This is a genomic window from Stenotrophomonas sp. Ps181 (assembly GCF_025697425.1).
Lineage (GTDB): Bacteria > Pseudomonadota > Gammaproteobacteria > Xanthomonadales > Xanthomonadaceae > Stenotrophomonas > Stenotrophomonas sepilia.
In genome coordinates this window covers 1-55,678 of the sequence record NZ_JAHWBI010000004.1, presented here as the reverse complement: position 1 = coordinate 55,678, position 55,678 = coordinate 1, and the positions used below count along the sequence as shown (strand labels likewise).

Sequence of the window (55,678 nt, the reverse complement as noted above, 5' to 3'; positions counted from 1 at the left end):
CCCTGCTACACGCCAGAGCAACAGCCAAAGCAACAGCAACAGCGTGCATTCCGTGGGATGGCGGGGCACTGTGGGTTTGCGGGGACGCCGTAAACCCGTCCCTGAGGGCTTGGTCGCCGCATCCATGCGGCTCACACCCCGCAAACCCACAGTGCCCCGCCTTCGACAGTTTGCCGGCGGCTGTTGGTAGGTGTCGACCTTGGTCGACACATCTGTCAGATATCGAAATAGATCGGGGTCAGATCCGTTTTCCGCAGGAAAACGGATCTGACCCCAAGAGCAGTTCCGACAGTTCGCAGGAAACTGTCGAAGGCGGGGCGGGTCCGGTTGCGGGAGTGTCCGCGGCATGGATGCCGCGGCCAAGCCCCCATGGATGGGTTTACGGCGTCTCCCGCAACCGGACCCACCCCGCCTACCCTCAGCAAACCAGCTTCTGCTGTTGCTGTTGCTCTGGATCGTAGCGGGTGCAGGGCGCAGCCCTGCCGAGCAACCCTATACTTGCCGCCGTGACTGCCTTCCCTGCCCTCGTTCCGCTGGATGCGCCGCTGCTGGTGGGCTACAGCGGTGGTGTCGACTCGACCGTGCTGCTGCACTGGCTGTGGCGCTGCGCACAGGCCTCCGGCACGGCGCTGCGTGCGGTGCACGTACACCATGGCCTGCAGGCCGATGCGGACGGCTGGGTGCTGCATTGCCAGCAGCAATGCGCGGCACTGGGCATTGCACTGGCCGTGCATCACGTGCAGATCGACAACCGCGCGGGCCTCGGCCTTGAAGGCGCGGCGCGGCAGGCGCGACGCGCCGCCTTCGCGGCCGAACTGCGCGACGGCGAAACGCTGGCACTGGCGCAGCACCAGGACGATCAGGCCGAGACCTTCCTGCTGCGTGCCCTGCGCGGTTCCGGTATTGACGGCCTGGCGGCGATGTCCGCACACAGCCGCATTGGCGGGCATCCGTTGTGGCGCCCCCTGCTGCCGGCAACGCGCAACGCGCTGCTCGACTACGCGCGCCAGCACGCGCTGCGCTGGATCGAAGACCCCAGCAATGGCCACGACCACGCCGATCGCAACTTCCTGCGCCTGCAGGTGCTGCCGTTGCTGCGCCAGCGCTGGCCGCATGCGGCTGCGGCATTGGCGGGCAGCGCAATGCACTGCGGGCAGACCCGTGCTCTGCTGGACGAGGAAGACGCCGAGCTGATCGCCCACCTGGAAGTGGCACCACGCGTGCTTTCGCTGCAGCTGCTGCGCCAGGTGTCACCGGGGCGTGCCGCGCGCGTGCTGCGCGCCTGGGTGATCGGCCACGGTGCCGCCCCACTGCCGGCCACGGTACTGCAGCAGGGCCTGCACGAACTGCTGCCGGCCGGCAACGATCGCCAGGCGCGGGTGCGCTGGCACGAGCATGCCATCCAGCAATGGCGCGATCACGCCTATCTGCTGCCCGCGCAGCTGCCATCGCTGCCCTGCGGGTGGCAGGCCGAATGGGATGGGCGTGCCCCCCTGCCGCTGCCCGATGGTGGCCAACTGCGCCTGCAGGGCGCCGTGGCCTTCGAACGCCCGCTTCAGGTCCGTGCACGCGTGGGCGGCGAGCGCATCGTGCTGCCCGGCCGCCCGCATTCGCATGCGCTGAAGGACTGCCTGCAACGCGAGCACCTGGCCCCCTGGCGGCGGGCCCAGCTGCCGCTGATCTTCGATGGGCCTCAGCTGCTTGCCGCCGCCGACGTGGTCATCGCGGCCCCTCTGCAAGGCTGGTTGCAGGCCCAGGATGCACAACTGCAGTGGCGTCCCGGCGGCTGGTGAATTGACCCCCGCGCGCAGCCCGTCCACACTTGCTGCATGGCCAAGAAGTCCCCCGAAAACGCCTCCCCGGTCGCCCAGTTCGAGCAGTCGCTCGAATCGCTGGAACAGCTGGTGGAGCAGATGGAAACCGGCGAGCTGAGCCTGGAAGCCTCGCTCAGTGCTTACGAACGCGGCGTCGGTCTGTACCGCCAGTGCCAGCAGGCGCTGGAACAGGCCGAACTGCGCGTGCGCCTGCTCAGCGATCCGGCGCAGCCGGAAGCATCCGAGCCTTTCGATCCGCCCAGCCATGACGGCTGAGGTTCTGTTCGCGCGCTGGCGCGACCGTATCGAAAGCCAGCTCGACGCCGCCCTGCCCTCGCCCGCCGAAGCACCGCAGCGCCTGCACCAGGCCATGCGCTATTCGGTGCTGGGCGGTGGCAAACGCATGCGACCGCTGCTGGTGTACGCCAGTGGCCACCTGTTCGGCGCGCAGCCGGAACACCTGGACGCAGCGGCGATGTCTGTCGAGCTCATCCACGCCTATTCGCTGGTGCACGACGACCTGCCGGCCATGGACGATGACGCGCTGCGACGCGGCAAGCCGACCACCCACATCGCCTTCGACGAAGCCACCGCGATCCTGGCCGGTGACGCCCTGCAGACCCGCGCCTTCGGCCTGCTGGCCGATGCGCCGCTGCCGGCCACGCTGCGCGTGGCCTGCCTGCAGACGCTGGCCCACGCGTCCGGCGCCTCCGGCATGTGTGGTGGCCAGGCGCTGGACATCGATGCCACCGGCCAGCAACAGACGCTCGCGGCACTGACCCGCATGCACGCGCTGAAAACCGGCGCGCTGATCCGCGCAGCGGTGCGCATGGGGGCGCTGTGCGGCCAGGCCCACGAACCACAGCTGGCCCAGCTGGACAGCTTCGCCGACGCGCTCGGCCTGGCCTTCCAGGTCCGCGATGACATCCTCGATGTCGAAGCCAGTTCCGAACAGCTGGGCAAGACCGCCGGCAAGGACCAGGCGCAGGACAAGAGCACCTTCCCCGCGCTGCTCGGCATGGACGGTGCGAAGGCGCAGCTGCGCGAACTGGCCGCACGCATGCAGGCCACGCTGGCCGGCCATGGCGAAGAAGCCGATGCGCTGCGCGCGCTGGCAACGCTGGCGGTGGAACGCGATCACTGATCGCTGACGGTGACGCTGCCGCCAAACAGGAACGCCCGGCAATGCCGGGCGTTCCTGTTTGCGCGTGCAGCCGGTATTACTTGACCAGGCGCAGCGCGAACGGGTAGCGGTAGGCTTCGCCGTTGTTGGCCTTCACAGCGGCGATGATGCAGAACACCAGGTTCAGGATGCCGACGATCGGCGCCAGGATGCCGCCGATGATCACGATGGTCAGCACGATGCAGATCAGCATCGCGATGGTGATGGTGATCTGGAAGTTCAGCGCCTCCTTGGCCTGGTCTGTCACGAAGGACTTGCTGGCGTCATCCTTGTTGATCAGCCAGATGATCAGCGGGCCTATGAACCAGGTGAAGATGCCCAGCAGGTGCGCGGCCAGCGCCATGGTGCGCTGGTCGGCCGGGGCATTGGTGGTTGCCGGCGGCGGCGGGACGTTATCGAATTCACTCACGACAAAACTCCTTTTCATTGGGTGGTCTTGACCCACCAGCACCAAGCTGGTTGCGTCAGGCGGGCATAGCTTACGCCATCGACGCCATCAATCATTACCGGCAATGGTCATCCGCCCCAGCAGGATCGAGCCGGTCCGGATGTGCGAGCGCGGGTCGACGTCGCTGCCGACCGCCTCGATGCTGCTGAACATCTCGCGCAGGTTGCCGGCGATGGTCACACCGTCCACCGGGTACTGGATCTCGCCATTCTCGACACGGAAGCCGCCCGCGCCCCGCGAGTAGTCGCCGGTCACCCCGTTCACACCCTGCCCCATCAGCTCGGTCACCAGCAGGCCGTCACCCATCTGCCGGGCGATCTCTTCGAGCGAACCGGCATTGGCCGCCAGCTGCAGGTTGTGCACGCCGCCGGCATTGGCGGTGGTCTGCAGGCCCAGCTTGCGCGCCGAATAGCTGCCCAGCACGTAACGCTGCAGCACGCCGTCACGGACCAGCGCCGAGGCACGGGTGGCCACGCCGTCGCCGTCGAAGGCGGCCGAGCGCAGGCCGCGGCGCAGGTGCGGCAGTTCGTCAATCTGCATCCACTCCGGGAACAGGCGCTGGCCGACGCTGTCCAGCAGGAAACTGGCCTGGCGGTACAACGCGCCGCCGGACACCGCCGACAGCAGGTGGCCGACCAGGCTGCGCGCCACTTCCGGGGCGAACAGCACCGGCATGCTGCCAGTGGCCAACGAACGCGGCTGCAGGCGGGCTACGGTGCGCTCGGCGGCGCGACGGCCGACCAGGCCCACGTCTTCCAGGTCCCCCTGCGCCAGCGCGCTGGTATACCAGCCATCGCGTTGCATGCCGTCGCCCTGCCCGGCGATCAGCGCGCAACCAATCGAATGGTGGGTGCCGCGCTCTCGGCCGAAAAAGCCATGCGAATTGGCGTACACCGACAGGCTCTGCATGCTCGACACCGATGCGCCGTCGGAATTGCGGATCTGCGCATCGGCCTCGCGGCCGGCCGCCTCGCAGGCCAGGGCCAGGTCCACCGCCTCATCGGCCTGCAGCGCCCACGGATGCCAACCGTCCAGCTCCGGGAAGTCGGTGGCCATCAGTGCGGCCTCGGCCAGGCCGGCGGCCGGGTCATCCTCGGTATGCCGGGCAATCGCGCAGGCCTGCTCGACCGTAGCGGCCAGGCTGGCCTCGTTCAGGTCGCCAGTGCTGGCACTGCCCTTGCGCTGCCCGAAATAGACGGTCACGGCGATGCCGCGGTCGCGGGTGGACTGCACGGTCTCCACTTCGCCAAGGCGGACATTGACCTCCAGGCCACGATCCTCGCTGCAGCTGACCTCGGCCTGGCTGGCGCCCAGCGCGCGGGCACGGTCGAGCAGCTGCTGGGAAAGGTCGGCCAGCCGTTCCAGCCGGGCCGGGCTGTCGTCGCCGACGGCCACTTCAGGGGCGATCACGTTCAATGCTTTATCCTGTACGGGTTGGGCCCGGCATCACGCCGGGCGACTTTTTTTGAGATCAGGTAGGGACGATGCGCGGACGCGACGAAGAAACCGGTGAATTCCACGACAAGAGCCGCAGCCAGAACCGGCGCGACGCGCTCGACGTCCTGGCCCTGGGCGAGAAGCTGGTGTCGTTGACTCCGGCCCAGCTGGCGCGCCTGCCGATCCCGGAAGACCTGCTGCCGCATATCGCCGAGTGCAAGCGCATCACCGCCCACATCGCCCACAAGCGCCAGCTGGCGTTCCTGGCCAAGCACATGCGCCGCGAGGACGAGGCAACGCTGGACGCGATCCGCGATGCGCTGGACGCCAACAGCGAAACCGGCCGCCGCGAAGTGGCGATGATGCACCGCGTGGAAGACTGGCGCGACCGCCTGCTGGCCGACGGTGACAAGGCGCTGGCCGCCCTGCTCGACGACTACCCGCAGGCCGACCGCCAGCAGCTGCGCACCCTGGTACGCAACGCGCAGGCCGAAAAGGCGAAGAACAAGCCGCCGCGCGCCTACCGCGAGATCTTCCAGGTGCTGCGCGCGCTGATGCTGCCGGCGGCGCTGGGCCTGAAGGCCGGCGCCGAAGACGCCGACCACATCGGGACCGGCGAAGCCGACGAGGACTGAGTCCGCGCCGGCCCGGGCGGTTGCTGTGGCCCTCGCCACGCTCAGGCCTGGGTACCGCCGACGGTGATGCCCTCGATCAACAGCGAGGGCTGGCCGACACCCACGGGCACGCTCTGCCCGTCCTTGCCGCAGATGCCCACGCCCTCGTCCAGGGCCAGGTCGTTGCCGACCATGCGCACCTTCTGCATGGTTTCCGGGCCGTTGCCGATCAGGGTCGCGCCCTTCACCGGCGTGGTGATGCGGCCATCCTCGATCAGGTAGGCCTCAGTGGCCGAGAACACGTACTTGCCGCTGGTGATGTCGACCTGGCCACCGCCGAAGTTGACCGCGTACAGGCCCTTCTTCACCGAACGGATCATCTCCTGCGGGTCGTGCTCGCCGGCGCGCATGTAGGTGTTGGTCATGCGCGGCATGGTCAGGTGCGCGAACGATTCACGGCGCCCGTTGCCGGTCGGGGCCATGCCCATCAGCCGCGCATTGAGGCTGTCCTGCATGTAGCCGACCAGGATGCCGTCCTCGATCAGCGGGGTGCACTGGCTCGGGTGGCCTTCGTCGTCGATGTTCAACGAACCGCGGCGACCGTCGAGGGTGCCGTCGTCGACGATGGTCACGCCGGGCGCGGCGACGCGCTCACCGATGCGGCCGGCGTAGACGCTGGTGCCCTTGCGGTTGAAGTCGCCTTCCAGACCGTGGCCGACCGCTTCGTGCAGCAGCACGCCCGGCCAACCCGGGCCGAGCACCACCGGCATCATGCCGGCCGGCGCCGGCACCGCTTCCAGGTTCACCAGCGCCTGGCGCAGCGCTTCCTGGGCGAGGGCTTCGGGGCGGCCGCTGGCAAACAGGTCTTCGTAGCCATAACGGCCACCGCCACCGGCATAGCCGGACTCGCGACGGCCGTTGTGCTCGACGATCACCTGCACATTCAGGCGCACCAGCGGACGCACATCGGCCGCCAGCACACCGTCGCTGCGGGCGATCAGCACCGTATCGACGCCGCCGGACAGGCTCACCATCACCTGCTTCACGCGCGGGTCGGCGGCACGCAGGTAACCATCCAGGCGCTTGAGCACCTCGACCTTGGCTTCGTTGCCGATACCATCGATCGGGTCCAGCGCCGGGTACAGTGCGCGCGCATTGCCGCGAAGCAGCGATCGCCCGGACTGCGCACCGCCCTCACGCGAGATCGCGCGCGCCGACTGCGCCGCCGCCAGCAGCGCGTCGGCATGGATGTCATCGGAGTACGCGAAACCGGTCTTCTCGCCGGAAATCGCACGTACACCCACGCCCTGCTCGATGGAATGGGCACCGTCCTTGACGATGCCGTCTTCCACGCTCCAGCTCTCGCGGCGGGCGTGCTGGAAATAAAGGTCGCCGAAGTCGACACCGGGGCCGAGCAACTGGCCGAAGGTGCGCTCCAGGCCAGCGGTATCCAGGCCGCCGGGGCGCAGCAGGCGGTCTTGGGCAAGCGTCAGGGCGATATCAGTCATGGTCTCGATCTGGGGGTGCGGGGGCGCTCAGGCAAGCCCCGTGAACAGGGAACCGCGCTCAGCGCGAGCGCGGCAGGTCGGTGACGGTCGGCGGAATGGCCGGTGCAGGCGCCGGCACGGGCGGTGATGGGGTCTTGTCGCGGCTGCGCTCGATCACTTCCACCTTCGGTTCCTTCCATGGACCGGTCACCTTGTAGGTTCGGGCGCCAATCTCGCCCAGCGGCTTGGACAATACCGCATTGGTGGCCGCGCCCAGCGCGGCCCCCACCGGGCCGCCGGCCACCGCGCCGACCACGGTCAGCAGGTTGCCCGCGCGCGGGTTGACGTCGATGGTCTGGTCGAACCGCTGGTTGCGCAGGTCGGCCTGGCCACGGATGGTGATGTTGGCCGCCGGGCCTTCGATCAGCACCTTGTCGGTGCGCGCCATGCCCTGGCCGAACTGCATGCTGCCGTCGATCTGGTTGAACGCGAAGCCCTTGGAGAAGAAGTCGCGGAAGTCGAACATCAGGCGCCGCGGCAGTTGCGCGACGCTGAGCAGGCCCAGCACGCGGCCGGCGCCAGGCTCCAGCTCCAGCAGCTGGCCATTGCGCGCATGCAGGTCGAGGCTGCCCTGCAGGTTGCCCAGCTGGAAATCCGACGGGCCTCCGCTCCACGAGGCCTGCAACTGCGCCTGGCCGGAACCGCCGCGCAACTGGCCGCCGTAATCAAGATTCTGCATCAACCCACCCAGATCCTCGCTGCGCACCTGTGCGGTCAACTCGGTACGGGCACCACCGGTCCGGCCCAGCCAGCGACCGCTGATGTCGATCTCCTGGTCCGGCGCGCGGAAACGCAGCTCATCCACGTTCAGGCCGTTGGCCAGCGGCCGCGTGCGCAGCACCGCCTGGCCCAGCACTACCTTGCCGAACTTCAGGTCGGCAATGTCCAGCGCGAACGGCGGCAGCTTGGCCGGGTCCATGTCGTTGGCACCGGCCTGTACCCGCGCCGGTGCAGCCGGCGCACCCGGTACCGCCGGCAGTGACTGCCAGTGCACGCGGTCAAGCTGGCCACTGATCGTGCCACCGTCTGCATTGGGGACGGTCAGGCGCCCGGCCAGCGACGGGCCGTCCAACCGCACATCCAGTGCCTGTGGACCCGGGTGCAGCTGCAGCCGGGTCTGCTCGAACACGCCGCCGATCAGCTTCAACTGGCCGACCTGGACGTCCACCGCTCGCAGCGGCATCGCATCGTCGTCACCGCCGCCCCGCGCCAGGCCGATCCACTCCAGCGCATCCAGCGTCGCGCTGCGGCCATTGACCGTCAGCCCGCTCGGCGGCGGCTCACGATCAACATGATCACTGCCCAGCGTGACCTGCACGCCGGTCTGGTTGTTGTGGCTGCGTGCGGCCAGCGCCAGGCGCTGGCCAAAGGCCACATCGATGCGGCCGGCGCCCATCGGCAACTGCGCGGCCACCGTGGTCGCCAGCGGTTCGGCGGCCGGTTTGTCCAGCGGTGCCGGCAGGTCCAGCCGCGTGCCGACCAGTTCCGAACTCAACCGCAGTTCACTCGGCGGCGCGGGCGCGCCCGGGGCCACCTTGGGCAGGTTGACCGCGATGGTCCACGCTGAAGTGCCGGTGATGTAGGGCTTGAGCCAGGCCATTTCCGGTGCGCGGTCGATCAGTACGCCTGCATCAAGATGCGCCGTCAGCTGCGATTCGAAGGCCCGCGTGCTGTCGTGCACGTAGCCACCAGCGCGCAGGCTCAGGCGGCCATCCTGGCCGAGGTGGCGCACCGCCAGTTCCTCGGCGCCGAAGCCGCCATTGCTGTAGCGCGCCTGCCCTCGCATGTTGTCGAAGGCCAGCTGGAAGCGCTTGTCGACCAGCTTCACGCCGGTCAGGTCGACCGTCCCCTGCAGATGACCACCACCTTCATCGTGGTGCAGCGGCTGCAGCAGATCGAAAGTCACATGTGCCGGACCACTGGCGACCAGGTTGTCCAGGGTATCGCCATAGTCCTTGTGCAACGGGCTCTGGCGCAGCATCGCCAGCAGCTTGCCGGCTTCGCTCGGCGCGTCGGCGCGCACGTACAGCGGCTGATGGCCGAAGTCCGGAATGCCGGCTTCGAACTTCTGCACCGCCACGCCCGCCAGATCGCCACGTCCACGCATCTCGAAGCCGGGGCCGATGAAGGCGATATCGGCATCAACCTGGCGCATCAGCGGCCAATCGTGCTGGAAGCGGATGTCGCCATTGCTGATGTGGCCGGTGGCCTCGAAGCGGCCATCGTTGTTGTCGAACGGCCAGTCGTCCAGGTCACCGGTAACCAGGCCGACACCGCCACGCACCTGGCCGCCGGCCAGTGCCATGTCCAGCCAGTCGGTGGCGCCCTTGCTCATCTTGGAGTGGATCCAGAAGCGCTTGGCCGCCGTCATCGGCACGTCGTCCAGCTTGGCGGCCAGCTGCAGCCACGGCCGCGTACCGTCGCCCTGGAACCAGACGCCGCCGCGCACGTCGGCCGCGTAGTCGGTGCCTTCCACGCGCATCGCCGGCGTTCCGATCCGCCAACCGCCGCCCTCGTCGCGCCACCCCACGATCTGTCCGGCCAGATGCAGGTCATGCCGCACGCCAAAGCCGGTCGGCCAATCGAACTGCAGCTGCCGTTGCGGCTGCAGCTGCAGGCTGAAGCCATCGGCATCGCCTTCGAAACGCCCCCCGAGGCCGCGCAGGCCCGGAGAATTGCCGACGCTGGCAAAGCCCAGCGACTGCAGTTCGCCCTGTGCCCGCAACGGGCCATCACGTTCGCCGGCCAACTGCAATCGGCGCACCTCCAGCTGCGGCCTGGACAGGAACAGCCAGCGCCGCAGACCCGGTTCAAGGAGATTGCTCAGGGCCAGCCCGCGCAGCGCGGTACCGGCCTGCACCGCACCGGCGTTCACCCGCAGCTGCTTGCCGATCTGCAGCTGCAGGCCATCGAGCTGCTGTTCGCCATCTTCGGTCTTCAGGCGCAGGCGCGGCACCTGCAACGCCCAGCCATCGGCCTGACGCTGCCAGCGCAGGCGGGCCTGCAGCCGCCGCAGCTGCAGCTGCGGCGCTGCCACGCCGGGCATCGGTGCACCGTCGACGCGCACGTCCCGCAGGTCCGAATCGGTGGTCAGCGCCACCGGCGCGAAATCACGCAGGGTCAGCCACAGGTTCAGCTCGCCCTTGCCCTCGCGCAGGCGCACGCCGCCGGCCGCCAGCAAGGGCGCCCAGGCGTGGAAATCGACCGGGTCGGCGCCGAGCCAGGCCTGGCCGTTGCCGCGCGCACGGTCAACGTCCAGTACCGCGGTCAGCGGCAGCGCTTCGGGCTGCGCCCAGGCGCGTACCCCCACGCGCAGGCGATCACCATTGACCCGCATGCGCAGGTCGATGCGCGGCAGCGTGCTGTCGATGCCCAGCGCCGGCGCGTGCACGCCCAGGCGGCCGCCGATCACCTGCAGCTCGCCGAGCCGGCGCAACGCATCCAGCGGATCCCCCCCGTTGTCGGATTGCGGCAACCCCCGCACCGACCAGCGTCCGTGTTCATCCTGCTGCAGGTCCAGGGCCAGGCCACGCAGGCGCAGTTCGGTCAGCGAGCGCCCGGGCAGCAGCCCGCTGTACATCGACACCAGGACTTCGGCCTCGCCGATCGGCAGGCCCTGCCCGGCGCCGATGCGCAGGCCCTTCAGCTGCAGCAGCGGGCCACGCCGGGTCCAGGCGGTCTGCAGCTGGTCGAAACGCACCGGCTGGCCGGCCCGCTCGCTCAGCCAGGCGGCAATCTTTTCCGGATGGCGCTCGGCCAGCGGCAGCAGCTGGCTGAGCGTGCCCACCAGCAGTGCAAGCCCGACCAGGCCCACCGCACAGGCGGCAATGAAATGACGGCGGATCCTTCGCAGTCGCAGGCGCGGCGGCGCGCTCATCGGCCACCGCCGGCCTGCGGCCGGCGACGATCAGAGCAGAACGACATCGAATTGCTCCTGCAGGTACTGCTCGTCCGCCTGGAAGCGGATGCTCTTGCCGAGGAATTCCTCCAGTTCGGCCACCGCCGCGGACTCCTCGTCGGTAATGCGCGCGACCACCTTGGTCGACGCGATCACCAGCAGGCGCGCGGCATCGAACTGTCGCACCGCGCGGGTGATCTCGCGGAAGATCTCGTAGGTCACCGTCTCGGTGGTCTTGATGCTGCCGCGGCCACTGCACTGCGGGCAGGTTTCCGACAGCTGGCGCTCCAGGCTTTCCACCGTGCGCTTGCGGGTCATCTCCACCAGGCCCAGCGGCGAGAAATCATAGACCGTGGTCTTGGCGTGGTCGCGCGCCAGCGCCTTCTCCAGCGTGCGCAGCACCTGGCGGCGATGCTCGGCATCATCCATATCGATGAAGTCGATGATGATGATCCCGCCCAGGTTGCGCAGCCGCAGCTGACGCGCCACTGCCTGCGCCGCTTCCAGGTTGGTGCGGAACACCGTCTCTTCCAGGTTGCGCTGGCCGAGGAACGAACCGGTATTGACGTCGATGGTGGTCATCGCCTCGGTCTGGTCGATCACCAGGTAGCCACCGGACTTGAGCGGCACCTGCTTGTCCAGCGCGCGGCCGATCTCGTCTTCCACGCCGAACATGTCGAAGATCGGGCGATCGCCGGAGTACAGCTCCAGCTTCTCGGCCAGTACCGGCATGTACTTGGCGACGAAGGCCTGCAGCTGGCCGAAGGTCTCCTTCGAGTCGACCTTCACCTTGTCCACGTCCTTGCGGATCAGGTCGCGCACCGAACGCAGCGGCAGGCTCAGGTCTTCATAGATGATGCTGCACGACGGCGCCTCGCGGCCGCGGCGCTCGACCACGTTCCACACGCGCGACAGGTAGGCGATGTCCTCGGCGATGGCCTCGGCCGGCTGCCCTTCGGCGTTGGTGCGCACGATGTAGCCGTAGCCACCGTGCTGCGCCGACAGTTCGGTCACCAGCGCCTTCAGGCGGGCGCGCTCGGTTTCGTCTTCGATGCGCGCCGACACGCCCACCACCTTGGACTGCGGCAGCAGCACCATGTAGCGCGAGGGAATGCTGATCTGCGTGGTCAGGCGGGCGCCCTTGGTGCCGATCGGGTCCTTCACCACCTGCACCACGATGTCCTGGCCGTCGCGCAGCAGCTCGACGATCGGCACGCTGGCCGGCGGCGGCAGGGTGGTGTTCTCGGTGTCGGCGCTGGCCACCGGCGCCGGCCGCACCACGTCGTTGGCGTGCAGGAACGCCGCGCGCTCCAGGCCGACTTCGACGAAGGCGGCCTGCATGCCGGGCATGACCCGCTGCACCTTGCCCTTGTAGATGTTGCCGACCACGCCACGGCGCCAACCGCGCTCGATGTGCAGTTCCTGCAGCATGCCGTTTTCGATCACCGCGACCCGGGTCTCGCGCGGGGTCACATTGACCAGGATTTCCTCAGACATCGGCAGCCTCCCTGGCGGCATCGGCAGTGGGGACCGGCACGCCACAGCGGGCCAGCAGACGATCGGTATGCAGCAGCGGCAGCCCCATCACGCCGGAGTAGCTGCCGGAAAGGTGTTCGATCCAGCGTTCGGCCCCACCCTGGATGGCGTAGGCGCCGGCCTTGTCCAGCGGCTCGCCGGTGGCGACATAGGCGGCGATGTCGGCGGCATCGATCGGGGCGAAGGTCACCTCGGAAATGACCAGCTCACTGTCCAGGCCGCCGGCGCCGACCACCACCACCGCGGTCATCACCTGGTGGGTGCGCCCGGCCAGTCGCGCCAGCATCGCCCGCGCGTCGGCGGCATCGACCGGCTTGCCGAAGACCTCGCCGTCCAGCACGACCTCGGTATCCGAACCGAGCACCCGCGCCTGCGGGTCATCGGCCAGCACCTGGGCCAGCCCGGCGCGCGCCTTGTCGGCAGCGACCCGGCACACATACTGTTCGGCGCTTTCAGTGGCCGCGCGCTGCTCGACGACCTCCAGGTCAAGGGCCTGGAAGGGGCGTCCGAGTCGGGCCAGCAGCTGGTTGCGTCGGGGGGAGCGGGAAGCAAGATAGAGCATCGGCACAGCATAACCTGAGGCCACCGCCTGAATCGTCGGCAACCCGTTACGGAACCGCTGCAACCCCGATCAGGCTCACAGCGCGTTCATCGCTACGACACCACCCTCACCGCCACAACAAGGAGATCCCATGCGCCTGACCGCCACCCCGCTGCTGCTCGCCCTGTCCCTCGCCCTTGGAACCTCGATGACCGCCCATGCCGCTCCGCCGTCGCCGCCGATCGCCGCCCCGGCCGAAGGCACCCTGCTGAACATCTCGGCCAACGCCGAGGCCACCCGTGTACCGGACGTCGCCACCCTGTCCGCCGGCGTGGTCACCCAGGCCGCCGACGGCAACAGCGCCATGCGCCAGAACGCCCAGCAGATGGACAAGGTGCTGGCCGCGATCAAGGCCGCCGGCATTGCCGAGCGCGACGTGCAGACCAGCGGCGTCAGCCTCAATCCGCAGTACCGCTATGCCGACAATGAGGCACCGAAGATCACCGGCTACCAGGCCAGCAACACGGTCAGCCTGAAGGTCCGCGACATCGCCAAGCTCGGCAAGGTGCTGGACGCGCTGGCCGCGCAGGGCGCCAACCAGATCAACGGGCCCAGCTTCGAGATCGACCAGCCCGAGCCGGTCTATGACGAAGCCCGCCTGGCCGCCCTGAAGAAAGCCCAGGCGCGCGCCCAGACCTACGCCAGGTCGCTGGGCCTGCAGGTGCGCCGCATCGTCAGCATCTCCGAGAACAGCAACGGCGGTTTCCGCCCGATGCCGATGATGCGCACCATGGCCGCCGGCGCGGCGATGGACAAGGCCACCCCGGTCGCACCGGGTGAATCGACCGTCTCGGTCAACCTGGACGTGGTGTTCGAACTGGGCCGCTGATCGCGTACGGCACGGCCGACACAGGCGGGTCCCGCAGGGGGCCCGCCTTTTTCGTGTATTCCGGCGGCGTTGGCTGAAGGCCAGCCCAACGCGCATGCCCCTGCCTCTAGGCAGTGGCCGCCATGCCGCGCTACTGATGAACTGCCAGCCGCGTGCGGCAACCCCGCCACGGACCCTGGTGCGTTGAGGACTTCGTCACTGGCATGGAGGTGGATCATGGTTCGTACCTATCCCGTTGCATCCCCGCACTTCGACCCCGCCCGCGTAGCCGCCTGGAGTGCAGCGATCGCCCTGCACCTGCTGGCCTTCCTGTTGCTGCTCATCCCTGCGACCTACCAGGCCGTGCAGGCCCCGCGTGAAAAGACTCCGGTGAGGCTGATCGAGAAGATCCCGCCACCGCCGACGCCGCCGGCTCCGGTCCCGCCCAAAGAGATCGTCCAGGTGGTGCCGAAGCCGCGGACGCAGCCGGTGGTACCGCCACTGCCCGCACCCACCGCGACCGTGGAAGAGACCCAGGGCATCGCATTGCCGGCCGCCGAACCGGCTCCGCCGCAGCTGGCGCCCAGCATCGACACCTCCACCCCGCTGGCCGGCGCCCAGCTGCAGTACCGCAGCGCCCCGCCACCGACCTATCCGATCCAGTCCCTGCGCAACCACGAACAGGGCACGGTGCTGTTGCGGGTGGAAGTGGACACCCGTGGCCAGCCGGTCGCGGTCAGCGTCGAGCGCAGCAGCGGCTCGCGCAACCTGGACCAGGCCGCCCGCCAGCAGGTCCTCAAGCATTGGCGCTTCGAGCCCGCCCAGCGTGACGGCGTGGCGGTTCCGGCCATCGGCATGGTGCCGGTGCAGTTCTCGCTGCCGGACTGAGCGTCCCACCGGCCCGGCCTCGCGCCGGGCCGGCCCCTGCCACTGCCCGGCAAATGCGGACATGCCAGGGCCAAGCGTTACTGATTAAGCAAAAATTCACGACGTCGTCACCTGCTGGAAACCTAGATTGGCGCGTCCCGGTATCGATCCGGCGACAGCCCTCAACGCTACGGTTTTCCAGTTAGGAGAGAAGCTGTGAAACACCCGATCCAACGGCCCGCCAGCCGCCGCCGCACCACCCTGGCATCGTCCATCACCCATATCCTTGCTGGCAGCACCCTGCTGCTGGTCGGCGCCGTGGCTTCTTCCTCAGCCTTTGCACAGGAGCAGGCCACCAACCTCGACCGCATCACGGTCACCGGCTCGAACATTCCGCGCACCAACACCGAGACACCGTCGCCGGTGCAGGTGGTGACCCGCCAGGAAATCGACCGCACCGGCAAGACCACGGTCGCCGAGTACCTGCAGACCCTGACCGCCGACGGCGCAGGCTCTATTCCCAAGACCTTCGGCAACGGCTTCGCCGGTGGCGGCGCCGGCATCTCGCTGCGTGGCCTGGGCGCCGGCTCGACGCTGGTGCTGTTGAACGGCCGCCGCATGGCCACCTACGGCCTGGCCGATGACGGCCAGAAGGTCTTCACCGACCTCAGCACCATCCCGCTCGATGCCGTCGAGCGCGTGGAAGTGCTCAAGGACGGCGCCTCGGCGATCTATGGCTCCGACGCCATCGCCGGCGTGGTCAACATCATCCTGCGCAGCGACTTCCAAGGCGCCATCCTGCGCGGTTCCTACGGCATTTCCGGTGACGGCGATGGCGATGCGAAGAAGGCGACCCTCACTGCCGGCACCGGCGACCTGTCCAGCGATGGCTGGAATGCGTTCTTCAGCCTGGACGTCGGCAAGACCGACGCGATCAAGATCAGCGACCGCAAGAACCGCAAGTGGATCGGCACCGGCGATATCCGGCGCTGGGGTTACGACGCTGCAGACGCGCAGTTCCTGGGCGGCGCCTACCTGTCGGGCGGTACCGCCGGCGGCGTGGGTCCCAATGGTTCGGTGTTCGATGCCACCGGCCATCTGGTTGCCCTGCCGGGCTGCGCCGGGCTGACCTCGATTCCCGGGCAGAGTGACGCGACCGCACAGGCCCAGGGTTGCCTGTGGGATCCGGCGCAGCAGTACCGCGATCTGAGCCCGGAAGAGAAGTACGTGAACGTGTTCGGCCGCGCCAGCTTCGCGTTTGGTGAAGGCGGCGAGGTCTATACCGAGATCGGTTACTCGAAGAAGGAAACGGTCTTCAGCAATACGCCATCCGGCGTATCCGGCGGCTGGGGCTACCCTGGCGGCCCGGTCAACGCCAACAGCGGTGCCGGTGCGACCCAGCTGTATGCAGGGCATCCGGACAACCCGCTGCCCACCGCGGCCCGCCTGCGTTACAGCGCGTGGGACGTGGGCCCGCGCGTGACCGACAATACCAATGAGTTCAACCGCTTCCTGGTGGGTGTCAAGGGCAACTGGGGCGACTGGAGCTACGACACCGCCTACCTGCATTCCGGCACCGACCTGGTCAACAAGCGCACGGGTTTCCTGCGCTATGACGCAGTACGCTGCGTGCTGGGCAATCCGGCCTGCCCCTATGGCACCTGGCGCATTGGCGACAATGCCTCGCAGACGCCGCAGTCGGTCTACGATGCCATCAGCCCGACCATCAGCGCGCGTGCCAAGTCGAGCCTGGACATGTTCGACTTCACCATCTCGCGCAGCCTGATGGATCTCAAGGGGGGGCCGCTGGGCCTGGCCTTCGGTACGGAGTGGCGCAAGACGAGCAACAGCCTGACGCCGCAGACCTTCACCGATATCGGCCAGATCATCGGCCTGGGCTACTCGGCCTATGACGGCACGCAGAATGTGTATGCCGGCTACGCCGAACTGTCCGCACCGGTGCTGGAGCAGTTGGAGCTGAGCGCTGCGGTCCGCTACGACAAGTACGAAAGCGGCGAAGGCAAGGCCACGCCGAAGCTGGGCGTGAAGTGGACCCCGGCCGACTGGATCGCACTGCGCGCCAGCTACGCTGAAGGCTTCCGCGCGCCGAACCCGGCCGAGAACGGTGACGGTGGCCTGGCCGCTTTCTCCAACGCCCGCGATCCGGTGCGTTGCGCCATCGATCCGGCCAACGAATGCACCGCGCGCTCGGTGGCGATCATCACGCGGCCGAACAAGGACCTGAAGCCGGAAGAGTCCAAGAGCTATTCGGTGGGCATCGTGCTGCAGCCAACCTCGACCACCTCGCTGACTGTGGATGCGTGGGAAATCAAGCGCACCAACGAAATCGCACAGGGCAGCACGGCCGACGCCATCGCCGCGGGCAACGTTCTCCGCGATGCCAACAACATTGGCGGAGTCGCCAACAGCGGCACCATCCTGGCCGTCAATACCGCCTACGTGAATGCCAACTCCTCGCGCGTCCGCGGCATCGACACCGACATCCGCCAGACCTTCGACATCGGCCCGGGCCAGCTGGAAATGGACCTGCAGTGGAGCCATGTGCTCAAGTTCGAGCGCACCGAGGGTGATACCACCGTCGACTATGTGGGCACCCACGGCAACTGCGACGTGACCAACTGCATCGGCACGCCGAAGGACCGCATCAACTTCGGCACCACCTGGAAGCAGGGCCCGTGGAGCATCAGCGGCGTGGCCAACTACATCAGCAAGCTGGAGAACAAGGACCGCCGTGGCGGTGACTACCTGGCCTTCTATGAAGACGGCGAGCCGGTAGAGAAGATCTCCTCGTTCACCACCTTCGATCTGTCCGGCCGCTGGAACATCACCGAAGCCTTCGAGCTGAACGCTTCGGTGCAGAACGTGTTCGACCGCATCGCGCCGCTCGACCCGAGCACTTACGGTGCAGTCAATTACAACCCGCTGCACTTCAGTGGTGCGATTGGCCGGTACTTCACTGTCGGCGCCAAGTACACGTTCAAATAATCCTGCTGCTTTGTTCGCTTCGAAGGCCCGGGCTGTTGCCCGGGCCTTCGTCGTTTCCTGGCTGATCGTTGTCCATGTCGGTTCCCGCACGCCCGGCCTTGCAGCCATGTTCACGAGCACATGGCTAGGGTGTGCTCGCGGCATCCGGGCCGCTGGGGATCTCAATGGCCACGACATCGCAACGCCTCGGCCTGCCGGCGTTGACTGCACTGGTAGTCGGCTCGATGGTCGGCGCCGGCATCTTCTCATTGCCGCAGAACGTCGCGCGCAGTGCCGGTCCGGCCGCCGCGCTGATCGGCTGGGCGCTGAGCGGTGCCGGCATGCTGATGCTGGCCTTCGTGTTCCAGGCCCTGGCCAACCGCCGTCCGGACCTGGACACCGGCATCTACGCATATGCGCGCGAAGGCTTCGGTAACTACATCGGCTTCTCCGCGGCGTGGGGCTACTGGGTCGCTTCGGTACTGGGCAATGCCAGCTTCTTCGTGCTGATCTTCAGCGGCCTGGGCCATTTCATGCCGGTCTTCGGCGAAGGCAACACGCCAGCCGCCGTGGCCGCTTCGTCCGTACTGTTGTGGACCGTCCACCTGCTGGTGCTGCGCGGCCTGCGCACGGCAGCCATCGTCAACGGCCTGGTGACGGTGGCCAAGCTGCTGCCCATCGCACTGTTCCTGGTACTGGCCGCCGGCGCGTTCCGCATGGAGGTGTTCCGCGCCGACTTCTTCGGCACGCCTGCGCTCGGCGACCTCGGCCAGCAGCTGCGCGGCATGATGCTGGTCACCGTGTGGGTGTTCATCGGCATCGAAGGCGCCAGCATCTATTCGCGGCGTGCCGCGCGCCGTGCCGACGTCGGCCGTGCCACGGTGATCGGTTTCCTGGGGGTCTGGCTGCTGCTGGTCCTGGTCAGCCTGCTGTCGATGGGCGTGCTGTCGCAGGCCGAACTGGCCGGGCTGCCCAACCCGTCGATGGCCTATGTGCTGCGCGCCATCGTCGGCGAATGGGGCGCGACGGTGATCATCGCCGGTTCGATCATTTCGGTGCTGGGCGCGCTGCTGGCCTGGGTGCTGCTGTGTGCCGAAGTGCTGTATGCCGCCGCTGGCGACGGCACAATGCCCGCCTTCCTGGGACGCGAGAATGCGCGTGGCGTGCCGGCCAACGCGTTGTGGTTGAGCAACGGGCTGATCCAGCTGTTCCTGCTGCTGGTGCTGTTCAATGCGGGCAGCTACACCGGCCTGGTGCTGCTGGCCGCATCGATGAGCCTGGTGCCCTACTTCCTGTCCACCGCGTTCGGCGTGCAACTGGCCTGGCGCGGGCAGTCCTACGCTGGTGAGCCGCGCGTGCGCTGGCGCGATTTCGTGGTCGCGCTGCTGGCCAGCGCCTACGCGCTGTGGCTGGTGTATGCCGGCGGCCTGAACAACCTGCTGCTGTCGGTGCTGCTGTACGTGCCCGGCGTTGTTCTGTTTGCGCAGGCCCGGCGCCAGCGCGGCGAGCCGGTTTTCACGCGCTGGGAGTGGGCGCTGTTCGGCGCGATCCTGGCAGTAGCGATCGCCACGCTGGTAGCGCTCTGGAAGGGCCGGTTCACGCTGTAGCGCCGAACGCGTACCTGGCTTGGAGGATGCAGCCGAGCATGGGCCCGCCGCCACAACACGGCAAAAAAAAACCTGCATCTCGCGATGCAGGTTTCTCAAGGTGGCGCCCGAAGTTGGACTCGAACCAACGACCCCCTGATTAACAGTCAAGTGCTCTAACCGGCTGAGCTATTCGGGCAGACGACTAGTATAACCACTCTTCACGCGCGATGGTAGGGGTGATTGGCAATCATTGCGGCAGCCCGATACAGCTGCTCGGCCACCACCAGACGCACCAGCATGTGCGGCAGCGTCAGCGGTCCGATCGACCACTTTTCGTCGGCCAGCGCGGAGACCTCTGGCGAATGCCCTTCCGGGCCACCGATCAGGAACGCCAGGTCCCGGCCCTGCCCGCGCCAATGCTCCAGGCGCTGCGCCAGCTGCTCGGAACTCAACTGCCGCCCCGGCACGTCCAGTGCCACCACGTAAGCGTTCTTCGGCAGCGCGGCGATGACCCGCTTGCCTTCATCCTCGGTGGCACGGCGCGGATCGCGCCCCTTGCCGCGCAGGCCGGGTTCGATTTCCACCAGCTCGAACGGCAGCCAATGCGACAGCCGCTTCTGGTATTCGGCGAACCCCTGCGCGACCCAGCTGGGCGCGCGTTCACCGGTGGCGATCAGGCGGGCTTTCATCAACGGTCCTCCAAAACGTCGACGGCGCCATCGGCGCCGTCGAAGGGATGCGTCAACGCGCGGCTCAGGCCACTTCGTCGTCGCTGGACGGCGGCTGGTCGCCGACGGTCCACAGGCGCTCGAGCGCGTAGAACTCACGCACGCGCGGCAGCATCACGTGGACGATCACGTCGCCCAGATCGACCAGCACCCACTCCGCTTCGCGCTCGCCTTCAACACCCAGCGGCATCACGTCGATGTTCTTGGCGAAGCGCACGACTTCATCGGCAATCGACTTGACGTGGCGGGTCGAAGTGCCCGAAACGACGATCATGTAGTCGGCAACGCTGGACCGGCCGCGCACGTCGATCTCGACCAGGTCCTTGGCCTTCAGGTCTTCGGTGGCTTGGCGGACGCTGGCCAGCAGTTCCGGCACGGACGGCGGCGGGCTGGGCAGATCGACCTTGATGGTCTGGGGCTGGGTCTGGTTGCTCAAAGTGGATCGACTCGATAAACGTGGGGGCGATTATACGGGGATGGCGCGGCCGCGCCATTCACGCCGTGGCCGGGCGGTACAGCCCGTGTGCAGCGACATAGTCGGCCACGGCCGGTGGCAGCAGTGCGCGCCAGGGACCGCCAGCGGCAATCTGCGAGCGCACTGCGCTGGCCGATTCCCCGCGTAGCGGGTGGTGAAGGCGCAGGATGCGACCGGCCGGGCTGGCGAACAGGGCCTGCTCATTGTCGGCCCAGCGCCCTTGCAGAGCACGCCCCAGCTCGCCATCGATCGACGCCTGCAACGGACTGCCCGGCCGTTCGGCCACCACGAAGTGGGCCAGATCGAACAGGGCCTCCCATTCGTGCCAGCCGGACAGCCCCAGCAGGCTGTCGGCGCCCACCAGCCAGGCCAGCGGCCGGCTCGGGCCCAGCTCGCCACGCAGCTCGCGCAGGGTGTCGACGGTGTACGACGGACGACCGGGGCTGCGGCTGGCACGATCCAGTTCGCGACGGTCCAGCAGCAGCCCCGGCTCGTCGCCGATGGCCAGCGACAACATCGTGCAGCGCTGCTCAGCGGTGGCACCGGGCACCGCGCGGTGCGGCGGATCGGCGGCCGGCAGCATGCGCACGGCGACCTGCAGCTCATCGCGGGCCGCGCGCGCGATCGCCAGGTGCCCGAGGTGCACCGGATCGAAGGTGCCCCCGTAGTAGATCCGCAGGCTCATCACTCAGGCCCGCGCCAGCAGGCGCACGGCACGCGGTTCGGCCACGGCCACCAGCAGGCGTTCCAGCGCCAGCCAGGCGTCGCCGTCAGCGCGCCCCTTGGCGATGCGATCGACCAGCCCCGCCTCAGCCACGAAACGCTCCCAGCGCTTGCCTTCCGGGTGCCGCTGCAGCGCGCGCTTGTAAGGCGCCTGCCGCGATTCCCAGATGCCGCGCGATTTCATTTCGGCGGCCAGGTTGCCGCCACGCGCCTGCACGCGGGCCAGGCCTGCGCCCGCCAGCAGTTCGCGGATCACGATCGGCATCAATGCGGCCACCGCCTCCCCTTCACCGCGCAGGCCGGCCAGCATGCGCAGCACCGCCGGCGGCTGGCCGGAGAAGGTCGCCTCCACCAACCGGAACACGTCGTAGCGGGCAGCGTCAGCCACCAGCGACTCCATCCGTTCCACATCCAACGGCTGGCCGTCGGCCAGAAGCGCCAGCTTGTCGATTTCCTGGGCGGCGGCCAGCAGGTTGCCCTCCACCCGCTCGGCCAGGCGCTGCACGGCAGCCGGGTCGGCACGCAGGCCCTTGCCGCGCAGGCGGCGCTCGATCCAGTCCGGCAGTTCGTGCGGCTTGATCGCCCATGCCACCGACAGCACGCCGATGCGGCTGACCGCCTCGGCCCACTTGCCCTGGTGGGCCTTGCTCCATTCATTGGCGGTGATCATCAACACCACGTCCGGCGCCGGGTTGGCGCAGAACTGGCTGATCACCTCGGCGCCCTCCTTGCCCGGCTTGCCGCTGGGCAGGCGCACCTCGACCAGGCGGCGGGCGCTGAACAGGCTGGGCGCATTGAAGCTGGCGTCAAGCTGGTTCCAGTCGAAATCACGCCCGTCGGCGTCGAACACTTCGCGTTCGCCGATGCCCGAGGCGCGCGCACGCGCGCGGATGGCATCTGCGGCCTCCAGCACGCGCAGTGTTTCCGGGCCTGCGATCAGGTACACCGGCGCCAATGCGGTGTCAGCGCCCTGGCTGGCCAGCTGCTCCGGACGCAGTTCCATCGTCGCTGCCGCTCAGTGCTTGGCGGCGGCGGCAGGCTCTGCCGGCACCGCGCCCTCGATCGGCTTGGCCTTCGGCGCGGACAGGCTGCCCCCCTTCTCGATCTCGGCGCGGACCACGCTGTCGATACGGCGGATGATCGAGGCGGACATTTCCCGGCGCAGCTCCGTGGCCAGGATTTCGCGTTCGGTGGTGGTACCGGTGGCGTCGGTCGGCGGCGACACGTAGTCGCGCGACAGTTCGATCACCTGCTGCGGCACCAGTTCGCTGCCATCCTCGCGGCGGAAGATGAAGATCACCGCATAGCGTAGGCTGTACTCCTGCGCACGACCCTGCGAGTCGATGGCGATCGGGAGGTCACCCCAGCGCTCGGACAACACCTGCAGCTGGGTACTCGGTTCCTTGCTGTCCTCATCGGCCAGCCTGGCACCGGAGGCCAGCAGGCTGCGATTGAGCAGCTTGACCAGTTCACTGTACGGGGCGGTGGATACCACCTTCACCGGGGCGGTGTCGGTCGGCAGCATCAGCTTGTTGCGCAGATGGAAGCCGCAGCCGGCGAGGCCGAGGACAAGAACGAGGGCAAGCAGGATTCGGGTCATGGAGACAGTCTGGCGGAGCCGGGCGATCACGGCAACACACAGCGTGCCCGAAGCCGCGTGAATGCAGGGCCATCAAGCACCCGGCCCTGCTTCTGGAAAGGCACCGGCCACCGCGCGGGTGGCCGGTGCGAGGTACATCAGGCGGCGACGATGTTCACGATCTTGCCCGGGACGATGATGATCTTGCGCACCGTCAGGCCTTCCATGAACCTGGCCGCGTTGGGCTCGGCCAGCGCCAGCGCCTCGACCTGCTCGCGCGCGGCGTCGGCCGCCACCTCGATGGTGCCGCGCAGCTTGCCGTTGACCTGCACCGCCAGGGTCAGCGCATCGCGTACCAGCGCACTGCTGTCGGCCTGCGGGAACGGCTGGTCTTCCAGCAGCGTCTCGCCATGGCCCAGCACCTGCCAGAGGGCGTGGCTGGCATGCGGCGTGATCGGGTTCAGCAGCAGCACGACGGCCTGCAGCGCTTCCTGGCGCACCGCGCGGCCCTGCTCGCTGTCGTCCTCGAACCTGGCCAGCGCGTTCATCAGCTCCATCACCGCTGCGATCGCGGTATTGAAGCTGTGGCGGCGACCGTAGTCGTCACCGACCTTGCCGATGGTTTCATGGGTCTTGCGGCGCAACGCCTTCTGGTTGGCATCCAGTGCTGCAACGTCCAGCGCCGGGGCGGCACCGTCGGCAGCATGCTTCTGCACCTGGGCCCACAGGCGGCGCAGGAAACGCGCCATGCCGTCCACGCCGGCCTCGTTCCATTCCAGCGACTGCTCCGGCGGCGCGGCGAACATCGAGAACAGGCGCACGGTGTCGGCGCCGTACTTGCCGACCATCGCCTGCGGGTCCACGCCGTTGTTCTTCGACTTGGACATCTTCTCGGTGCCACCGACCACCACCGGCTGGCCGTCGGCAATCAGGGTGGCGCCGGTGATGCGGCCGCGCTCGTCACGCTGCACCTCCACATCGGCCGGGTTGATCCAGTCCTTCGAACCGTCCGGATTCGGGCGGTAGTAGGTCTCGGCGATCACCATGCCCTGGCACAGCAGGTTGCGCGCCGGTTCGTTGCTGTCCACCATCCGCGCGTCGCGCAGCAGCTTGTGGTAGAAGCGGAAATACATCAGGTGCAGGATCGCGTGCTCGATGCCACCGATGTACTGATCGACCGGCAGCCAGTAGTTGCCGCGCTTGTCGACGGCGTCACGGGCACCCGGCGAGGTGTAGCGGGCGTAGTACCAGCTCGACTCCATGAAGGTGTCGAAGGTGTCGGTCTCGCGCTCGGCGGCGCCGCCGCATTCCGGGCAGGTGGTCTTGCGCCATTCCGGGTCGGTCTTGATCGGCGAACCGGTCCCGGAGAACGCCACGTCCTCCGGCAGTACCACCGGCAGCTGCTCCTCCGGCACCGGCACCGCACCGCACTTGTCGCAGTAGATCACCGGAATCGGGCAGCCCCAGTAGCGCTGGCGGCTCACGCCCCAGTCGCGCAGGCGGTAGTTGACGCGGCGCTGGCCCTGGGCCTTGCGCTCGAAACGTTCGGCCAGCGCTTCGAAGGCGCCCTGGAAGTCCAGGCCATCGAATTCGGCCGAGTTGACCAGTTCGAAGGCACGGCTCTTGTCGCTGTACCAGTCCTGCCAGCGGCTGCCGTCCCAGTTGCGCTCTTCTTCAGTGCGCGGGTCCTTCAGCGCGATGACCTGCTTGATCGGCAGGCCGTACTTGTTGGCCACTTCGTTGTCGCGCTGGTCATGGCCCGGAACGGCCATCACCGCGCCGGTGCCGTAGCCCATCAGCACGAAGTTGGCGACCCACACCGGCACCGGCTCGCCGGTGACCGGGTGCAGCGCGCGCAGGCCGGTATCCATGCCGCGCTTTTCCTGGGTTTCCAGTTCAGCCTCGGACACACCGCCCTGCTTCAGGTCGGCCAGCAGCGCGGCCAGTTCCGGATTGTTCTTCGCCGCGTGCAGCGCCAGCGGGTGTTCGGCGGCGATCGACACGAAGGTCACGCCCATCACCGTGTCCGGGCGGGTGGTGAACACGCGCAGCGGATCCAGCACGCCACCATCGACGTCGCGCACGTCGAACTGGATTTCCAGGCCTTCGGAACGGCCGATCCAGTTACGCTGCATGGTCTTGACCGATTCCGGCCAGCCGTCCAGCTCGTCCAGGCCATCCAGCAGCTCCTGGGCATAATCGGTGATGCGCAGGAACCACTGCGGGATCTCGCGCTTCTCGACCAGGGCCCCCGAGCGCCAGCCGCGGCCGTCGATGACCTGCTCGTTGGCCAGCACGGTCTGGTCGACCGGGTCCCAGTTCACCACCGCGTTGCGGCGATAGGCCAGGCCCTTGCGCATCAGGCGGGTGAACATGCGCTGCTCGTGGACGTAATAGTCCGGACGGCAGGTGGCGAACTCGCGCGACCAGTCGATGGCATAGCCCAGCGATTTCAGCTGGCTGCGCATGTGGTCAATGTTCTTGTAGGTCCACGCCGCCGGCGCGGTCTTGTTCTTGATCGCGGCGTTTTCCGCCGGCAGGCCGAACGCGTCCCAGCCCATCGGCTGCAGCACGTTGTGGCCGGTCATGCGCTTGTAGCGGCTGATCACGTCGCCAATCGTGTAATTGCGCACGTGGCCCATGTGCAGCGCACCGGACGGGTACGGAAGCATCGACAGGCAGTAGTACTTCGGCTTGTCCGAAGTCTCGTCGACCTCGAAGGCACGGGTGGCGTCCCAGTACTGCTGGGCGGCGGATTCAACCTGCTGCGGGTCGTAGGCGTTGGTTTCAGCGCTGGTCATGGAACACGCGGATGCGGCGGCAAAGCGGTACAGCGTACCGCAGTGCGGCAAACGTCTCCAATCCTGCCTGCTGGGGGTGGGCGCCGCGATGCCCCGGGAGCCGTCTCAGCGTTGGCGCGACAGCGGCAGTGCGGCGGCCAGCCAGGCCACCCAGCAGGCGAACGCCAGCCGTTGTGCCAGCGGCGCCGGCAGGACGCCCTGCACGGCAAACGCGGCCACCGCAGCCAGCACGCCGCAGCCCAGGGCCAGGGCGCCCAGGGCGCGGCCATGCGCCTGGCGCAGCTGCGTCGTGCCCAGCAACAGGGTCCCGGCGACGAAGCCCAGCACCCAGATCATCCAGGCACTGGCATGCAGCTGGCTGGCCGGCCCATGCAGATCGTCCACATCCAGCGGCAGCAAGCCCATCGCGGCAAAGCCCAGGCCAGCCAGCAGCAGCATCTGGCTGCCGACCCTCGGTGCCCAGCCGGCAGTGGCGGGCAGGCTGCGGCGCAGGCGCTCAGCCACCACCGCGGCGAGCACGCCGGGCAGCACGAAGCCAAGCAGATTGAAGGCCAGCGCATGCGGTACGCCCCGCGCACCCAGCAGCGCCACCGGGTGGCGGGCCTGTGCATAGCCCTCCAGGCCGGCACCGAAGCCAGACACAGCCAGGACGAACACGGCTGCAGCAAGCAGTCCCAACCAACGATCAAGCCGGACCATGGACATTGCGCGCAGTCACCCGGAAAAGAATGGATCAGCGCATTGTCGCGGCAGCGACGCGGTGCGCCAAGCGCGCGAGCCAGGCCGGGTGCTTCCGGCGCACCCCGGCCACCACGCCGGTCAGCTCCGGAATGCGGGTGATCCACGAGCTGTACTGCGTGCCGCGCCCCCGAGGGCGTCGCGCGCGATGTGATGGCAGGGTTGAGACGGACATCGATCGTCACCATAGAATCGGTCTCCAGATGCCAAGCGATGCCTCCCCCATGACCGAGACGACCTACGTATTCGACGCCACCACTGCGACCTTCGAGGCCGAAGTCCTGCAGAAGTCGCTGCAGACGCCGGTGCTGGTCGACTTCTGGGCCACCTGGTGCGGGCCGTGCAAGACCCTCGGCCCGATGCTGGAAAAGCTGGCTGCCGAGTACAACGGTGCGTTCGAGCTGGCCAAGGTCGATGTCGACAAGGAACAGCAGATCGCTGCGGCCTTCCAGATCCGCTCGGTGCCGACCGTGTTCCTGGTCAAGGGCGGCCAGCTGGTGGACGGTTTCCCGGGCGCCATTCCGGAAGGCCAGCTGCGTGAGTTCCTGGCCCAGCACGGCATCGTACCGGCCGATGTGGGCGATGCTGTCCCCGAAGATGACACCCCGCTGGATCCGCAGGCGCAGGTCGATGTGCTGCGTGCGCAGATCGCCGCCGAGCCGGACAAGGATGAACTGAAGCTCGACCTGGCCCTGGCCCTGCTGCAGATCGGTGGCGTGGACGAGGCAGGCACCCTGATCGACGGCCTGCCTGCCAATCTGGCCACCGACGACCGCGCCGTGCGTGCCCGCGCCCGCCTGGCCTTCGCCGCCGCGCTGAAAGATGCCCCGGCCGCCGAGGTGCTGGAGGCACGCATCGCCGCTGACGGCAAGGACCTCAAGGCCCGCCACCTGCGCGGCGTGCAACTGCTGCTCGGCGGTCATGACGAGGCCGCGCTGGCCCAGTTCCTCGAAATGCTGCGTATCGACCGCGGATTCGAGGAAGGCCTGCCGCGCAAGGCGCTGATCGACGCCTTCAATGTGATCTCCGACGAGGACCTGGTCGGCCAGTACCGCCGCAGGATGGCGTCGCTGCTGTTCTGAACGGGAGCCCGCCCCGTTCAGAATCCCTGCACTGAACGCGGGCAATAATGCGCGCGCTGGTGGCCATGCGGTCGCCACGATCCGTTCGGGGGGATGAGGTCGGGGCCATGGGGTCTTGCAGCTGCACCCCCGCATTGCCGGGATTGCAAACTGTGACCGTCGTCCGCTCTCTGTCGTTCGCCATGCATTTAACGGGCGCTCTGCTCTGCGCCCTCTTCCTGATGCCCGCCCTTGCCGGCGCCCAGGACTGGAACTATCGCGTCCGGCCCGGCGATACCCTGTGGGACCTGGGCGGGCTCTACCTGAAGCCCTCGGTACGCTGGCAGCAGCTGCAGCAGCACAACCGCATCGACAACCCCTACCAGTTGCCGCCGGGCCAGCTGCTGCGCTTCCCGATCAGCTGGCTGCGCACCGAACCGGCGCCGGCCCGGGTGCTGTCCGTGCGCGGCAAGGTCGCGCTGTCGGGCGCCGATGGCACGGCGACCCGCGCGCTCCAGGCCGGCGAACAGCTGCATATCGGTGACACCGTGGAGACCGAAGGCGATTCCAGCATCACCCTGGAATTCGCCGATGCCTCGCGCCTGCAGCTGCGCGAGTACTCGCGCCTGCGCCTGGACCAGCTGAGCCGTTACGGCCACACCGGCATGGTCGACACCCGACTGCGCCTGCAGCAGGGGCGAGCCAGCAACCGGGTGACGCCGGCGCGCGGTCCCGCCTCGCGTTACATCATCGATGCGCCCACCGCCACCAGCAGCGTGCGCGGCACGGTGTTCCGGGTCAGCGCCGGGGATAACGGGCACGTCGGTGCCACCGAGGTCCTGCAGGGCAAGGTGCAGGTCGGCAACCCCCATGGCCAGCGCCTGGTCCGGCCGGGCCAAGCCACCCGCAGCAGCAGTGCCGATGCGGCGCCCGCTGCGGTCTCCGCACTGCTGCCGGCGCCGGCGTTGCGCAATGACGCGCTGCGCCTGGCGCCGCTGCCGACCCTGCTTGCCTGGGAACCGGTCAATGGCGCCGATCATTACCGGGTGGAAGTAGTGCAGGCGGCAACGCCGGAGATCCTGCTGTTCGCCGCCACCACCGCCGACACCCGGCTGGCGATCGGCGACCTGCCGCCTGGCCAGCTGCGCATCCTGTTGCGCGCGGTCGACGCCCAGGGGGTCGAAGGCCTGGATGCCAGCGCCGATTTCGAGCTCGGTGACCAGCCACCACCGCCACTGACCGTATCGCCGCTGCATGGTCAGACGATCAACAGCGACCGACCGCGTTTCCGCTGGAGCCAGGCCCCCGGTGCGCGCAGCAGCGTCCTGCAGATCGCCACCGAACCCAGCTTCCTGCAGCCCCTGCAGGAGCAGGCCACCCATGCGACCGACCTGCGCCTGGCGCAACCGCTGCCGCCCGGCCAGTACTACTGGCGCGTGGCCTCGCGCGATGGCGAAGGCCGACAGGGCCGCTATGGCCAGGCGTTGCCGCTGCAGCTGAGCAATGAACCAGTGGACCCGGCACTGCAACCGCCCGAGGCCGCACACGGCGAGCTGACGCTGCGCTGGCAGGCCGGCAGCGAAGGCCAGCGCTACCGGGTGCAGGTGGATCGCCGCGGTGACTTCAAGGCACCGCTGGTCGACGAAACCGTGGACCAGCCGCAGGTGAGCTTCAAGCGCCCGTGGAGCGGCACCCTGCACGTACGCGTGCAGTACATCGACGATGACGGCCACGCCAGCGCGTTCTCGCCTGCCCAGCAGGTCCCGCTGCCGTGCCGCCTGTGCTACGGCGCGGGTGGCGGTGCCCTGCTGCTCTGGTTGTTGTTGTGAGGCGCTCGCCGCTGCCATGGTCGAAGCGGATCCTGCTGGCCCTGCTGGCCGGCGTGCTGACCATCGTGGCCAGCCAGGGACAATGGCTGTGGCGGCAGGACGAGGCGGCCTATGACGCGCTGGTCGGCAACTGGGATTACCGCCCCGATCCCAGCGTGCTGATCGTCGCCATCGACGAAGGCAGCCTGCAGCGCATCGGCCAGTGGCCCTGGCCACGCTCGGTGCATGCACGCCTGCTTGACCGCCTGACCGATGCCGGCGCCGAGCGCGTCGCGCTGGACCTGATGCTGTCCGAACCGGATCGCCGTGACAGCCGGCAGGATGATCAACTGGCCGCCGCCATCCGACGCAATGGCCGGGTGGTGCTGCCGGTGCTGGCCGCACCGGCGGCCGGCGACCGCATGGCCGAGGAAATGCTGCCGATCCCACAGATCGCTGCCAGTGCTGCCGCCATCGGCCACACCGATGTCGAGGTGGATGGCGACGGCGTCGCCCGTGGCGTCTATCTGCACGCAGGTATCGGCCAGCCGCACTGGCCGGCACTGGGCCTGGCACTGGCCGACCTGCCTGCCGGTGCCGTACGCGGCCTGCCCGATCCCGACCCGGAACTGGGCTCGCCCTATCAATGGCGTCGCGACGATTACGTTCGCGTGCGCTACGCCGGCCCCCCCGAGCGGCTGCCGCAGGTGTCCTATGCGGACGTTCTCGATGGCCACGTCGACATGGCGATGCTGCATGGCCGCCGCATCGTCGTTGGCATGACGGCCAGCGGCATCGCGCCCCGCCTGCTGACCCCGACCACCCGCGAGTTCTGGATGAGCGGCAGCGAGTACCAGGCCAACATCGCCTCGATGCTGCTGCAGCACAAGCAGATCGATGTTCTACCGCATGCCTGGCAGCACGCCATCAGCGGTGTGCTGGTGGCGCTGTGCGTGATCCTGCTCGGCCTGCGCCTGCCCTGGCTGGTCGCGTTGTGTTCGTTGCCGATGCCTGCCCTGCTGAGCTGGCTGCTGCTGCGCACGGGTGACCTGTGGTGGGCGCCGGCCAGCGCGATGCTGGGCGTGACGCTGGCACTGCTGGTCTGGGCGGTGTGGCGGATCTCGGCCTGGCACCGCCAGGCCAACCGCGACGCCCTTACCGGCCTGGGCAACCGCCTCCGCTTCGAGCAGTCGCTGCAGCAGGAATGCGATGCGGCGCGGCGCAGCGGCAAGCCATTGAGCCTGGCGCTGATTGATGTCGACCACTTCAAGCGCCATAACGATCGCCACGGGCACCAGGTCGGCGACCGCGTGCTGCGTGATGTCGCCCGCCTGATCGGCGCCCATGCGCGCCGCCCGCGCGACATGGCGGCACGCTACGGTGGCGACGAATTCGCGCTGGTGCTGCCGGATACACCGGCCGAGGGCGCACGCCAGGTGATCGAGGACCTGATTGCCTGCGTGCGCGCATTGCCGGCGCCGGGCGATGGCAGCGACGATACCGTCACGCTCACCATCGGCGTATTCACCCGCGTGCCCGACGGCGAACTGCAGCCCCACCATTTCGTGGAAGGCGCCGACACCGCCCTTTATCAGGCGAAGGCGAACGGCCGCGACGGGTACACGATCGACGGCGGGGCATGACATCCCTGCCCGGGTGCAACATACGCATGCGAATGGTTAGACTGGACGCCCCGCCCTGCGCTCCCGGATCTGCATGAACGCCCGCCTGTTCCGCGTCGGCATCAACCTCTGGCCACCGTTCCTGTTCACCGGCATCCACGTCACCCGGATCACGCCCGACTACCGGCAGATCGACGTGGAACTCCGGCTGCGGCCGTGGAACCGCAATTACGTGGGGACGCATTTCGGCGGCAGCCTGTTTGCGATGACCGATCCGTTCTGGATGCTGGGCCTGCTGCACATCCTCGGCCGTGACTACTACGTGTGGGACCGGGCCGGTGCGATCGATTTCCTCAAGCCTGGCCGGGGCACGGTGCGCACCTCGTTCCGCATCGACGATGCGCTGCTGGCCGAACTGCGTGCCGAAGCAGCGGGCGGCGAGAAGGTGCTGCGCTGGTTCAGCAACGACGTCGTCGACGAAAGCGGCGAGGTGGTCGCCCAGGTGCGCAAGCAGGTCTATCTGCGGTTGAAGCCACACGCGCGCTGATCCGGCGCGGGCGCTGTCCTCTGCTGCCCTGCCAGGGAGGCTCCGATTCGCGCGTATGCGCGTGTGCACCTGCGGTGCGACGCGGAGCGAAGGCAGCCGCGAGGATGACGAGGACAGCGCGCACTGGCCACCGCTGCTCAGTCGCGCGCGGCGGCGGGCGGGGCGTCCCCGGCCACCATCGGTACCGACAACCATGGGCTCTCGCCGGTGCTGCGCGGCGCAGAGCGCCGCGGTACCTGCAGGCGGCGGCCATCGGCCGACAACTGCGGTGCCCGCACCTGCGAGCGGAACTGGGCAGGCAAGCGCTTCAGCGCATCCACAGGGTCCTCGGCCTGCTGTCGCAGCCAGCGTTGCGCACCGATCAGCCGCACCATCGCAGCGGCATCCTGGGGCCGAGACGAATAGGCGGGATAGGCCGGGCCCGCGATATCGGCCAGCACGCACCCCATGATGTTCGACAGGCAGCCGAAGTCATGCTGCGGCGGTGCCGGCACCGGCAGCGGGCGGTCCGCCTCCAGCGCGGTCATCGCCGCCGCACCACAGGCCCAGCCCAGGTTGCCCGCCACGCGCGCCAGGGTGCTGCGGCGATCGAGTACCAGCACACCACCGAACTCCTGCGCCGAGGTTTCGATCGCAGCCCTGCTCATCGCATACTCGCCCTGCATCGCACGGCACAGGCTCTGTTCGGCGGCCCGCATCGGCTTCATCGCCTGCTCGCATTCCGCTGGCAGCGGCTGGTCGGCTGGCAGTTCGACCAGCATGTCGGCCAGCAGCTGGGCATTGGCCTGCACCAGGCTGGCACCGATGATGCTCTCCACCAGGTAGCTGCCGCCCGTCACCAGCCGACGGCCCAGCTGCAGCCCGCGGCAACTGCCACGCAGCGCACCGTCGATATCACCCTGCAGATAGGCCAGCGCGCGTGCGCTGGTGGCGTCGATCACCAAACCATAGGTCGGCATCGGCACCAGGATGCCTTCCCCTTTTGGCCGGAACGGCGACACGAAGTGATCCGCATCGGCCAGCTGGTCCAGGCGCGCATGCAGCTGCTGGTGGCCAGCGTGGGCATCGACGAAGCGCTGCGGGTCCGCGCGCACCTGGGCGAGGCAGTCACTGGCGGTCGGTCCGCAGCTGGCCGAAGGCCGTGATTGCAGCTCGACGTGGTCCTCTGCCAGCTGCGGACGGGCGCCGCCATTGCCGCGCGGATCCGCCTCCCAGCGCTGTACATCCCGGGCCAGCGCCTGATCGCGCTGGGCCGGGTCGAGATCGTCGAACGCGAGTGTCCACAGCAGCGCAAAGCCGTTGCGGCCATCAGCGGGCAGGCGGGCCTGCAACCGCTGCTGGGCCTGCAGCCGTGATTCCGGCACCGGCCACATGCGCGAGGCACACCACACCACGATGGCCAGCACCAGCAGTCCTGCCAGGGCCCAGCCCAATCCGCGCAGAATCTTCAACACAGCTTCCCTTCCATGCATCGTTGCCGCAGTCGATCGGCCAGCGTAATCGACCGGCCGTGGCCGCTACAATGCGCGCATGTCGCTCGAAGCCCCCGCCCTGGTCCCCCGCCCCTCCCTGCAGCGCCTGTTCCTGACTGGCCTGCTGACCCTGCTGCCGATCTGGCTGACCTGGGTCGTGGTCAAGTTCGTGTTCGTGCTGCTTTCGGGCATTTCCAGCCCGTTGGTGGTGCCGCTTTCCGAGCAGATCGCGACAAGCTTCCCGCATTACCTCGGCTGGGTCCGTGCCGAGTGGATCCAGAACACCATCGCCCTGCTCGCCACCCTGCTGGTGATCCTGGCAGTGGGCGTGGCCAGCCGCCGCGTGCTCGGCCAGCGCCTGCTGCGCTGGGTCGGCGCGGTGATCAAGCGCATTCCGCTGGCCAGCATCATCTACGACAGCGCCAAGAAGCTGCTGGACATGCTGCAGACCGAACCGGGCAGCACCCAGCGCGTGGTGCTGATCGACTTTCCGCACCGCGACATGAAGTCGGTCGGCCTGGTCACCCGCGTCATCAAGGAACACGGCACCGACCGTGAACTGGCCGCGGTGTACGTGCCAACCACGCCGAACCCGACTTCGGGTTACCTGGAGATCGTGCCGGTGGAGCTGCTGACCCCGACCGACTGGACCGTCGACCAGGCCATGAGCTTCATCATTTCCGGCGGTGCAGTCGCACCGTCCAGCGTTCCGTTCACGCGCGCAGGCGAACGCAGCGAATGACCACCGTGGCGCCGATCGAGCGCCCGCTGCAGGACCGCGCGGTCCTGCTGTTCATCGTGCTGGCCGCGTTCTTCTGCGGCAACGCCGTGCTGGCCGAACTGATCGGGGTGAAGATCTTCGCGCTGGAAGACACCCTCGGCATCGATCCGCTGAACTGGAACCTGTTTGGCCAGACCGGCTCGCTCAGCTTCACCGCCGGTACCCTGCTGTGGCCGGTGGTGTTCATCATGACCGACACGATCAACGAGTTTTTCGGCAAGCGCGGCGTGCGCTTCATCTCGTGGTTGGCCGTGGTGTTGATCGCCTATGGCTTCCTGTTCGCCTTCGCAGCGATCTCGCTGGCGCCGGCCAGCTGGTGGGTCACCTCGATGGACGGCCACGGCGTGCCGGACTACCAGGCGGCATTCGCAGCGGTGTTCGGCCAGGGCATGTGGACCATCGCCGGTTCGCTGGTGGCCTTCCTGCTCGGCCAGCTGATCGACGTGGCAGTGTTCCATCGCATCCGCCAGGCCACCGGCGAGCGTCACGTGTGGCTGCGTGCGACCGGATCCACCGCGATCTCCCAGGTGGTGGACAGCTTCGTGGTGATCTGGATCGCCTTCGTGCTCGGCCCGCAGCACTGGCCGACCTCGCTGTTCCTGGCCGTCAGCAGCGTCAACTACATCTACAAGATGGGCTTTGCGATTGCCTTGATTCCACTGCTGTACCTGATGCGGCGTGCGATCACCCGCTATCTGGGTGCCGACAGGGCCGCCGCCCTGCGCGCCGCGGCCGCGGCTGACTGAAGCCCCAGCGGCAAAAAGCTGACTGCGCCTTCACGCTGGCCGTACGCGGCCGGATCGTGCAAGCTCCACGGTCTGTGTTCCACGGAAGCTCCTGATGCCGCATCCCACCCGCGTCCTGGCCGCCGCCATCGCCGCGTTGTTCCTGTTCAGTGCCGTGCCGTCGGCCGAAGCAGCGAAGAAGAAGGCCAGCCGCCCTGCCGCCGCGCAGACCCGCCAGGCCGCCAAGCCCAAGGCCAGGCCCGCCCGCGCCACCGCGCCGGCCCGTGGCAGTTCGGCGCGCCGCGCCGCGCCGCGTCCGGTCGCACCGGCCCGGGCCGTACCCAAGCAGGTGCAGCTGGAGCGCCTGTACGACGAGTACTGGGATGCCTCGATGCGATTGAATCCGCTGCAGGCGACCTTCCAGGGCGAGGCCCGCTACAACGACCAGCTGCCCAACATCCTGTCCGCCGCCTGGCGCCAGCAGTCGCACGACTTCACCACGCAATGGCTGGGCAAGGTCGAGAAGCTCGGCAGTGACGGCCTGCAGGGCCAGGACCTGCTCAGCTACGAGATCTTCGTGCGCGACGCGCGCGCATCACTGGCCGCCGAGCGCTACCCGAGCTGGATGATGCCGATCAGCCAGTACTACAACATCGGCAGCATCATGGCGATCCTCGGTTCCGGTGCCGGCGCGCAGCCGTTCAATACCGTGCAGGACTACGACACCTGGTCACGCCGTTCGCTGGGCATTCCCGAGCTGTTCGACCAGGCCATCGACAACATGCGCCAGGGCATGAAGGCCGGCGTGGTGCAGCCGCGCGACCTGATGGAAAAGGTGCTGCCGCAGCTGGATGCGGTGATCAAGCCGACCGCCGAAGAGAGCATCTTCTGGTCGCCGATCCGCACCATGCCGAACACCATCCCGGCTGAGGACAAGGCGCGCATCAGCGCCGAATACAAGCGCATGATCGAGCTGCGCATCATGCCGGCCTACCGCGCCCTGCGCGGCTTCATCGCCACCGAATACCTGCCGGCCACACGCACCAGCAGCGGCCTGGGCGCATTGCCTGATGGCCAGGCCTGGTACGCCAACCTGATCGTGCAGACCACCGCCAGCGACCAGACCGCCGCACAACTGCATGCGCTGGGCGAACAGCGCGTGCAGGAACTGCAGGCGCAGATCGCCACGGTAATGAAGGACGCCAAGCTGCGCGGTTCTCCCACCAAGCTGCTGCGCAGCATGCGCAACGACCGCCAGTTCCAGTACGGCGATGCCAACGCGCTGATCAACCGCTACCGCCAGGTGCAGCAGCAGGTCAGCGTACGCCTGCCGCAGGTGCTGGATACCTTGCCGAAGGCACCACTGGAGGTCCGTGCGGTGGAGCCGGAACGCGCACTGACCGCCGCCGCTGCCGCCTATCAGCCGTCGGCGGCCGGGCAACCGGGCGTGCTGTACATCAATACCCGCGACCTGCCCAGCCGCAAGCGCTGGAACGTGCCGGTGCAGTACCTGCACGAAGCAATTCCGGGCCACCACGTGCAGCTGGGCCTGCAGCAGGAGCTGGCCAAGCTGCCGCGCTTCCGCCGCCTCGGTGGCGATCTCGCCTTTGTCGAAGGCTGGGGCCTGTACGCCGAAACGCTGGGCGAAGACCTGGGCATCTATACCGATCCCTACGACCGCATCGGCTACCTGTACTCGCGCCTGCTGCGTGCCGCGCGCGTGGTGGTCGATACCGGCGTGCACGCACAGGGCTGGAGCAAGCAGCAGGCCGTCAGCTACCTGCAGAAGACCGTGGACATGAGCAGTGACGACGCCAACGCCGAGGTGGAGCGGATCATGGCCCAGCCCGGCCAGGCACTGTCCAACGTCGCCGGCCTGACCACCATCGTTGCCCTGCGCGACAAGGCCAGGGCACGCCAGGGCGCCGCCTTTGACCTGCGCCGCTTCCACGCCGAACTGCTGAAGGACGGCTCGATGCCGCTGGACGTGCTGGACCGCAAGATGGAACGCTGGATGGTTCAGCCGGCCAGCACGACGTCCACGCCTTCACCCTGACCCTTCCGGAGCCACCATGCGCCGTGCCGTCGCCCTGTTCGCCATCGTGCTGGGCCTGCTGCCTTCAACGGGTATCGCCGCACCGGTGCTGACGCCACCGGATGCGGGCATCGACGGGCTGATGCAGGCCTACGACGGCCAGGTACCCGGCGCTGCAGTCCTGGTGCTGCACGACGGGCAAGCGGTGTTCCGCCGCGGCTACGGCCTGGCGGTGGTGGAGGACGGCACCGCGGTCACCCCGGCCAGCAACTTCCGGCTGGCCTCGGTCAGCAAGCAGTTCACCGCTGCGGCGGTGCTGCTGCTGGTGGAAGATGGCCGTCTTGGGCTGGATCAACCTGCCCGGCAGTGGCTGCCCGAACTGCCACCGGCTGCGGCGGCCATCACGATCCGCCAGCTGCTCTCGCACACCGGTGGCCTGCTCGACTACGAAGACCTGATGGATCCGGCTGACACTCGGCAGCTGCATGACGCCGACGTGCTGACCCTGTTGTCGCACGAGGACCGCCTGAATTTCGCACCCGGCACGCAGTACCACTACAGCAACAGCGGCTATGCACTTCTGGCACTGATCGTCAGCCGCGCCTCCGGCCAGGATTTCGCCGCCTTCCTGCAGCAGCGCATCTTCCGCCCACTGGGCATGGTCCACACCGTGGCCCACCAGGACGGCGTCGATGTCATCGCCGCACGTGCCTATGGTTACAGCCGGATCGATGGCCGCTGGCAGCGCACCGACCAGAGCACCACCAGTGCCGTGCTCGGCGATGGCGGGATCTACTCCTCGCTGGACGACCTCGCCCGCTGGGATGCGGCGCTGTACGACGACCGCCTGCTGTCGAAGGCCTCGCGCCGCGCGATGTTCAGCCCGGCCACATCGACGCCCGAACCGGATGTACCGCACTACGGCTTCGGCTGGCGCCTGAACGGCCCGGTGCAATGGCACAGTGGCGAAAGCATCGGCTTCCGCAACGTGATCGTGCGCCACCCGGAAAAGCACTTGACCGTGATCGTGCTGACCAACCGCAACGCCCCCGAACCCTATCCGCTGGCACTGAAGATCGCCCAGCGCTGGCTGGACACCCTGCAATGAACACGGGTTCCGACGCCCTGCTGGGCATCCACCACGCGGCACTGATCTGCAGCGATTACGCGCGTTCAAAAGACTTCTACGTCCGTATCCTCGGCCTGCGCGTACTGGCCGAGAACCACCGCGCCGCGCGAGACTCCTGGAAGCTGGATCTGGCCCTGCCCGACGGCAGCCAGCTGGAACTGTTCTCCTTCCCCTCGCCACCGCCCCGTCCCAGCCGCCCGGAGGCCCAGGGCCTGCGCCACCTTGCGTTCCGGGTGGCCACGCTGGAGCCGATCATCCAGCGCCTGTCAGCGCACGGCGTAGTGTGCGAACCGATCCGCGTGGACGAGTACACCGGCCGCCGCTTCACCTTCTTCGCCGATCCGGATGGCCTGCCGCTGGAGCTGTACGAAGTCGGTTGAGCGTTTTTCAATCGTGATTCATCCATGCATGGCATGGATCTACGTGTCGACCAAGGTCGACACCCACCAAGAGCAGGTCGTTCCATTCCGGCAGATCGCAGGAATCTGTCAGAGGTGGGGCGGTGTGGATGGGCAGGACCGTTGGCGCCATGGATGGCGCCATCGAGCCCCCATGGATGGGTTTACGGCGTGTCCTGCCCACCCACACCGCCCCGCCATCCCACGGATAGCTCGCTGTTGCGCTTGCTTCGGCTGTTGCCGTTGCCTCTGCGGGTGCAGGGCGCAGCCCTGCAAAGCCCCCCTTCCCCATACTCCGCCGAATGGGTATACAGTCGACCCATGCCGGCATCGTGCCGGAATGAACCCTGGGAGGGGACCATGCGCAAGACCTTCAAGACCCTGCTGCTGGCATTGCCGCTGTGCCTGGCCGCACTCTCGGCGCAGGCCGCCGACGGCGCCGCCGGCCGCTGGAAGACCATCGACGACAAGACCGGAAAGGTGAAGTCGATCGTCGAGATCACCCAGGCCCCCAACGGCACGCTGACCGGCAAGGTGGTCGACATCCTGCACTCGGACAAGGGCCCGAACCCGGTCTGTGACGGCTGTGAAGGCGCCAACAGGAACAAGCCGGTGAAGGGCATGACCATCCTCTGGAACCTGAAGGCCGACGGCGCCAACAAGTGGTCCGGCGGCACCATCCTCGACCCGGCCAACGGCAAGACCTACAAGTCGAAGATGGAACTGCAGCCCGGCGGCACCCGGCTGGACGTGTCCGGCTGCATCGCCTTCATCTGCCGCGCGCAGACCTGGCAGCGCGAATAAGCGCCCCCGCACCTGTTTCAACCCCGTGACCCGGCCCGGCCGGGTCACGTCGTTGCGGGCATGCGATAATCTGCGGTTCCCCTCGGATCCACCCGCGACCATGACCCGTACCGCGCTCGTCACCACCGCCCTGCCCTACGCCAACGGCCCGCTGCACCTGGGCCACCTGGTCGGCTACATCCAGGCTGACATCTGGGTACGTGCGCGGCGGATGAGCGGCGGCAGGACCTGGTTCGTCTGCGCCGACGACACCCACGGCACGCCGATCATGCTGGCCGCGGAGAAGGCCGGGGTCACCCCGGAAACCTTCATCGCCAACATCCAGGCCAGCCACGAACGTGACTTCGCCGCCTTCGGCGTGGCCTTCGACCACTACGACTCGACCAATTCGGCGGCCAACAAGGCGTTGACCGAGCAGTTCTACCTGAAGCTGGAAGCGGCCGGCCACATCAGCCGCCGTTCGGTCGCGCAGTTCTACGACCCGGCCAAGGGCATGTTTCTGCCCGACCGCTACGTCAAGGGCATCTGCCCGAACTGTGGCAGCCCCGACCAGTACGGCGACAACTGCGAAGTCTGCGGCGCGACCTATGCACCGACCGACCTGAAGGAGCCGCGTTCGGTCATTTCCGGCGCCACGCCGGAAATGCGCGATTCGGAGCACTTCTTCTTCGAGGTGGGCCACTTCGATGCGTTCCTGCGCGAATGGCTGGCCGGCGATGTCGCGCTGCCGGGCGTGAAGGCCAAGCTGGGCGAGTGGCTCAATGCCGAAGGCGGCCTGCGCGCGTGGGACATCTCGCGCGATGCGCCGTACTTCGGTTTCCAGATTCCCGGCCAGCCAGGCAAGTACTTCTATGTCTGGCTGGACGCGCCGATCGGCTACCTGTCCAGCTTCCAGACCCTGTGCGGCAAGCTCGGCGAGGACTTCGACGCGCACCTGCGCGCCGGCACCTCCACCGAGCTGCACCACTTCATCGGCAAGGACATCGTCAATTTCCACGGCCTGTTCTGGCCGGCGGTGCTGCACGGGACCGGCCATCGCGCGCCGACCCGCCTGCACGTCAACGGCTACCTGACCGTGGACGGCGCGAAGATGAGCAAGTCGCGCGGCACCTTCGTGATGGCCCGCACCTTCCTCGACGCCGGCCTGGAGCCGGAAGCGCTGCGCTACTACTACGCCGCCAAGTCCGGCGGTGGCGTCGACGATCTCGACCTGAACCTGGGTGACTTCATCGCCCGCGTCAACGCCGACCTGGTCGGCAAGTTCGTCAACCTGGCCAGCCGCTGCGCCGGCTTCATCAGCAAGCGCTTCGACGGCCGGCTGGCCGCGCAGCTGCCCGACGCGGCGCAGTACCAGCGCTTCGTCGATGGGCTGGCGCCGATCCGTGAAGCCTACGAGCGCAACGACCCGGCTGCGGCGATCCGCCTGACCATGACCCTGGCCGACGAAGCCAACCGCTACATCGACGACGTCAAGCCGTGGGTCATCGCCAAGCAGGAAGGCGCCGACGCGCAGCTGCAGGCCGTGTGCAGCCAGGGCCTGAACCTGTTCCGCGTGCTGGTCACCGCACTGAAGCCGGTGCTGCCGGCCACCGCCGCGCAGGCCGAGGCCTTCCTGGCCGCGCCGGTGAACGACTGGACCGAGCTGGCACAGCCGCTGCTCGGCCACCGCATCACTGAGTACACCCCGCTGTTCACCCGTATCGACCCGAAGAAGATTGACGCCATGATCGACGCCTCCAAGGACACCCTGCAGCCGGCCGCTGCCGCTGCCCCCGCCGCCAAGCCGGCCGCCCCGGCCCCGGCCAAGGACGACGCAAAGAGCGCCGACGCGCCGGCCTACATCGGCATCGACGATTTCGCCAAGCTCGATCTGCGCATCGGCAAGGTGCTGGTCTGCGAGTTCGTGGAAGGTTCGGACAAGCTGCTGCGCTTCGAGCTGGATGCAGGTGAACTGGGCAAGCGCCAGATCTTCTCCGGTATCCGTGGCAGCTACGGCGAGCCGGAGAAGCTGGTCGGCCGCAGCGTGGTGTTCATCGCCAACCTGGCCCCGCGCAAGATGCGCTTCGGCCTGAGCGAAGGCATGATCCTGTCGGCCGGTTTCGACGGTGGTGCACTGGCGCTGCTGGACGCCGACAGCGGCGCGCAGCCGGGCATGCCGGTCCGCTGATGCCTGCAGCGGGCGTGGCCTCGGCCGCGCCCGCCGGCAGTACCGGCCACCGGAGGCAACGCGATGGGAAGCAACGCAATGGAACTGGCGCTGTTCGACTTCGACCATACCGTGACCACCTGCGATACCTATGGCCGCTTCCTGCGCCGCGTGGCCACCGCCGAACAGCTGGCACAGGCATGGTGGAAAGTCGGCCCGTGGCTGGCCGCGTACAGGCTGAAGCTGATCTCGGCCGAACGCATCCGCGCCCGCGTCACCCGCCTGACCTTCAGTGACCGCCACAGCGATGACATCGCCACGCTGGCCGCAGGCTTCTCGCGCGAGTTCCTGCCCGACGTGGTGCGCCCGGAAATGCTGGAGCAGATCCGCTGGCACAAGGAACAGCAGCACACCGTAGTGATCGTGTCCGGCTCGCTGGACCTGTACCTGCGGCCGTGGTGCGAGCAGCTGGGCCTGCAGCTGATCTGCAACCGGCTGGAAAGCCAGGACGGCCGCCTGACCGGCCGTTACGCCGGTGGCGACTGTGGCCCGCGCAAGGTCGAGCACATCCGCCGCCAGTTCGATCTGTCGCGCTACGTGCGCATCCATGCCTACGGTGACAGTTCCGAAGACAAGCCGATGCTGGCGCTGGCCCACGAGCGCTGGTTCCGCGGCAAGCCCCTGAAGTAACCCAACGCGCAGCCTTCGCCACGCATGAGCATGAGCCTGATCCCGCCCCTGACCGAACGCCTCGACCGCCTGCTGCCGCAGACCCAATGCGGGCAATGCGGCTATGACGGCTGCCGCCCGTACGCGCAGGCAATGGCACGTGGCGAGGCGGGTGTGGACCGCTGCCCGCCGGGTGGCGATGCCGGTGCACGGGCGCTGGCGCAGGTGCTGGGCGTACCGGCGATTCCGTTCGATCGTTCGCGCGGCGAGCACAAGGCGGCCCAGGTGGCGTTGATCGTCGAAGCCGACTGCATCGGCTGCACCAAGTGCATCCAGGCCTGCCCGGTGGACGCCATCGTCGGCGGCGCCAAGTACATGCACACGGTCATTGCCGACCTGTGCACCGGCTGCGAGCTGTGCATCCCGCCGTGCCCGGTGGACTGCATCGAGCTGGTGCCGCTACAGCCGGGGCCAGATCTCCTTTCCAACGGAAAAGGGATCTGACCCCGTACACCGGTTACGGCACCGCTGCCGTCACTACGATCTCGACCTTCCACTCGGCGTGGGCGAGCTTGGCTTCGAAGGTTGCACGGGCCGGGGTCGCGCCCTCGACCACCCACTCGTCCCACGCCTTGTTCATGCCGTCGAAGTCGGCTATGTCGGCCAGGAACACTTCCGCACGCAGCACGTGCTGGCGATCGCTGGCGACCAGCGCCAGCAGCTTGTCGATCTCCGCCAGCACCTGCCGGGTCTGGCCGGTGATGTCCTGGCTGGTGTCTTCCGGAATCTGGCCGGAGAGGTAGGCGACCTTGTTGTACACGGTCATTTCGGACATGCGCGGTCCGACGTCGTAACGCTCCATCATGGGCGTGGCTCCTGCGGGTGATCAGGCCCGCATTGTCCTCCAATCCGGTCAACGGTGGGTGCACGGGTCCCCCGCGCGAGACGTCACTACCGGACTCCGACACATCCGCTGGTCAAATGGCGGCGACAGGCGCACGATGCGCCACGCCCCGCGTTGACACCGCACTCGCCCCTCCTGACGCACCCTTGCGCCGATGACCGCAGCCACCAACCCCGCCGCCGCTTCCTCCACCCCGGCATGGAAGCGGGTTATCACCATTGTCGTTCCCCTGCTGATCCTCTCGCTGGCCCTGCATGGCCTGGCCAGCGAATTCGATGAGCACGGCTACCGCGCCATCCGCCAGGCGTTCCGCCAGCTCAGCGGCATGCAGATCACGCTCACCGTGGTGCTCGGCCTGGCCAGCTACGCCTGCCTGATCGGCTTCGATGCCATCGGCCTGCGTCGCAGCGGAATCCGCGTGCATCCGGCACGCATCGGCATCACCGCCTTCCTTGCGCATACGCTGGGCCAGACCGTGGGCTTTGCGGCGTTGACCGGCGGCGCAGTGCGCCTGCGTGGCTACCGCAGCGCCGGCCTGGACCTGGCGCAGATCGGCCAGGTGGTGCTGATGAGCACGCTCGGTTTCGTATTCGGTGCGTGGCTGTTGATCAGCGTGGCACTCTGCATGGAACCGGCGGCAGCGGCGTTGGCATTGCCACTGAACCCCGATGCCGTGCGCATCGTCGGCATCGTCGCCCTGCTCGCCTATCTGGGTACCGTGCTGCTGGTCGGTCGCGATGGACGGCAGTTCAGCGTGTTCGGCCATGCGTTGTGGCTACCCGACCGCCGCACCATGCTCGGCGTCACCGTGCTCAGCGTGATCGAACTGGTGCTGGCCAGCGCCGCGTTCTATGTGCTGCTGCCGGACTCGACGCCCACCGGCCTGCCCGGCTTCGTCGGCCTGTACCTCGTCGCGGTACTGGCCGGCCTGGTCTCGACCGTGCCGGCCGGCCTGGGCGTGTTCGAATGGAGCCTGTTGAAGCTGTTGCCTCAGGTGGCACCGGCGGCGGTGCTGGCAGCGGCGCTGATCTACCGCGTCACCTACTACGTACTACCGCTGGTGCTGGCCACGTTGCTCGCCCTTGCGCCCGCGCTGCGCCAGCCGCTGCAGGCCAGTGCCGGGGCAACCCGCGCCGGCTGGAACGCACTGCGCCCATGGTTGCCGCAGATCATCGCGCTGGCGGTGTTCAGCATCGGCGCCGCGCTGGTCATCGATGGCACGCTGCCAACGCCACGCCGGCACCTGGTGAATGCCTCGCTGCCGATCTTGGAAACCTCGCACCTGATCGGCAGCCTCAGTGGTGTCGCGCTGCTGCTGATCGGGCAGGGCCTGGCCCGGCGCAGCCACGCGGCGTGGATGCTGGCGATGGCGGTGTGCGTGGTCACCCCGCTGCCGCTGTGGCTGCGCGGTGGCCAACCGTTGATCGCCGTCTCGGCGTTGCTGGTGGCGATGGCACTGTGGGCCGCACGTCGCGAGTTCTACCGCCAGGGCGCGCTGCTGGACGAAGCCTGGTCGTGGCCGTGGCTGCGCAACCTCGGCCTGGTGCTGGTCGCAGTCACCTGGCTGCTGTTCTTCACCTACAGCCATGTCGAATACCAGAACGAGTTGTGGTGGCAGTTCGCGGTCTCCGGCAACGCGCCGCGCGCGTTGCGTGCGTTGCTGGTGGTGGCCATCGCGCTGGTGATGTTCGGCCTGGCGCGGCTGCTGCACAGCACGCGCAGCCCGCTGCCAGCCGCCGATGAAGCGACGCTGCAATCGCTGGCGCCAGTCCTGGCCGGTGCCACCGACACCCAGGCCTGCCTGGTGCTGACCGCTGACAAGGCAGTGCTGCGCGATGAAGCGAAACTGGGCTTCGTGATGATGCAGCGCTATGGGGGGTCGCTGATCGCGATGGGCGACCCGGTCGGCCCGCCGGAGGTCGCCCGCGCATTGATCTGGCGCTTCCGCGAGGAAGCCGACCGCCTCGGCCTGCGCCCCGTCTTCTACCAGGTCGGCGAGTCCTACTGGCAGACCTACCTCGACCTCGGCCTGGGGCTGGTCAAGCTGGGCGAAGAAGCGATGGTGCCGCTGCATGATTTCGGCCTGGAAGGGCGCGAGCGCGCCGACCTGCGCCAGGCCTGGAACCGGGGCAAGCGTGGTGGCCTGTCCTTCCGCGTGGCGCCCGTGGAGGAAATTCCCAGCCTGCTGCCGCGTCTGCACGCGATCTCCAACGCATGGCTGGAAGACAAGGCCGGCGACGAAAAAGGCTTCTCGCTCGGCAGCTACGACCCGGATTACCTGGTGCGCTTCCCGGTGGCGCTGGTCGAGGCCGGAGGCCAGATCGTGGCCTTCGCCAACCTGTGGCAGGCACCGGCCGGCGCCGAGCTGTCGGTGGACCTGATGCGCCACGCCAGCGAAGCACCGAAGGGCACGATGGACTTCCTCTTCATCGAGCTGTTCCTGTGGGGCCGCGCACAGGGCTATGCACGTTTCTCGCTGGGCATGGCGCCGCTTTCCGGGCTGGCACAGCATCGTCTGGCTGGCCGCTGGAACCGGCTGGCCGGCCTGCTGGCGCGGCATGGCGAACGTTTCTACGGGTTCAGTGGCCTGCGCCGCTTCAAGTCGAAGTTCGATCCGCAGTGGCGGCCGCGCTATCTCGCCGCGCCCGGCGGCATGCACCTGCCGGCGGCGCTGCTGGACGCCACGCGCCTGATCTCTCTGGACCCGCGGCGCAACTGACGCCCCGCACCACCCGGCAGGTGTCGAACTCGGTCGACACGCCAGCGCCAACACGCTGACGGGCGTGGCCCGGCGTTACCGCGGCTCGTTCTGGTGGGTGCGAACCGTTGGTTCGCACGCTCTCCGCTTCACGCCCCGCCCTTGAGGATCACCTCGGCCAGCCGATCATAGTCACCGCCGAAATGGTGGTCGCCCGGCAGCTTCACCCGCTTCACGCCGTCATTGGCCGGCAGGTCCGGGCACAGTGCGTCCTCATCCTTGTCGCCGAACACGCACAGCGTTTTTTCTGCCGGCAGCCTGGCCACTTCCGGGGCGATCGGCAGGCCATCGCCGCCACCGCCCAGCCAGTTGCTGACATGGAATTCGAAGTCGGCCTTCCTGCCCACCGATAGCAGCACGATGCGCTCCAGCCCCTCACGGGTACCGGCATCGAGCTGGTTGATGGTGGCAGGCAACACATCGGCGCCCTGCGAGAAACCGATCAGCATCACCTTGTCGCGGTGCCACTGCTGGCGGTAGTGGTCGATGATCTTCTGCAGGTCAGCGGCGAAGCCCTTCGGCGTGCGCTCGCTCCAGAAGTAGCGCAACGAGTCGATGCCGACCACGGCCACGCCGTGCTCGTTGAGCGACGACGCCACGTCCTTGTCCAGGCCGGCCCAGCCACCATCGCCGGAAACGAATACCGCCAGCGTATCGCCGCTGCCGGTCGCCGGTACTTCCACCACCGGCAGGCCCTTCAGCGCGGCCGGCGGCGGTGCCAGACTGACCCCGGCCTGCGCGCCGATCAACCGCGCTGCGGCCACCAGACCGGGGGAGGCATCACCGCGCGCGGTTCGCTTGAATTCGCGTGCCAAGGCGACCTGCTGGACGAACCGGCTGGCCTCGCCCACCTTGCAGCCGTGATCGCCAGCAGCACTCAACCACGGGAAATTCAGTTCGGCGGGCTGCAGTTTGTCGTGCTTCACGCCATCGCCGCAGACCATGCGCTCATGGTTGTGATCCGGGCAGAAGCCGGTGGTCAGCAGGCCGGCAAACACCTGGGTGTCGGCCTGCGCCGCGAGCGAATAGGCCATCTCGGCACCCTCGCCGTCACCGCCGACCAGCGGCAGGTGGTAACCGGGCAGATGCAGGGACGCCTGCAGCCAGCGCGAGAAGTTCTCGACATCACCGGAGCCGAACGAGCAGGTCGGATTACCCTCGCGCTTGAGCACCCCGCGCAGGTGCGCGATGTCCACAGCGGCAACCATGGCGCCGTCGGCACGCAGGGCTTCGATCGGCAGGCGGCTGGTGTCACCACCCGGGGTGGGTTCGTGGAACCAGATCACCACCCGCTGCGGCGTGCCGGCCGGCATGTGCACCGGAATCTGCTCGAACCGCCCGTGGCTGAACTGCTGCACGTTGGCCGCCGCCATTGCCGGCAGCGCCGCCAGCGCCAGAACCACACCCATTGCCCTGCCCAGCCCTGCACGCTTCATATCGCATCCCCGATGGAATGCGCACACGATACGCCGCCACCGCGTGCACGGCACGTACCGGTGCAGGCCGTTGGCGATTCAGTCGGCCGTGGTACGCCGACTGCGCCGGTACAGTGCCAGCGCCAGGTACAGCAGCCAGCCTACGATCACCACGATCACGACCTTCTGCCCCAACCCGCGCGGCGGCCCGCCACGCCACAGCACATGCAGCCACAACAGTACGAACGCCAGCCAGGCCCAGCCCCAGAGCAGGCCCGCAGCGGACTGCCAGCCCGGTTCACGGCGCAGGTACCAGGCCTGCAGCAGCATGCCGACGCTGGCGCACAGGAACGCGGTGTTGGCCGCCAGCCCATGGATGAACGGTGCCAGCAGCGGCGTCGCTTCCGGCAGCCAGCTGTCACCGATGGCGACCGTGGCCAGGCCCAGTGCCGAGGCCGTGAACAGCAGCGGCGCCGCCGCGCTGCGCCGCGGGCCGATGCTGCTCCGGTAGAGGCTGATGCCGAGCAGGGCGATCGCCAATGCCAGCAGGCAGTAAGCCGCGCGCAAAGCCAGCCCCCACGGCCCGTGCAGGTAGAGGCTGAGCGTGGCCCGCACCCAGTCCAGATCGGTGCGTGCGAACTGGGTCCACAGCGCGGTGGCCAAGAACAGCAGCAGCGCCGCCAGTGCCAGCAGTGCCGCTGGGCGCGCGCGCCTCATGTGGACGCCTCCGGGTGCCGCGCCAGCCATTCGGCCAACGCCTTGCGATAGCGCTGCAGCTCGTCGGCATACAGGTCCAGCACACACAGCGGGCAACCGCTGCCGCAGCATTCGTTCGGACCGGGCTCTTCCGGCGGCAACGGGCGGGGATCGGGATCAGGGACGGACACGGTTGGACGCGGCAATCGGTGGAAACAGGCCCCAGTGTACCGGGCTGGTTCAGCGGCCCAGCTGTCGGCGCAGGTTGTCGCGGGCGGCCGCGTCGAGACGCTGGTGGAAAAACGCGCTGAGGAAGATGCGCGGTGCACGCAGCAGGCCCTGCAGGAAACGGCGGCGGCCGGCGCGATACAGGAAGCCTGGCACCACGCCCTTGTACTCTTCGGCCACGCCGCGATCATAGGCGCTGAACACCGGTTCCGGCGCGGCCAGGACCGCCATGTCGCAGTCCAGGAACAACGCGGCCTCGGCATCGACATCGTCCGGGCCGAGCTCGCCATGGCGGGCAGTCAGCAGGATCAGCTGCTCGACCCGGGCCGCGTCGACCGTGGCAAGTTCCGGCGCCTGTGCGATCGCTTGCAGGGCCAGCTGCGCCGAACGCGCCTCGTTGTCCTTTCGCCCCGCCACATAGATCGCATCGTGGTAGAGCGCGGCCAGGTAGACCTCGGCCGGCTGCTGCCAGCCTGGACCGTCGGCAACCTCCTGGCAGTGCTGCAGCACCGCACGCACGTGGCCGAAGTGATGGTAGGCACGTGGTGGCGTCGCATAGCTGTCCTGCAGCGCCTGCCACTGCGCCGGAGCGAGCGTCAGCGGGGAGAAGTCCATGACCGGATCATCCCGCTTGCGCCGGTGGCGGGCAAGCTGGCTATTTTTTCACCACACCCTCACAACGCCCTTCGCACGGGGTCCCAACGCGGTTGTCCACAGCTTTGTCGAGCGCTGGTCCACACCGGCTGTGGATGAACGCGCGGACCGACCAGCGGTCACTGCAGGGGTGCGCGCACAGGTCTACACTCGCCTCAGGCGGGAGCGCCCGCCGCTGCCGGGAGCCGTCATGTACCGTCCTGCCGCCCGATCCGTTCTGCTCGCACTGGCCGCATTGGCGGCACCCTCCGCGATCGCACTCAACCCTGACGCGAACGAAGCCCCTGCGCTCACTGCCAGCACCGCCGCGCCGACGATTCCGACGCCGCAGCAGGTGTTCGCGATTCCACCGGCCATGCTCGATATGCTGCACACCCAGGTGACCCGTCGCAGCTATTCGCGCGAGCAGCGCCTGCAGGCGCTGGTGGAGATGATCTTCGACCGCCATGGCATGGACCTGCAGTACGACGCCGATGCGACCCTCACCGTCAGCGAGATCTGGCAGCAGCGACGCGCCAACTGCCTGGCCTTTACCCTGATGTTCGTCGCGCTGGCACGCGAAGCCGGCATCCAGGCGCGCGTGCAGGAGGTCGGCCAGGTGGTGTCGTGGTACCAGGACCAGGCCCAGGGCCTGGTCTACAGCGTAGGCCACGTCAATGCCGGGGTCGGCTTCGCCGGCCGCTTCGCCACCGTCGATCTGGATCGCAATGTGCTGTACGACCGCCGCGGGCCGCTGCCGATCAGCCAGGCGCGGGCGTTGGCGCACTTCTACAACAATCACGGTGCCGAACGCATGGCCAGCGGCGACCTGGCGGGCGCACGTACCTTCTTCGATACCGCGCTGGCGCAGGACGGCAGCTTCGCTGCCACCTGGAACAACCTGGGTGTGCTGGAAAACCGCACGGGCGATACCGCCGCCGCGCGACGGGCACTGGAAACGGCGTTGCGACTGGACGGCCGCCAAGATGCTGCACTGACCAACGCCAGCGCCCTCTACCGCAAGCTCGGCATGATTGCGCAGGCCCGGGCGCTGGAGCAGCGGTTGCAATCGGTGCAGCGCGAAGACCCGTTCGCGCAGTACATGCTCGGTGCCGAGGCCGAACGCGCCGGGCAACTGCAGCAGGCGATCCGCTATTACCGGCAGGCCGTGCGCCTGTACGACACCGCGCACCAGTTCCACTTCGGGCTGGCGCGGGCCTATTTCCTGGCCGGCCAGCTCAGGCGCGCCGATCGTGAGCTGCTGCGTGCACAGGAACTGGGCGGGGCGCCGCAGCAGGCGCGCTACCAGGCCAAGCTGGACAGCCTGGCCCGCTGGCGCGCACGGCAGCAGGCCAGGCGCTGAAGGCCGGTCAGGCCTTCTTGAGGAAGCAGGTCTTCAGGACCAGGCCCTTGATCTTGTCCGAATTGCCTTCGATGTGCTCGGCATCGTCCTCGACCAGGCGGATGTTGCGGATCACGGTGCCCTGCTTGAGCGGGATCGAGGAGCCCTTCACCTTCAGGTCCTTGATCACGGTGACGGTGTCACCGGCCTGCAGGGTATTGCCGTTGCTGTCACGCACGACCAGGGTCGAACCGGCACTTTCCTCGGCGGTCCATTCGAAGCCGCAGTCGGCGCAGATCCACAGCGCGCCATCGGCATAGGTGTTTTCCAGGGTGCACTGCGGGCAGGCGGGGGCAGAAGACATCAGCAAGTACCTCAAAGTGAATCAACAGCCGCCATTGTAACCGCCCGGCTCCCCGGCCTTTTCCGGGCAGTACGCTGCGACCTCCTTGACCCGGCCTGGAACAGGAAACCGCGGGACCTTGCAGTCGGCGGCGAACTGCAGCAGAGTGCGCGGCCCCTGATCGCCCCCGGAACTCCCCATGCGCCTCGGCATCGACTTCGGTACCAGCAACTCCGCCGCCGCCATCGTGCATGAAGGGAAACTGCTGCCGATCCGCTTCGGCGACGCCGAGCAGTTCCGCACCAGCGTGTACTTCCCCGGCGTGGTGCCCGACCCGGATGACTTCCAGCTCGATGACGGCCAGGAGCACCAGCTGCAGCAGATGATCGACAGCGCTGCGCGTGCGGCCCGCGCCGCCGGCCAGGAACGCACGCCGCAGGCGCTGCGCCGCGAAGCCCTGCGCGCGCTGCGCAGGGAATGGATGGAAGCCCGTGCCGGCAAGGAACGCAGTGCCAGCGACCTGCTGCAGAATGCGGTCTACGGTGACGAAGCGCTGGAAGCCTATTTCGAGGAACACGAAGGCAACCTGGTGCAGAGCCCGAAATCGATGCTCGGCTACAACCTGCACCCACGCGCCAAGCAGACCATCACCGGCATCGCCGCGCACATCCTCGAACACATCCGCCTGACCGCCAGCGCCCAGCTCGGCCAGCCGCTGCGAGCGGCCCTGCTCGGGCGTCCGGTGCAGTTCCGCAGCTCGATCGGTGCGGCCGGCAATGACCAGGCGCTGGACATCCTGCGCGAAGCCGCCAGCCAGGCCGGTTTCGACCAGATCGATTTCCTCGAGGAACCAGCCGCGGCGGCCATGCACTATCACGCCGAAAGCCGCGAACGGCACCAGGCCGTGATCGTCGACATCGGCGGCGGCACCACCGACATCGCCCACGCCGAAGTCGGCGGCGACGACGCCCCGCGCATCCACCGCGCCTGGGGCATCGCCCGCGGCGGTACCGACATCGACCTGGCGCTGAGCCTGTCCAGCTACATGCCGCTGTTCGGCCGCGGCATCACCCGCGTGCCCGCCCACCACTACGTGGAAGCGGCCACCGTGCAGGACATGACCCGCCAGCGCGACTTCCGCCAGCACAAGTATGACCATGTCGACAATCCGTGGGGCGCGCGCCTGCAGGCCCTGCAGGACACCGGCAACACCGCCCGCCTGTACCGCGACGTCGAGCGCGCCAAGATCGCCCTCACCGCCGCCAGCGAACATCGCAGCACGCTGGACTACATCGCCCGCGACCTGCATGCCGACAGCAGCGCCGACGGCCTGGCCGCCGCCGCCCATGGTTATCTGGAGCAGATCCGGGAACTGCTGGCCCAGGTCCGCAGCGACATCGGCGGCGACCCGGACGCGGTGTTCCTGACCGGCGGCATGTCCCGCGCCGGGTATCTGCGCCAGGCCGTTGCGGAGGCCTTCCCGGGCGCCCGCATGGTCCACGGCGAGCCCTCGCTGGGCGTGGTCCAGGGCCTTGCGCTGGCGGCAGCCAGCCAGGATTAACAAAACGTTACGCGATCCAAGTTACTCTTGGTCGGCTAGAACCCTGCTGCACCTTCCACCGGCCACGCCGGTGTGTGTCCACGGTGCAGCCTGGCCCGCCCTGCGGGCCTAGCGGCCATGCCTTCCTGGCTCGTTCATGGTCCGCGTACCACCGGAGCCGCCATCGAGACCCGCTTTGGGCACCCGCCAGGCCCCTGTGGCCTTACAACCTGACGCAGCACCTGCACCCATCGACTGCCGCCGTTGTGACGCGGTCTGTTGCCGGTTGCCCGTGTTGCTGCAGCCTGGCGACCACGTGCCCGGCCAGTTCCTGTCACGCGACACCCACGGCCGTGCCGTGATGGCGCGCAACGAGGAAGGCTGGTGTGCGGCGATCGATCCCTATCACCTGCGCTGCACGATCTATTCGCAGCGCCCGGCGATCTGCCGCCAGTTCTCGATGGGCGGCAGCGACTGCCGCCGTGAGCGGCAGGACTACCTGCGCCAGGCCGATGCCTGGGCGCTTTCCTCCCCTTCCACCTGACAGGAGCAACCATGCCCCGCAAGGCAAAGACCCCCGCGAAGGCCAGCAACAGCATCCGCAGCGAACGCAAGGGCGCGGCCGCCAGCACCGTGGTCAGCAGCGATTCGATCGCTTCGGACCTGGCAGCGTTCCGCAAGGCCGGTGGCAAGATCGAAGTCCTCGGCACCACCTGGGCGCTGAAGAAGGCCAGCTGACCCAGTACCGACCGCGGCGGCGCTGCCGCCGCGGCCTGCCGGATCGCGCTCAGCGATCCAGGCTTACCCGAACACTGCCCGAATGCGACTGGATGCGGATATCACCGTCGCCGCTGCCCAGCCGCGTATCAAGATGGCTGCCGGGGCCGTAGCGCGGCCGCTCCACCTGGCCAGCATCGCTGTTGATCGACCCGCTGAAGCTGTTCACCGACAGCTGCGCGGAGACGGCGCGCGGCAGGCGCAGATTGACCGACGCACTCACCGATTCGACATTGATACGGCCACCCGGGGCCAGCCCGGCCGCCGACAGGTCAATGCTGCCCGATACGGTTTCCACCGCCAGTCGCTGCACGCGCCCGGCGTCGACCTCGACCCGTCCGGACACCGTCTGCGCACCGATATCACCGGACACGCCGCCGCCGGCCTCGATGCGGCCACTGACGGTGTTCACATCCAGCTTCGGCGTCTGCAGGCGTGCGCTGACGCTGCCACTGACCGTGTTGAGCTTGCTGTCGCCACTGCGGCCAGCCGCGCTCAGGCTGCCGCTGACGGTGTCGGCCTGCAGCCGTCGCACATCGATGCCACTGATGTCCTGGCTGGCACTGACCGTGCTCAGCAGCAGTTCCACCGAGCGCGGCACGTTCAGCACCAGCGTTGCGCCGCCGTTGTTGCTGCGTCGCGGATACTCGATCTCCCAGCGGACGCGGTTGGCACTCTTTTCCTGGCGCAGCTGCAGGCCATCACTGAGCGTACCGGTGAGCTGCACGTCGTTGCGGTCCCAGCCACGCACGGTCACCTTGCCGGCCACGTTGCTCAGTTCGATGCGGCCGCCGGCGGCCAGGTTGTGGCGTTCGTCGATCCGGGTGTCAGCCAGGGCCACTGCGGGCAGCAGCAACAGCGCGGCGCAGCAGGTCATCAGGGTTCGTGTCATGGGGGGTCTCCTCAGGTCGTCAGGCCGGACTCGGCGGCATAGGCCGCCTGCCGGGTCAGTTCCAGCCGCAGCGCATAGGTGCGCTTGAGCTGGCCAAGCAGGTGAGGCGCACGTGGATCCTGCGCCAGCGCGGCCTGGATCTGTGCCGCGCTTTCATCGAGTTCGTGCAATGCCGGCTGCCATTCCGGTGCCCGGCCTGCGGGCAGCGAGGCCACCGCCTGCCGGTACTGCTCGGTCATCGCCGCAGCCTGCAACTGCAGGGTGGACGGCACCGGCGCATCCGGCTGCACGTGGCGCCATGGCGCCACCGCGTACAGCGCCAGGCCGGCCGCCAACGCCGCACCCACCGGCAACCACCCGCGCCGACGCGAACGCGCTGGCAGCGCCACCACGTTGTCCGTTGGCGCGGGCGCTTCCCGCGGTCCACGCGGTGGCAACCGGGCGGACAGGCGTGCCCAGCCATCGGCGGGTACATCGCGCTCGTTCGGCAGCGCGCGCAGCCGGGCCAGCAGATCGTGGTCGGAATCGTGTTCGTGTGTACTCATGTCATGTCTCCCAGCCGTGCGCGCAGCAGGCCGCGCGCACGATGCAGCTGTGCCTTTGAACTGCCGACGGCCATCTGCAGCTGCTCGGCGATTTCCTGGTGTTTCCAGCCTTCGATGTCGTGCAGTACCAGTACCGCACGCGCCCTCGGAGGCAGCGTCGCGAGTGCGCGCTCCAGGTCGCGCTCGGTACCGGCACAACGGTCGTGCACCGCCAGCTCCTGCAGGCCGCCGTCGACCTCCTCCAGACTGTCGTGGTCCTGCCCGGCGGCGCGCCCGCGCAGTTCCATCAGTGCGGCGTTGACGCCCAACCGATGCAACCAGGTCGACAGGCTGCTTTCGAACCGGAACCCCGGCAGCGCCTTCCATGCCTGCAGGAAGGCTTCCTGCAGGGCATCCTCGGCACGCGCCTGCTGGCCCCCGCACAGGCGCCACAGTACGGCGAACACGCGCGGCGCATGGCGCCGGTACAGCAGTTCGTAGGCCGCCGTGTCACCGGCGGCGGCCGCCCGCACCAGGGCGGGTTCGTCGACAGGGGCGTGGGCGGCAGGCGGCGCTGGCATGGTGGTGTCGAGCATATCGCTTGGATGCGGCGACCCGGAAAAAGGTTTAGAGCCGATCGCCGATCAAGGCCATGCAACCTTTTCGACGATGGCTGCATCCATGGAAGGTCATTCGAGAAAACACCTCCAGGGAGTTCCGCCATGTCCAGCCCATCCTGCGCCGCCCTGCTGGTAATCGTCGCCTGCGTCGTGCTGCAGGCATCGGGCCTGTCCTTGCGGTTGTGCCCCGACAACGGCCGCGCCTGCCTGCAGCAGCATCGACAGGAGCTGGTCTGCCTGGCGTGGTCACCGATGATCGAAACCCCGGCACGCGCCGGGTAACATCGAGGCCGTTCCCGCCACCTGTTTTCGCCCCCATGATGTTGTCGCTGAAGGATCACCTGCCGGCCTGGAGCCACCCATGGCTGAACTACGCGGGCGTGGCCCTGCAGATCGTGCTGGTGCTGCTGGTCGCCTGGCTGCTGCGGGTACTCGCCCGTCGCCTGATCCGGCGCTTTGCCGAGCACTACACGCTGCCAGCTGAAATGGTGATGGGCGCGCGCCGGATCACCAGTTTCGTGGTCTATTTCAGCGCCCTGCTGTATATCCTCAGCCTGCTCGGCGCGAAGCCTTCAGTGCTGTGGACCGCGTTCACCGGGTTCGCGGCCGTGGGCGCAGTGGCCTTCTTCGCGGCCTGGAGCGTGCTCTCCAACATCTTCTGCACGCTGCTGATCTTCACCACTCGCCCGTTCCGCCTGCATGACTACATCGAAGTGCTGGAGAACGGCGAGAAGCCGGGCCTGAAGGGGCGGGTGATCGACGTGAACCTGATCTACACCACGCTGCAGGAAACCGGCGACGGCCACGAGGGCACGGTGCTGCAGCTGCCGAACAACCTGTTCTTCCAGCGCACGGTGCGCCGCTGGCGCGATCCGGCACAGGCACCCGGCGGCATCCAGGGCGACGGCTGAGGGTGGGGTTTTCGGCAGGGCTGCGCCCTGCACCCGCTACGAGCTGGAGCAACAGCACCAGCAACAGCCGAAGCAACGGCAAAAGCTGGCTATCCGTGGGTAGGCGGGGTGGGTCCGGTCGCGGGAGACCCCGTAAACCCGTCCCTGGGGGCTTGGCCGCGGCATCCATGCCGCGGACACTCCCGCCACCGGACCCACCCCGCCTTCGACAGATTTCCGCGATCTGTCGGGCATTGCTTTCTGTAGGGCCGAGCCATGCTCGGCTCAAATCGTTCCGATATCGAAATTTTCGATTCCGATGGAGATCTATCCACGCACGGCGGGATCTACCCGATCGCGGAAATCTGTCAGAGGCGGGGCGGTGTCGGAGTGCGGGGTGTCAGCCGCATGGATGCGGCTGCCAAGCCTTATCTGATCGGAATCTGGCAGCGTAGGTGTCGAGAGCCGGCGTGGGCCGCCGTGTAAGCCTGGATCTCGACGATCGCCATGTAGCTTGGCGCCCACGCCGGAATCTCCCTTGATCCGCC

General features: G+C 68.1%; 51 protein-coding genes, 1 tRNA gene and 1 pseudogene. 28 read left to right on the top strand and 25 right to left on the bottom strand.

The window, feature by feature from the left end; translation table 11 throughout:
• Positions 1-506: 506 nt before the first annotated feature.
• The 3 genes from tilS to KXV01_RS10235 are packed head-to-tail and all read left to right on the top strand — an operon-like array spanning position 507 to position 2,958.
• On the top strand, positions 507-1,793 hold the full coding sequence (gene tilS / locus KXV01_RS10245; RefSeq protein WP_181452456.1) for a tRNA lysidine(34) synthetase TilS: 1,287 nt from the start codon (positions 507-509) through the stop codon (positions 1,791-1,793).
• Between the two features lie 36 nt (positions 1,794-1,829).
• Positions 1,830-2,090, top strand: a complete 261-nt coding sequence (locus KXV01_RS10240; RefSeq protein WP_005410522.1) for an exodeoxyribonuclease VII small subunit — start codon at positions 1,830-1,832, stop codon at positions 2,088-2,090.
• Positions 2,080-2,958, top strand: a complete 879-nt coding sequence (locus tag KXV01_RS10235; RefSeq protein WP_049412476.1) for a farnesyl diphosphate synthase — start codon at positions 2,080-2,082, stop codon at positions 2,956-2,958. Before KXV01_RS10240 ends, KXV01_RS10235 begins: the two co-directional genes overlap by 11 nt.
• Before the next feature lie 76 nt (positions 2,959-3,034).
• On the opposite strand, the gene KXV01_RS10230 is transcribed toward KXV01_RS10235, so the two are convergent.
• Together KXV01_RS10230 and pmbA are read right to left on the bottom strand one after the other, a co-directional pair.
• Positions 3,035-3,406, bottom strand: coding sequence for a DUF4870 domain-containing protein (locus tag KXV01_RS10230; protein ID WP_005418071.1), 372 nt, complete (start codon positions 3,404-3,406; stop codon positions 3,035-3,037).
• A gap of 87 nt (positions 3,407-3,493) precedes the next feature.
• Positions 3,494-4,861, bottom strand: coding sequence for a metalloprotease PmbA (pmbA, locus tag KXV01_RS10225; RefSeq protein ID WP_049412473.1), 1,368 nt, complete (start codon positions 4,859-4,861; stop codon positions 3,494-3,496).
• Between the two features lie 68 nt (positions 4,862-4,929).
• On the opposite strand from pmbA, the gene yjgA reads away from it, so the two are divergent.
• Positions 4,930-5,517 (top strand): ribosome biogenesis factor YjgA, encoded by a 588-nt coding sequence (gene yjgA, locus KXV01_RS10220; protein ID WP_049412470.1) that lies wholly within the window; start codon positions 4,930-4,932, stop codon positions 5,515-5,517.
• Between the two features lie 41 nt (positions 5,518-5,558).
• Here yjgA and tldD read toward each other — a convergent pair whose 3' ends face one another.
• From tldD to KXV01_RS10200, 4 genes are read right to left on the bottom strand one after another with little or no spacing between them, the layout of a single operon-like run.
• The gene (gene tldD / locus KXV01_RS10215) at positions 5,559-7,004 is read right to left on the bottom strand and encodes a metalloprotease TldD (protein ID WP_099485977.1); all 1,446 of its coding nucleotides are present in this window, start codon (positions 7,002-7,004) and stop codon (positions 5,559-5,561) included.
• A 58-nt stretch (positions 7,005-7,062) separates the two neighbouring features.
• Positions 7,063-10,920 carry a YhdP family protein gene (locus KXV01_RS10210; protein ID WP_111096830.1) on the bottom strand — a complete coding sequence of 1,286 codons (3,858 nt, stop codon included), beginning with the start codon at positions 10,918-10,920 and terminating at the stop codon, positions 7,063-7,065.
• 30 nt (positions 10,921-10,950) lie between these two features.
• Entirely contained in the window at positions 10,951-12,438 is a 1,488-nt protein-coding gene (gene rng, locus KXV01_RS10205; protein ID WP_049412462.1) for a ribonuclease G, read from the bottom strand.
• A complete protein-coding gene (locus tag KXV01_RS10200) occupies positions 12,431-13,039 on the bottom strand; it encodes a Maf family nucleotide pyrophosphatase (RefSeq protein WP_049438094.1) in 609 nt (202 codons plus the stop codon). Before KXV01_RS10200 ends, rng begins: the two co-directional genes overlap by 8 nt.
• Before the next feature lie 130 nt (positions 13,040-13,169).
• On the opposite strand from KXV01_RS10200, the gene KXV01_RS10195 reads away from it, so the two are divergent.
• From KXV01_RS10195 to arcD, 4 genes are all read left to right on the top strand, one after another.
• Entirely contained in the window at positions 13,170-13,907 is a 738-nt protein-coding gene (locus tag KXV01_RS10195; RefSeq protein ID WP_049412455.1) for an SIMPL domain-containing protein, read from the top strand.
• 216 nt (positions 13,908-14,123) lie between these two features.
• On the top strand, positions 14,124-14,774 hold the full coding sequence (locus tag KXV01_RS10190) for an energy transducer TonB (protein ID WP_005418094.1): 651 nt from the start codon (positions 14,124-14,126) through the stop codon (positions 14,772-14,774).
• A 195-nt stretch (positions 14,775-14,969) separates the two neighbouring features.
• The gene (locus KXV01_RS10185) at positions 14,970-17,759 is read left to right on the top strand and encodes a TonB-dependent receptor (protein WP_049412449.1); all 2,790 of its coding nucleotides are present in this window, start codon (positions 14,970-14,972) and stop codon (positions 17,757-17,759) included.
• Positions 17,760-17,923: 164 nt separating this feature from the next.
• Positions 17,924-19,345, top strand: coding sequence for an arginine-ornithine antiporter (gene arcD, locus KXV01_RS10180; RefSeq protein WP_049412447.1), 1,422 nt, complete (start codon positions 17,924-17,926; stop codon positions 19,343-19,345).
• Positions 19,346-19,446: 101 nt separating this feature from the next.
• Here arcD and KXV01_RS10175 read toward each other — a convergent pair.
• The 9 genes and pseudogenes from KXV01_RS10175 to KXV01_RS10135 all read right to left on the bottom strand — a co-directional run bounded on the left by KXV01_RS10175 (position 19,447) and on the right by KXV01_RS10135 (position 26,546).
• Positions 19,447-19,523: transfer RNA gene (locus KXV01_RS10175), tRNA-Asn, on the bottom strand.
• Between the two features lie 22 nt (positions 19,524-19,545).
• Entirely contained in the window at positions 19,546-20,016 is a 471-nt protein-coding gene (gene rlmH, locus KXV01_RS10170; protein WP_005418108.1) for a 23S rRNA (pseudouridine(1915)-N(3))-methyltransferase RlmH, read from the bottom strand.
• 64 nt (positions 20,017-20,080) lie between these two features.
• Positions 20,081-20,491 (bottom strand): ribosome silencing factor, encoded by a 411-nt coding sequence (rsfS, locus tag KXV01_RS10165; RefSeq protein ID WP_005418109.1) that lies wholly within the window; start codon positions 20,489-20,491, stop codon positions 20,081-20,083.
• A 58-nt stretch (positions 20,492-20,549) separates the two neighbouring features.
• Complete coding sequence (gene nadD, locus KXV01_RS10160) at positions 20,550-21,215, bottom strand: nicotinate-nucleotide adenylyltransferase (protein ID WP_263467753.1); 666 nt, start codon at positions 21,213-21,215, stop codon at positions 20,550-20,552.
• Positions 21,216-21,218: 3 nt separating this feature from the next.
• Positions 21,219-22,256: a DNA polymerase III subunit delta gene (gene holA, locus KXV01_RS10155; RefSeq protein ID WP_049414424.1), complete on the bottom strand. Its 1,038-nt coding sequence runs from the start codon at positions 22,254-22,256 to the stop codon at positions 21,219-21,221.
• A gap of 90 nt (positions 22,257-22,346) precedes the next feature.
• A pseudogene (gene lptE, locus KXV01_RS10150) lies at positions 22,347-22,853 on the bottom strand (LPS assembly lipoprotein LptE); the annotation flags it as partial.
• 137 nt (positions 22,854-22,990) lie between these two features.
• Entirely contained in the window at positions 22,991-25,633 is a 2,643-nt protein-coding gene (gene leuS, locus KXV01_RS10145) for a leucine--tRNA ligase (protein ID WP_049414435.1), read from the bottom strand.
• A 105-nt stretch (positions 25,634-25,738) separates the two neighbouring features.
• A complete protein-coding gene (locus KXV01_RS10140; protein WP_049414425.1) occupies positions 25,739-26,338 on the bottom strand; it encodes a DUF998 domain-containing protein in 600 nt (199 codons plus the stop codon).
• 28 nt (positions 26,339-26,366) lie between these two features.
• The gene (locus tag KXV01_RS10135; RefSeq protein WP_143566354.1) at positions 26,367-26,546 is read right to left on the bottom strand and encodes a hypothetical protein; all 180 of its coding nucleotides are present in this window, start codon (positions 26,544-26,546) and stop codon (positions 26,367-26,369) included.
• A 49-nt stretch (positions 26,547-26,595) separates the two neighbouring features.
• Here KXV01_RS10135 and trxA point away from each other — a divergent pair, with 49 nt between their 5' ends.
• The 4 genes from trxA (at position 26,596) to KXV01_RS10115 (ending at position 31,409) form a co-directional block, all read left to right on the top strand.
• Positions 26,596-27,453, top strand: a complete 858-nt coding sequence (trxA, locus tag KXV01_RS10130; RefSeq protein ID WP_005418123.1) for a thioredoxin — start codon at positions 26,596-26,598, stop codon at positions 27,451-27,453.
• 107 nt (positions 27,454-27,560) lie between these two features.
• The gene (locus KXV01_RS10125; RefSeq protein WP_049414427.1) at positions 27,561-29,261 is read left to right on the top strand and encodes a FecR domain-containing protein; all 1,701 of its coding nucleotides are present in this window, start codon (positions 27,561-27,563) and stop codon (positions 29,259-29,261) included.
• A complete protein-coding gene (locus KXV01_RS10120; protein ID WP_111191102.1) occupies positions 29,258-30,883 on the top strand; it encodes a CHASE2 domain-containing protein in 1,626 nt (541 codons plus the stop codon). The genes KXV01_RS10125 and KXV01_RS10120 overlap by 4 nt, the downstream gene beginning before the upstream one ends.
• Before the next feature lie 73 nt (positions 30,884-30,956).
• Positions 30,957-31,409: a DUF4442 domain-containing protein gene (locus tag KXV01_RS10115; RefSeq protein ID WP_049414429.1), complete on the top strand. Its 453-nt coding sequence runs from the start codon at positions 30,957-30,959 to the stop codon at positions 31,407-31,409.
• A 137-nt stretch (positions 31,410-31,546) separates the two neighbouring features.
• Here the strand turns inward: KXV01_RS10115 and KXV01_RS10110 are convergent, their stop codons facing one another.
• Positions 31,547-32,863 carry a hypothetical protein gene (locus tag KXV01_RS10110; RefSeq protein WP_099485984.1) on the bottom strand — a complete coding sequence of 439 codons (1,317 nt, stop codon included), beginning with the start codon at positions 32,861-32,863 and terminating at the stop codon, positions 31,547-31,549.
• A gap of 76 nt (positions 32,864-32,939) precedes the next feature.
• Here KXV01_RS10110 and KXV01_RS10105 point away from each other — a divergent pair, with 76 nt between their 5' ends.
• The 9 genes from KXV01_RS10105 to rnfB all read left to right on the top strand — a co-directional run bounded on the left by KXV01_RS10105 (position 32,940) and on the right by rnfB (position 42,072).
• A complete protein-coding gene (locus tag KXV01_RS10105; RefSeq protein WP_005418129.1) occupies positions 32,940-33,623 on the top strand; it encodes a DUF502 domain-containing protein in 684 nt (227 codons plus the stop codon).
• A complete protein-coding gene (locus KXV01_RS10100) occupies positions 33,620-34,408 on the top strand; it encodes a queuosine precursor transporter (RefSeq protein WP_049414431.1) in 789 nt (262 codons plus the stop codon). Before KXV01_RS10105 ends, KXV01_RS10100 begins: the two co-directional genes overlap by 4 nt.
• A gap of 94 nt (positions 34,409-34,502) precedes the next feature.
• Positions 34,503-36,443: a DUF885 family protein gene (locus KXV01_RS10095; protein ID WP_164283133.1), complete on the top strand. Its 1,941-nt coding sequence runs from the start codon at positions 34,503-34,505 to the stop codon at positions 36,441-36,443.
• Between the two features lie 16 nt (positions 36,444-36,459).
• The gene (locus tag KXV01_RS10090; protein WP_099485989.1) at positions 36,460-37,530 is read left to right on the top strand and encodes a serine hydrolase domain-containing protein; all 1,071 of its coding nucleotides are present in this window, start codon (positions 36,460-36,462) and stop codon (positions 37,528-37,530) included.
• Positions 37,527-37,931: a VOC family protein gene (locus KXV01_RS10085; protein ID WP_263467752.1), complete on the top strand. Its 405-nt coding sequence runs from the start codon at positions 37,527-37,529 to the stop codon at positions 37,929-37,931. Before KXV01_RS10090 ends, KXV01_RS10085 begins: the two co-directional genes overlap by 4 nt.
• Positions 37,932-38,309: 378 nt before the next feature.
• Positions 38,310-38,753 (top strand): DUF2147 domain-containing protein, encoded by a 444-nt coding sequence (locus KXV01_RS10080; RefSeq protein WP_049415741.1) that lies wholly within the window; start codon positions 38,310-38,312, stop codon positions 38,751-38,753.
• A 100-nt stretch (positions 38,754-38,853) separates the two neighbouring features.
• Positions 38,854-40,920, top strand: coding sequence for a methionine--tRNA ligase (gene metG / locus KXV01_RS10075; protein ID WP_100478558.1), 2,067 nt, complete (start codon positions 38,854-38,856; stop codon positions 40,918-40,920).
• Between the two features lie 78 nt (positions 40,921-40,998).
• The gene (locus KXV01_RS10070) at positions 40,999-41,589 is read left to right on the top strand and encodes an HAD family hydrolase (protein ID WP_005418147.1); all 591 of its coding nucleotides are present in this window, start codon (positions 40,999-41,001) and stop codon (positions 41,587-41,589) included.
• A 30-nt stretch (positions 41,590-41,619) separates the two neighbouring features.
• Positions 41,620-42,072: an Rnf electron transport complex subunit RnfB gene (gene rnfB, locus KXV01_RS10065; RefSeq protein WP_049415744.1), complete on the top strand. Its 453-nt coding sequence runs from the start codon at positions 41,620-41,622 to the stop codon at positions 42,070-42,072.
• Positions 42,073-42,085: 13 nt separating this feature from the next.
• Here the strand turns inward: rnfB and KXV01_RS10060 are convergent, their stop codons facing one another.
• On the bottom strand, positions 42,086-42,433 hold the full coding sequence (locus KXV01_RS10060) for a RidA family protein (RefSeq protein WP_005418155.1): 348 nt from the start codon (positions 42,431-42,433) through the stop codon (positions 42,086-42,088).
• A gap of 193 nt (positions 42,434-42,626) precedes the next feature.
• On the opposite strand from KXV01_RS10060, the gene mprF reads away from it, so the two are divergent.
• Entirely contained in the window at positions 42,627-45,191 is a 2,565-nt protein-coding gene (gene mprF, locus KXV01_RS10055) for a bifunctional lysylphosphatidylglycerol flippase/synthetase MprF (RefSeq protein ID WP_049415746.1), read from the top strand.
• Between the two features lie 128 nt (positions 45,192-45,319).
• Here the strand turns inward: mprF and KXV01_RS10050 are convergent, their stop codons facing one another.
• From KXV01_RS10050 to KXV01_RS10035, 4 genes are all read right to left on the bottom strand, one after another.
• Positions 45,320-46,666, bottom strand: coding sequence for an AcvB/VirJ family lysyl-phosphatidylglycerol hydrolase (locus tag KXV01_RS10050; RefSeq protein WP_181452425.1), 1,347 nt, complete (start codon positions 46,664-46,666; stop codon positions 45,320-45,322).
• A 78-nt stretch (positions 46,667-46,744) separates the two neighbouring features.
• Positions 46,745-47,362: a DUF998 domain-containing protein gene (locus KXV01_RS10045; RefSeq protein WP_049415752.1), complete on the bottom strand. Its 618-nt coding sequence runs from the start codon at positions 47,360-47,362 to the stop codon at positions 46,745-46,747.
• Positions 47,359-47,532 carry an oxidoreductase-like domain-containing protein gene (locus tag KXV01_RS10040; protein ID WP_049415754.1) on the bottom strand — a complete coding sequence of 58 codons (174 nt, stop codon included), beginning with the start codon at positions 47,530-47,532 and terminating at the stop codon, positions 47,359-47,361. Before KXV01_RS10040 ends, KXV01_RS10045 begins: the two co-directional genes overlap by 4 nt.
• Positions 47,533-47,581: 49 nt before the next feature.
• The gene (locus KXV01_RS10035) at positions 47,582-48,184 is read right to left on the bottom strand and encodes a hypothetical protein (RefSeq protein WP_111097265.1); all 603 of its coding nucleotides are present in this window, start codon (positions 48,182-48,184) and stop codon (positions 47,582-47,584) included.
• A gap of 229 nt (positions 48,185-48,413) precedes the next feature.
• Between KXV01_RS10035 and KXV01_RS10030 the strand changes: the two genes are divergently transcribed.
• Positions 48,414-49,565: a transglutaminase domain-containing protein gene (locus tag KXV01_RS10030; RefSeq protein ID WP_263467751.1), complete on the top strand. Its 1,152-nt coding sequence runs from the start codon at positions 48,414-48,416 to the stop codon at positions 49,563-49,565.
• Positions 49,566-49,572: 7 nt separating this feature from the next.
• On the opposite strand, the gene KXV01_RS10025 is transcribed toward KXV01_RS10030, so the two are convergent.
• Positions 49,573-49,908, bottom strand: a complete 336-nt coding sequence (locus KXV01_RS10025; RefSeq protein WP_010482882.1) for a zinc ribbon domain-containing protein YjdM — start codon at positions 49,906-49,908, stop codon at positions 49,573-49,575.
• A gap of 178 nt (positions 49,909-50,086) precedes the next feature.
• On the opposite strand from KXV01_RS10025, the gene KXV01_RS10020 reads away from it, so the two are divergent.
• The 3 genes from KXV01_RS10020 (at position 50,087) to KXV01_RS10010 (ending at position 52,165) form a co-directional block, all read left to right on the top strand.
• The gene (locus KXV01_RS10020) at positions 50,087-51,448 is read left to right on the top strand and encodes an Hsp70 family protein (RefSeq protein WP_111097266.1); all 1,362 of its coding nucleotides are present in this window, start codon (positions 50,087-50,089) and stop codon (positions 51,446-51,448) included.
• 229 nt (positions 51,449-51,677) lie between these two features.
• Positions 51,678-51,971 carry a YkgJ family cysteine cluster protein gene (locus KXV01_RS10015; protein WP_080104338.1) on the top strand — a complete coding sequence of 98 codons (294 nt, stop codon included), beginning with the start codon at positions 51,678-51,680 and terminating at the stop codon, positions 51,969-51,971.
• 11 nt (positions 51,972-51,982) lie between these two features.
• Entirely contained in the window at positions 51,983-52,165 is a 183-nt protein-coding gene (locus tag KXV01_RS10010; RefSeq protein ID WP_005410566.1) for a hypothetical protein, read from the top strand.
• A 49-nt stretch (positions 52,166-52,214) separates the two neighbouring features.
• On the opposite strand, the gene KXV01_RS10005 is transcribed toward KXV01_RS10010, so the two are convergent.
• Genes KXV01_RS10005 through KXV01_RS09995 form a run of 3 tightly spaced genes read right to left on the bottom strand, consistent with a single transcriptional unit; the run spans position 52,215 to position 54,216 of the window.
• Positions 52,215-53,096 (bottom strand): DUF4097 family beta strand repeat-containing protein, encoded by an 882-nt coding sequence (locus KXV01_RS10005; RefSeq protein ID WP_049415767.1) that lies wholly within the window; start codon positions 53,094-53,096, stop codon positions 52,215-52,217.
• 11 nt (positions 53,097-53,107) lie between these two features.
• Entirely contained in the window at positions 53,108-53,641 is a 534-nt protein-coding gene (locus tag KXV01_RS10000) for a hypothetical protein (protein ID WP_049415770.1), read from the bottom strand.
• Positions 53,638-54,216 (bottom strand): sigma-70 family RNA polymerase sigma factor, encoded by a 579-nt coding sequence (locus tag KXV01_RS09995; protein WP_005418173.1) that lies wholly within the window; start codon positions 54,214-54,216, stop codon positions 53,638-53,640. Before KXV01_RS09995 ends, KXV01_RS10000 begins: the two co-directional genes overlap by 4 nt.
• 126 nt (positions 54,217-54,342) lie before the next feature.
• Here KXV01_RS09995 and KXV01_RS09990 point away from each other — a divergent pair, with 126 nt between their 5' ends.
• Together KXV01_RS09990 and KXV01_RS09985 are read left to right on the top strand one after the other, a co-directional pair.
• Positions 54,343-54,522, top strand: coding sequence for a hypothetical protein (locus tag KXV01_RS09990; protein WP_111097267.1), 180 nt, complete (start codon positions 54,343-54,345; stop codon positions 54,520-54,522).
• Positions 54,523-54,557: 35 nt separating this feature from the next.
• Entirely contained in the window at positions 54,558-55,151 is a 594-nt protein-coding gene (locus tag KXV01_RS09985) for a mechanosensitive ion channel family protein (protein WP_080354711.1), read from the top strand.
• Positions 55,152-55,678: the final 527 nt, after the last annotated feature.

What these genes read in the sequence shown, in the direction of transcription:
- KXV01_RS10095 (WP_164283133.1), top strand. Translation starts at nt 34,503, where the DNA reads ATGCCGCATCCCACCCGCGTCCTGGCCGCCGCCATCGCCGCGTTGTTC.
- KXV01_RS10035 (WP_111097265.1), bottom strand. Translation starts at nt 48,184, where the DNA reads ATGGACTTCTCCCCGCTGACGCTCGCTCCGGCGCAGTGGCAGGCGCTG.
- KXV01_RS09990 (WP_111097267.1), top strand. Translation starts at nt 54,343, where the DNA reads ATGTCCAGCCCATCCTGCGCCGCCCTGCTGGTAATCGTCGCCTGCGTC.
- KXV01_RS10210 (WP_111096830.1), bottom strand. Translation starts at nt 10,920, where the DNA reads ATGAGCGCGCCGCCGCGCCTGCGACTGCGAAGGATCCGCCGTCATTTC.
- KXV01_RS10135 (WP_143566354.1), bottom strand. Translation starts at nt 26,546, where the DNA reads ATGTCCGTCTCAACCCTGCCATCACATCGCGCGCGACGCCCTCGGGGG.
- KXV01_RS10235 (WP_049412476.1), top strand. Translation starts at nt 2,080, where the DNA reads ATGACGGCTGAGGTTCTGTTCGCGCGCTGGCGCGACCGTATCGAAAGC.
- arcD (WP_049412447.1), top strand. Translation starts at nt 17,924, where the DNA reads ATGGCCACGACATCGCAACGCCTCGGCCTGCCGGCGTTGACTGCACTG.
- rlmH (WP_005418108.1), bottom strand. Translation starts at nt 20,016, where the DNA reads ATGAAAGCCCGCCTGATCGCCACCGGTGAACGCGCGCCCAGCTGGGTC.
- nadD (WP_263467753.1), bottom strand. Translation starts at nt 21,215, where the DNA reads ATGAGCCTGCGGATCTACTACGGGGGCACCTTCGATCCGGTGCACCTC.
- KXV01_RS09985 (WP_080354711.1), top strand. Translation starts at nt 54,558, where the DNA reads ATGATGTTGTCGCTGAAGGATCACCTGCCGGCCTGGAGCCACCCATGG.
- KXV01_RS10010 (WP_005410566.1), top strand. Translation starts at nt 51,983, where the DNA reads ATGCCCCGCAAGGCAAAGACCCCCGCGAAGGCCAGCAACAGCATCCGC.
- KXV01_RS10080 (WP_049415741.1), top strand. Translation starts at nt 38,310, where the DNA reads ATGCGCAAGACCTTCAAGACCCTGCTGCTGGCATTGCCGCTGTGCCTG.
- KXV01_RS10000 (WP_049415770.1), bottom strand. Translation starts at nt 53,641, where the DNA reads ATGAGTACACACGAACACGATTCCGACCACGATCTGCTGGCCCGGCTG.
- KXV01_RS10200 (WP_049438094.1), bottom strand. Translation starts at nt 13,039, where the DNA reads ATGCTCTATCTTGCTTCCCGCTCCCCCCGACGCAACCAGCTGCTGGCC.
- mprF (WP_049415746.1), top strand. Translation starts at nt 42,627, where the DNA reads ATGACCGCAGCCACCAACCCCGCCGCCGCTTCCTCCACCCCGGCATGG.
- KXV01_RS10060 (WP_005418155.1), bottom strand. Translation starts at nt 42,433, where the DNA reads ATGATGGAGCGTTACGACGTCGGACCGCGCATGTCCGAAATGACCGTG.
- trxA (WP_005418123.1), top strand. Translation starts at nt 26,596, where the DNA reads ATGACCGAGACGACCTACGTATTCGACGCCACCACTGCGACCTTCGAG.
- leuS (WP_049414435.1), bottom strand. Translation starts at nt 25,633, where the DNA reads ATGACCAGCGCTGAAACCAACGCCTACGACCCGCAGCAGGTTGAATCC.
- KXV01_RS10085 (WP_263467752.1), top strand. Translation starts at nt 37,527, where the DNA reads ATGAACACGGGTTCCGACGCCCTGCTGGGCATCCACCACGCGGCACTG.
- metG (WP_100478558.1), top strand. Translation starts at nt 38,854, where the DNA reads ATGACCCGTACCGCGCTCGTCACCACCGCCCTGCCCTACGCCAACGGC.
- KXV01_RS10020 (WP_111097266.1), top strand. Translation starts at nt 50,087, where the DNA reads ATGCGCCTCGGCATCGACTTCGGTACCAGCAACTCCGCCGCCGCCATC.
- KXV01_RS10115 (WP_049414429.1), top strand. Translation starts at nt 30,957, where the DNA reads ATGAACGCCCGCCTGTTCCGCGTCGGCATCAACCTCTGGCCACCGTTC.
- KXV01_RS10025 (WP_010482882.1), bottom strand. Translation starts at nt 49,908, where the DNA reads ATGTCTTCTGCCCCCGCCTGCCCGCAGTGCACCCTGGAAAACACCTAT.
- holA (WP_049414424.1), bottom strand. Translation starts at nt 22,256, where the DNA reads ATGGAACTGCGTCCGGAGCAGCTGGCCAGCCAGGGCGCTGACACCGCA.
- KXV01_RS10050 (WP_181452425.1), bottom strand. Translation starts at nt 46,666, where the DNA reads ATGAAGCGTGCAGGGCTGGGCAGGGCAATGGGTGTGGTTCTGGCGCTG.
- KXV01_RS10105 (WP_005418129.1), top strand. Translation starts at nt 32,940, where the DNA reads ATGTCGCTCGAAGCCCCCGCCCTGGTCCCCCGCCCCTCCCTGCAGCGC.
- tldD (WP_099485977.1), bottom strand. Translation starts at nt 7,004, where the DNA reads ATGACTGATATCGCCCTGACGCTTGCCCAAGACCGCCTGCTGCGCCCC.
- KXV01_RS10195 (WP_049412455.1), top strand. Translation starts at nt 13,170, where the DNA reads ATGCGCCTGACCGCCACCCCGCTGCTGCTCGCCCTGTCCCTCGCCCTT.
- KXV01_RS10005 (WP_049415767.1), bottom strand. Translation starts at nt 53,096, where the DNA reads ATGACACGAACCCTGATGACCTGCTGCGCCGCGCTGTTGCTGCTGCCC.
- rnfB (WP_049415744.1), top strand. Translation starts at nt 41,620, where the DNA reads ATGAGCCTGATCCCGCCCCTGACCGAACGCCTCGACCGCCTGCTGCCG.
- KXV01_RS10125 (WP_049414427.1), top strand. Translation starts at nt 27,561, where the DNA reads ATGGGGTCTTGCAGCTGCACCCCCGCATTGCCGGGATTGCAAACTGTG.
- yjgA (WP_049412470.1), top strand. Translation starts at nt 4,930, where the DNA reads ATGCGCGGACGCGACGAAGAAACCGGTGAATTCCACGACAAGAGCCGC.
- KXV01_RS10070 (WP_005418147.1), top strand. Translation starts at nt 40,999, where the DNA reads ATGGAACTGGCGCTGTTCGACTTCGACCATACCGTGACCACCTGCGAT.
- rng (WP_049412462.1), bottom strand. Translation starts at nt 12,438, where the DNA reads ATGTCTGAGGAAATCCTGGTCAATGTGACCCCGCGCGAGACCCGGGTC.
- KXV01_RS10100 (WP_049414431.1), top strand. Translation starts at nt 33,620, where the DNA reads ATGACCACCGTGGCGCCGATCGAGCGCCCGCTGCAGGACCGCGCGGTC.
- KXV01_RS10045 (WP_049415752.1), bottom strand. Translation starts at nt 47,362, where the DNA reads ATGAGGCGCGCGCGCCCAGCGGCACTGCTGGCACTGGCGGCGCTGCTG.
- KXV01_RS09995 (WP_005418173.1), bottom strand. Translation starts at nt 54,216, where the DNA reads ATGCTCGACACCACCATGCCAGCGCCGCCTGCCGCCCACGCCCCTGTC.
- KXV01_RS10090 (WP_099485989.1), top strand. Translation starts at nt 36,460, where the DNA reads ATGCGCCGTGCCGTCGCCCTGTTCGCCATCGTGCTGGGCCTGCTGCCT.
- KXV01_RS10140 (WP_049414425.1), bottom strand. Translation starts at nt 26,338, where the DNA reads ATGTCCATGGTCCGGCTTGATCGTTGGTTGGGACTGCTTGCTGCAGCC.
- KXV01_RS10240 (WP_005410522.1), top strand. Translation starts at nt 1,830, where the DNA reads ATGGCCAAGAAGTCCCCCGAAAACGCCTCCCCGGTCGCCCAGTTCGAG.
- KXV01_RS10030 (WP_263467751.1), top strand. Translation starts at nt 48,414, where the DNA reads ATGTACCGTCCTGCCGCCCGATCCGTTCTGCTCGCACTGGCCGCATTG.
- KXV01_RS10190 (WP_005418094.1), top strand. Translation starts at nt 14,124, where the DNA reads ATGGTTCGTACCTATCCCGTTGCATCCCCGCACTTCGACCCCGCCCGC.